The organism is Limnohabitans sp. T6-20, assembly GCF_003063505.1.
In the GTDB taxonomy this organism is placed as follows: Bacteria; Pseudomonadota; Gammaproteobacteria; order Burkholderiales; family Burkholderiaceae_C; genus Limnohabitans_A.
Window position 1 is genome coordinate 502,979 of sequence record NZ_NERW01000002.1, and the last position, 57,671, is coordinate 560,649.

The window sequence follows — 57,671 nt, forward strand, 5'->3', positions numbered from 1 at the left end:
AGCCGGTGTCGTTGTTGGCGACCAGTGTGTTGGGCAACATGGCAACGGCCAGGTTGGGGCTGGCTGACCGGTCGAGCACAAAATTCAGGGGACTTGTCGCCACTTTACTGTTGCCCGCGGCGTCTGTGGTCACCGCGCGCAGGTTGTATTCACCGTCTGTGAGGTAAACCAGGTCGTAGCTGAAGGTGCCGTTGGCATTGATGACCGGCGTGGCGACTGCGCTCGCGCTGGCCACGGTGTAGAGCGTCATGCTCGGCTCACCCGGGTCTTGCACACCGTTGTTGTTGAGGTCGTTGAACACCATCAGGCGGTTACCTGCCTCACCCGTGCCACTGAGGGTGATGTAGTTGGTGTTGGTGGTGAACCGAACGTTGCCATTGACGTAGCGCATGTCGGCGCTGTCCACGGTCATGGTGGGCACCACGGGGGCCGTGGTGTCGATGGTGACGGGTGCCATGCCCGCCCACGCACTGACGTTGCCAGCGGTGTCCACGGCCTTGGCCATGAAGTAGTGGCGTCCGTTGGGCAGGGTGCTGCTGTCCGATGTCCAGGAGAATGCACCATTGCTGGCGATGCCGGTGCGGCCCACAAGGGTGGGCGCGCTGTAGCCGCCGAACAAGCGCAGCACGCCATAGCCGGTGGCTGAGCTGGAGGTTGCCAGTGTTTGAGCGGTTGCCGTGCTCCATGCGCTGTTGGTGTCGGCCTCGGACCCCGCAGAATTGCCTGCTTTGTATTTGGCATCGATGGCCCGAGCCATCAGGTGACGACTGGCGTCCATCGACAGTTCAACCCGAACCATCTTGGTATAGACGGTATCGAAGTAGGCAACGATCCATTGGTTGGTGGTGCCCGCGACGCGCCAGGCCGTGCCGGGAAAGGCACCGATGGATGCGCCGTCCAACTGACCGCCACTTAACTGGATGTCGGCGATGCCGATGTTGGCCGGGAGGGTGACGCCGGTGCTGACGGCGGTGGTGGTCAAAAAGCCTGTGAATGTGTAGTCGGCAGCATTGTCCAGATCTGCCGATGACCGGTAAATGTCGACCCATGCTGCCGAGGTGTCGGCCGTGCCCGTTAAGGTGATCTGGCTGTTCTTGTTTGTGATGTTGTCGGTGCCGCTTGGGCCCAGGTCATCGGTGCGCAGCAAGTCCATGCCCCCAGGGGTGGTGGGAGCGGTGGTGTCAGACGACACGCTTGGTAGTGCGATGAGGCCGCCTGCAATGCTTGCAGGTGCGGTGTAACGGTACTGGTTGGTGCCATCGCCCAAGCCAGTGACGGCCACGTCAACCCAGCCGTTGGTGATGTCTTGCGCGCTGAGCGTCACACTGCCCGCCATGGCCGATCCGGTGACCGTGGCGCTGTTGTAAATCTGGATCACGCCACCGGCTGCGACCCCATTGGCCGCGGTGTTCAGGTTCAGGCGCAGCACCTGTTGGTAGGTGTTGCCTGTGCCATCGTTGCTCAGGTAGCCGCTGTCGACATCGGCAGCACTGAGTGCTGCGGACTGTGTGAGGCGGATGTTGTCGAAGTGGGCACGCTGTGCGCCTTCAGACGCCAACACGATGCGCATCGATTTGCCCACCAGTGCGGTGGCCACCGAGGTGTCAATCACCAAGGTAGTTGCATCTTTGAATGTGCCTGCTGCGGTGAAGTTGAAGGCGTTGACAGAGCCCAGTCCACTGGCGTGGCTGGTCCCGTCGGTGGCGATCAATTTGTAGGCGGAAATGTTGCCTGCGGTCGTGAAGGTGGCGTCCCTGTTGCCGACCGAAACCGTGAGCCTGTAGACCGTGTTGGCTGCAAAGGTGATGCCCAGGTCTTGATAGACAGAGCGTGCCGATGCAATCGTCAGCACGTCCGTGCCACCACCAGTGAGGGTGTTGAAGTACTCTTCTGCGGCGTCTTGCGCCACTCCCGAAGAGAGTGTCCACTCGGGCCCGATGACGTTGGTCCAAGTGCCAGCGGCCAAGTTGGGCGACTGGGTCTCGAACGAGGGGTCTCGCACGTTGAGCAGTTGCTGGCCGGTGGAGAGGCTGGCCCCGGTGACCAGGGGTGTGATCGCCGCATTGGTGACCGTGACCGTGCTGCGTGTGCTTTCTTGGCCGATATTGCCCGCGTTGTCGATCATGTAGGCCTGCACGCCCAAGGTCACACCCAATGGCAAGGCTTTGTCGGTGCGCACCTCAATGGTGGCGTAGCCGTTGCTCAGGTCGGTCGCGTTGATGCGTTGGCGGCCCAGTTCGGTGCTGCCATTGATGAGCACCATTTGGTCCCCGACGCCGCTGCCTGCGGGCAGGCTGATCCTGAAGCTGGGCGTGACCGATGGGGTCAGTGTGTCGGTGTCGAGGGTGTTGTTGGCATTAAGCAGCTGTGGCTGTCCAGGTACCAGTGGCGCTGAACGGTCGTAGTTGATCTCGAGGGCAGACGTGCTGGCCCCCAGGATTTGGCCGATGGCGTCGAAGGCCACCGCACGGATGCGGTTGATGCCGCTGGGCAGGGTGATTTGTTGGCTGGCAAACACGCCGCGTGCATCGGTTGTGATGACCGCGCTGGCGTTCAGGCGCTCGCCCAGGTCGATCACGCCGTTGTTGTTGCTGTCGTTGTAAAGCCAGACGGTGGCGTTGGCCGCCATGCGGCCGGAGACGCGGACCACGCCGTCGGTGTCGGTCAGCACATTGTCATTGGGGTTGCGGGTGTCGTCTGAAAAAGTGACGCTGGCCGGTTCAATCCACAGGGCGTTTTCGTAGGCGCGCACCGCTGCCAACGCTGCAGACTCGACGGTCAGCAGCAGCGCGGTCGAGTCGGCGCTGGTGTTGCCCGCGGCGTCTACCGCACGGGCGGTGAAGGCGTAAATGCCATCGGCCAAGGCCGAGCCGGTGTAGGTCCAAGTCCAGCTGGTGGCGGCGCCCACCACGGGCGTCCTGCCCATCAGGGTGTTGCCCAGGTAAATGTCGACGCGTGCAGCTTGCGCGGTGGTGACTGTGCCGGTCAGGCTGAAATAGGTGTTGCGTGTGGTGATGTTGTCGTTGGTGATCGCACGCGAGTCGTCAGCCGCCAGCAGGCCAATGGTCGGCACATTGGGCGCTGTCACGTCGATCACGGCGCGATCGAGCACACGGGCGCCGCTCAGGTTGCCCGACAGGTCTTCGATGCGGGCGCTGATGGCGTTGGTGTAAGTGCCTTCAACCAGCATGTTGGCGATGTTGCCGACCACCCGGATGTCGGTGCTCGGATTGGCACCGATGTCGATGGCAGCGTTGTTGCCAAAGACCAACTCGCTCACGGCCGCAGGCAAGGCATTTGTGCCCGCCACTTGGGCGGCGGTCAGCTGGGCATCCCAGGCGCGGTAAGACAAGATATCGCCCGTGAAATAGGTACTGTTGGCGTAACCCAAGCGCTGGTTGGTGTCCCAGTTGTAGTCGGATGCGGCCTTGGTACCCGACAGCACCAGCACGCCATCGACATAGATCCGTTGACCACCGGGGCCGAGTGTGAACACCAATTTGTGTTCCAGGCCGTCGTTGAGGTTCAGACCTGTGCTGGTCAGGGTTTCCGATGTGTAGACGTACGATCCAATGTTGCCATTGGCCGTGACCCAAAGACCACGGTCATAAGCACCACTGGGGCTTTGCACCCCGAAGAGGCCACCGCCGGTGGTCGTCTTGAAGACAATTTCACGGCTGATAAATGTCTCGGGTTCGTTGCGAACGATGTCGAGGTAACCCGAACCCGTCAAACGCAGGGCACTGGAGGGGGTGAAGTCCACATAACCTGCCACGATGTCGGCCCCGGTCAGGGTCAGGGTGCCGATGTTGGATGTGGTGTTGTTGGCCGAGTACAGACGGACTTTGTCCCCTGCTACCACGCCTTCGGGCAGGCTGATACGCCAGGTTGGAGCCTGGTTGCGGGTGGTGTTGTCTGCATTGAACAGGCCCGAGTCGCTGCTGCTCAGCAGGTCGATGCGGGTGGGGATGGGAACCAAGTTGTCGACCTTGACGGTGCTGGCGGCCGACAAACGGACGTTGCCCGCCGTGTCGGTGGCCAGGGCGTACAAGGTGTGCGTGCCCACGGGCAAACTCAGGTTGGCCAGCGTGTAGGTGGTGCCGCTCAGGGTGGCGTTGCCCAACAGTTCGCCATCGTCCAGGCGTGCGTTGTCATTGCGGTCGCGGAAAATTTGTACCGTGCTGAGTGCTTCAGCCGTACCCGTGACGGTGATGGTGGTGGTCAGCTTGGTGATGCCATCGTTGGTGACGGCACCGGTGTCGGAGGCGGTGTTGAGCACCGGTGCGGTGACAGTTGGCGCTGTGGTGTCGGCGCTGGCCACCAGGGTGGACTGGGTAACCACGACTTGCTGTTCTTGCGACAGCAGGCTCAGGTTGCCCGCACGGTCAAACTGCATAGCTCGAACGCTGTAGCTGCCTTGCGGCAGCGTGATGGCTTGAGTGAAAACACCGGTGGTGGCATTGGCCGTGGTGTTCCACGAACGCTCACCCACATCCAGGCTTCCATTGCCATTGGCATCCGCGAACAGCAGCACCCGGGCACCTGGGTCGGCAAAGCCGCTCAAGGTGGTGCTGCCTGTGCTGGTGTAAGTACGGATCACCGCGTCTGGCGTGCCTGTGCGGCTGAGGACCACATTGTTGAAGTCGGCGTTGTTGTCGGCGCGGCTGTCCTGGCCGACGCCAAAGACGGTGCGCACGCCCAGGCCCACATCGCCGACTTGGGCGGTGTAGCTCAAGGTGAATGTCTTGAAGCTGCCATCGGGTCCGAGTTCGGACGCGGCGATGACGCGTTTGGCCAGCACCACACCATCGCTGCGCTCAATCGAGATGTAGGTGCCGTTGGCAGACACTTGGGCGGTGGCATTGCCGCCACGGTTGCCCAGATCGACCGAGAGCGTGAAGGTTTCGCCACTTTGGGCCAACAAGGCATTGTTTTGGACGAAGCGGACTTCGCCTGACGTGGTGCCTGCGGCATAGGCCACATTGCCAATGTTCAGGTAGCCCGTGCCTGCATACCAAGCCGAGGCTGTGTTGCTGGAAGGACGCCAGTAGCCCGCTACAGTGGAGTTACCGGTGATGGTCCAGCCGGCCAAGACGTTGCCACCTGTGTTGGCGGAGGTGCCTTCGGCCAGTGGTTGCGCGTCAAAGCTGGAGTTACCGGTCCAGGTGGCTCGGGCAGGACCGTTGGTGTCAAAGCTCACCCACAGCGGTGCGCTGAAGTCGGATCGGTTGCCGGCCATGTCGATGGCGCGGGCATAGAACGCACGGGTGCCGTTGGCATAGGGCGCGCCGGTGTAGTTGAAGGTCCAGGTCAGTGTGTCGAGGTTGACTTCGGCCTGCCCCAGTGGGTTCACACGGTCTGTGTCGTCATAGACCAGCACACCCACAATGTTGCCCGCGAGGCTGCCGCTGATGACAAAGTTGGTGTTGTAGCGGGTGATGTTGTCGGTGTTGGTGCCGGTGCTGTCGCTGCCGGTGGCTCCTGCACTGGCGCTGTCGGAATCGGCGATCAGGTCCAGGCCCGTGGGGGCGGCGGTCAAGCCCAGCAGGTTCAGGTCTGGCAGGGTGTAGAAGGCCCCGTCGTTGCCCGCCCGGTCTGTGATCTGAGCGCGGAGGACGTTGACATAGGCCCCCGCCACCAAGGCGTTGGCAACAACCGTGAGGTCGGCGTAGCCAGCCGTAATCTGGGCGCTGGTGAGCGTGATGCGGCTGAGCAAAGTGGTGTTGTTGTACAGGCTCAGCAGGTCGCCTGCCACGGCGTCGCTGGCCAGGCTGGTGCGCAAGTTGAGCACACGTCCGGCGGCGGTGATGGCATCGTCGCTGCGCAGGCCGGTGTCGCTGGCGGGCGACAGGCTCAGCTGGGTCGGCGCATTCGGCACTTGCAGGTCGATGAAGATCTCCACCGCCTCGCTGGCCGTGCTGGCGTTGCCCGCGTTGTCAAAGGCGATGGCGCGCAGCAGGTGAGGGCCTGCACCCAGGCTGATGCCGGTGAAGCTGAAAGCGCCTGTGGTGGCGCTGGCCGTGGCCACTTCGACTTGTTCACCCGCGTCGAGCAGGCCGTTGTTGTTGGTGTCGTCAAACAGCACCACGCGTGCGTTGACCTCGGCCGACCCGTTGAACACCAAAGCCGTGGCGGTCCGGGTCAGGCCATCGCTGGTGCTGTTGCCTACGTCCAGACCGGCACCGAGTGCCAGCGATGGGGCTTCGCTTTGGTTGTCCACGCTGACTTTGAGGCTGGCGGTAGCGCCCTCGTTGCCCGCCAGGTCCACGCCCCGCACCGTGAAGTTGTGCATCCCGGCGGTCAGATTGCCTGTGGTGTAGCTGAAGGTGCTCACACCCAGCTGCGCGCCGCTCAGGCTGGCAATCAGGGTGGTTTTGACGCCGGTGAAGGCGCCTTCCAGGCTTTCGACACCAAAGCCACTGGCCGCAGCCGAGGTGGCCACGCCGGTGGTGGCGGTGGGTTTGGCCCAGGCCGCATTCAGGCTGACGCTGTTCAAGGTGTGGTCGCCGTTGCGGTAGGCCGCTGCGGCGGTGCTGGCTTGCAGCTGTCCGTTGACGTCGAGCGAGAGCCAGACTTCGACCATTTGGGTCTGGTCGAGTTCGCTGTTGTACACACCCATGAGCCAGCGGTCGGCGCTGCCGGTCTTGGCCGTCACCACATCGGCAAGGACTGAACCTGTGATCCCCAGGCCGTTGAGGGTGGCGGCCAAGAGACTGACGTTGCGCACATCGGGCGGGTATACGCCCAGCGCCGTGGCGCTGCTGCTGAGGAAGGTGCTGTTGTCAAACAGCTCGCGCACCGAGGGGTCGGTGGACGTGTCATAGATGTTGAGGCTGACGGCATCGGCAGGCAGATTGCCAGTCAGCGTCAAGCCTGTGGTCTTGCTGGTGATGTTGTCGGTGTTGCTCACACCCATGTCGTCGCGGGCCAGCAAATCCAGACCCGCGGGGGCGACAGGACCGAGGGTGTCAATGACGGTGGTGTAAGGGGTGGGCGATCTTTCGCCTTCATTGCCGGCCATGTCCAGCAATGCGGCAGTGAAGCTGTAGCTGCCATTGGCCAGAGGCATGGTGTTGGGGATCGTGATCTCCACCACGCCAGCGGCCACTTGTGCCGCGCTCAGACCGATCGAGAAGATCAGTGTGCTGCCGTTGTACAGGCGCACCTGTTCCCCGGGCTGCGCATCGGCAGGCAGGGTCATGCGCAAAGTGGGGGTGTTGTCTGAGGTGACGCGGTCACCCGTGCTGATGCCAGCAGGCGAACCTGACAAAGGCGTGTCGCTGGCGGCCAGCAATTCGACCACGCCGGGCTGGCCAGGCGGGGTGGATTTGACGGTCACGGTCAAGGCCTCAGAGACCTCACCCATGGGCATGCCGGTGGTGGCGTTGTAGGCGTAAGCGCGGATCACATTGGTGCCGCTGCGCAGACCGACCGAGGCGACGCTGAAAGCGCCCGTGGTGGCATTGGCCGTGGCGGGTGCGCCGATGGCCTCACCCAAGGAATAGCGGCCGTTGCCATCGAGGTCAACAAACAACTGCACCTTGGCACCCGGGGTCATCATGCCGTTGATGGTGACACTGCCCAGGTTGGTGATGCCGTCATTGCGGCTCAGGCCTGTTTCACTGGCGGCGGCCAATTGCAGCTTGCCCAGCTGCAGCACAGGGGCGAGTTCGGTGGCGTTGATGACCAATTGCAGGACGTTGGAGCCGGGGCTGATGTTGCCTGCGGCGTCCACGGCCTTGGCGGTGATCCAGTGCACCCCTTCGCTCAGGGGGGCGCCGTCGTAGGTGAAGCTGAAGGTGTCGGCAGAACCGGGCGCTGCGCTGCCGATGTAGGTTTCGCCATCGAACAGGTCGATGCGGCGGACATCGGTGGCGATGTTGGCCCCCGTGAGGGTGAAACCTGTGGCTTTGGCGGTGACTTTGTCGGAGCTGTTGGCGCCGGTGTCGTCTTGCGCCATCAGTGCCAAGGTGTTGGGGGCCACCGGGGCCGTGCGGTCGACTGTCAACCAAGGCAGGTTGCCCCGTGTGGTCGAAATCGGGCTGGCGTTGCCAGCGGCATCGGTGATGCGGGCAAAGATGCCCGACCCGCCTGTGGTGCCGTTGTAGTCGCCAGCCAAAGCCACGGTGCTGGTCAAGTCGACCCAGCCGCGCGACAGGTCGAGGGCGTCAAGGCGCGTCAGGCCAATTTGGTAGGACAGTCCGCCCGTGCTGTAGCGGTACAGCTGCAGCAAATCGCCTTCCACCACTTCGGGCGGCAGACTGATGCGGAAAGTGGGCCGCTCGATGGAGGTGATGGCATCGTTGCCAAACAGACCATTGTCTTGGCCGGGGGCCAAAACCACGCCCAGCGGTTGAGGTGCGCCGGTGTCCACGCGCACATTGAGGGTGCTGCTGGCGACGCTGGTGTTGCCTGCTTTGTCGGTCTGAATGATGCGCAGGCTGTGGTCGCCTTCGCTCAATGAGGTCGCCAAAGTCAGCGTGAAGGCACCGTTGGTGCCCACGGTGCCGTTGGCCCCTGCGCTGGGGTAGGTCCAGGTGTCGATGGTGAGTTCTTCGCCGGTGTCGAGCTTGCCGTTGCCGTTGCGGTCATCAAAGACGCGCAAAGTGGCATCGGCTTCGCCCTGGCCCTGGATGCGCAAGCTGTTCTTGATGCGGGTGATGCCATCGCCACGTGCACCGCTGTCGCTGGCGGCCACCAGCATGAGCGATTGCGGTGCCGAGACCACGCTGTCAATCGTCAGCGTGAGGGCAGTGGAGACCAGGCTGCGGTTGCCTGCGCGGTCAACGGCGACAGCCGTGATTTGGTAAGTGCCGTTGGCCAATGGCGTGGCCGTGCTGGGGTAGAAAAAGGCCCAGGTGTTGGCATCGTTGACGCCGGTGCTGCCCAAAAGTTGGTTGTTGGCATAGAGCCAGACTGCGGTGACGTTTTGGTCGGCCGTGACGGTGCCGGTGAACGACAAACCGTTGGCGCGTCGCACCAGGTTGTCAGCGGCATGGTTGCTGTAGTAGGTGTTGCCCCTGTCATCGCCCTTGTTCAGGTCGGGCGCAGAGGGTGCTGTGGGTGCGACCGTGTCGATCGACAGGATTTGCAGCCAGGTGCTGGCGCTTTCTTGGTTGCCCGTGCTGTTGAGTCGCACGATGCTGGCTTTGATGGCCGTGGCATCGGCATACACGGTGCCCGCGGCGCTGCCGGTGCCGGTCAGCGGGGCTTGGGCTTGCAGTTGCAGCCAGCCTTGGGCCACGTCTTCTGCACTGAGGGTGACGCGGTTGACTTCGGTGCTGCCTTGCAACAGACGCACCACATCGCCGACTTGCACGGTGTCGGTGTTCAGTCCAATTTCAAAAATCGGGGCCAGTTGCTGGGTGATGCTGTCGGACGCACTCACGCCGGTGTCGGTGGCGCCCGTGATGCGCACGTAGCTGGGGGCCAGTGGGTCGGTTGGAACAGTGGTCATCAACAGATCGTTGATGCTGCTGTCCAAGCTCACATTGCCTGCCAAATCAATTGCTTGTACCGTCACCTGATAAGCGGTGGCGCTGGCAGTCAGCGCTTGCGCGCGGGGCAGGGTCAGGCCCCAAGTGCCTTGGCTGGTGTTCAGCGTCAGGCCTTCAAGGGTGGTGTAAGTCACACCAGCCAAGGTGGCGGTGCGTCCTGCCACATCGCTGTAGGCTTTGCCGTTCACATAGACAAACAGACGGTCGGTGTCGTTTTTGTCATAGCTGCCGGTCAGCGTGGGGGTGGAGGTGGCGTTGCTGATTTGTTGCAGCAGCACGGTTGGGCGCAGTGGGGCCGATTTGTCAATCACCACCGGGGTGGCGCTGCTGGGGTTGCTCCAAAGGCCCGCTTTGTCTTGCTGGATGACGCGCAAGAAGTGCCCGCCCAGACCCAGTTCGATGTTGATGAAGTCGTATTTGCCGGCGCTGTCGGCAGTCACCTGGGCAATTTGCTCCAGGTCTTCCAACAGACCGTTGTTGTCGCGGTCGTCGTACAGGCGCACCACGGCTGCCGGGTTGGCAAAGCCTGTGAAGGCCAGACCTGTGTGGGTACTGGTCACACCGTCGTTGTTCAGGCGGCCGGTATCGACCGTGGACAAGAGGCTGGGGGCCCACAGTTTGGCTGGCGCATTGGCGTCAAAGGTGACCATCAGCGGCAAAGACCGGTTGCTGACGTTGCCTGCTTCGTCGGTCGCGGTGAGGCTGAACACCCGTGTGGTGGCGTTGTAGGCCGTGCCGGTGTAGTTGAATGACCAGCTGGTGCTGCTGAGCATTTGCGCCAAGCCCAGCGAAGTGTCGCCGTCAAACAGCTCCACACGGCGGGTGCCAGTGGGCACCGTGCCGTACAAGCTGAAGCCTTTGTTGACCACGGTGATGCCATCGGTGCGACTGGTGCCGCTGTCGTCCATGCCCTCGAGCAGCGGGGCAGGGGGGGTGAATGGGGCAGTGTCTGGGTTGGGTGCCAGCGTGTCGGTCTGCAGGCTGGGCAGCACGTTCATGCGGCCGACGTTGCCAGCAATGTCGACCACATAGGCACCGATGTAGTAGCCGCTGGCCGTGGTCCAGGATCGGTCGGCCATCACTTGGCGGCTTTCGATGTCGACAAAGCCACGCCCGCCATCGACGATGTCGGCAGCGGTCAGTTCATAGGTGCCCAGTACATAAGCATGTGTTGGGTTGCTGAAATAACCGGCATAGGTCAACCAGACCACATCACCCACTTGGGCATCGGTGGGCAAGGTGATGCGGAACGTCGGTGTGTTGTCGGCCGTCAGTCGGTCGTTGCTGCGCAGGCCCGTGTCCGAGCTGGGCAGCAAGCTGATGGCGGGCGGCGGAGACGCCGGCTGGCGGTCAACGGTCAGGGGCATCGAGGCTGAGGCCAGGCTGATGTTGCCCTCGGCATCGGACGAGATGGCCCGCAGTTTGTGGTTGCCAGAACCCAGGTTGATGGTGCCGGTGAAAGCCCCCGTGACGGCGTCTGCTGTCACGGCAGTCAGCATTTCACCGTCGTCGATCAGGTTGTTGTCGTTCAGATCGTCAAAGATGCTGACGTTCACGCCTGGCTCAGCCATGCCGCTGATGCGCAAACCGGTGGTCAGGTTGGTGGTGCCATCGGTGTTGTCCGAGCCACTGTCGTCCAAGGGGTTGAGTGACAGGCGGCTGGGGGGGGGCAGTTTGTCATCGAAGACCACGCGCACGCTGGCGTTCAAGCCGGGCAAGCCCAGCACGTCGATGGACCGGGCTTCCAGCAGATAGCTGCCCGGCGTGAGTGCCAAGCCGTTGTAGGTGAAGCTGAAAGCGAACGGATCTTCGGCGTCGGGGTAGGCGTCGCCCAAGAGCACGCCGTTGGCGTAAATCTGGACCGAAACGGCCGTGGCACTGGCTTTGCCGGTGACGGTGAAACCCGTGGTGCGGTTGGTTCGGTTGTCGGTGTTGCTGGCGCCGGTGTCGTCCTCGGGCAGCAGCTTGAATTCGGTGGGGGCGGCAATGCCGGTGGTGCGAATCACCAGTGAGCGCATTTGCACGTCGGGGCTGGCGTTGCCCGCTTTGTCAACCAAACGGACCTTTAATGTGGTGTAAGTGCCATCGGGCAGGCGCGACGCGGCCGTGATGGGCATGTCGATGGCGGCACTGGCCAGATCGCGCAGCGTCACGCTTTGGCGAATGATGACGGTGCTGCCGTTCATCAGCAGCACTTCGTCGCCCAACTCCACGCCCAAAGGCAAGCTCAGGGTCAGTGTCGGGTTGGGGTTGCTGCTGACGGTTTCGCCCGCATCGTTAAGGACTTCGAGGCCCCCCACGCTGCTGAGTTGGGCGTAGTTGGGCGTGAAGGGAAGGTCCAGATCGACCCGGATGTTCACGGGCTGGCCCAGCAAGCTGGTGACGCTGACACCGCCAGACATGAAGGTTTGGCGCGCCAAGATGGTGTGCAGGCCGGTGCCCAGCTCGATGTCGGCTGCAAAGGTGCCTGTGGCGTCGGTGATGGTGCTGGCTGCGGCGGCGACCAGGTTGGCCACCACGGTGCTGCCGTTGACGTTGTAGGTGGTCCGCTTTTCGCCGCTGTCGAGGATGCCGTTTTGGTTGACGTCTTCAAAAATCTCGACCGTGGCACCGGGGTTGGCGATGCCTTTGAATGTCAAGCGGGTTTGGCTGGTGATGCCATCGCTGTTGACAGGGCCTGTGTCGTCGGTTGCGTCCAGCCAGAACTGGTTGCGCTGGTAGGCCGATGCGTCGATGCGCAAGAACAGGGCGCTCGAAGCCCGACCTTCCAAGCCGTTGGCATGCACGCCACGGGCATAGACGGTGTAAACACCATCGGCCAGCGCTGGGCCGTTGTAGGTGAAGGACCACGCGCCGCCTTGTGTGGCCGGTTGCACGGAGCCGAGCAAAGTGGTGCCGGCGTAGATGTTGATCTGGCTGGCCGTGCTGCCTGCCGTGGCGATGCCTGTGACGGTCCAGCCGGTGGCTTTGCGTGTCACCAGATCGGTGCTGCTGGAGCCCGTGTCGTCGGCCGTGGTGAAGGCGATGTTGGGGGCCGTGGGCACGGTGGTGGGCATCACGTCCAGGCGCAGGTAGGCCTGGTCGCTGGTCATGGCGCTGGTGTTGCCTGCTGCGTCCAGTGCGCGCGCATACAAGTAGAGCGTGCCTTCGGGCAGGATGATGGTGCTGCGGATGTCGACATAACCGCGCACCAGGTCGGTGGCGGTCAGGCCCGTGGCACCCAGCATGTTGGTGCTGACGGCTGAAGCACCGTTGTAGACCTCAATGCGGTCGCCGACCCGGGCGTTTGGGGCCAGCTGAACACGCACCGTGGGCCGAGCGTTCTGGATCACACCATCGGCGCTGAACAGGCCATCGTCTTGGCCTGGGGCCAGAAACACGCCCAGTGGGGCTTGGGGCGCGCGGTCAATGCGGATGGCCAAGGCATCGCTGGCCACGCTCACGTTGCCCGCTGCGTCTGTCTGGATCACGCGCAGGCGGTGGCTGCCCTCGGCCAGTTGGTTGGCGTCGATGTAAATGCTGAAATTGCCGCGCCAATCGGTCCACTGGTACACGGCGGGGTTGTAGATGGCCAGTTCTTCGCCTGCATCCATGACACCGTTGTTGTTGGTGTCGTCAAAAATGCGAAGGCTGTTGTTGTAGGTGTAGTTGGTGCCATCCCAGTAGGGTTGGGTCAGCAGGGACGGGTCGGCTCTTCCTGTGATCAGCATGAAGCTGTCGATGGCTCGCGAGGTGATGTTGTCACCCTTGACGCCCGAGTCCCAGCTGGTGTGGATGGCCAGGTTGCCAGGTTTGCCAATGGCCGTGTCAATGGTCAGTGTCAGCGGGGCAGAGGCATTGCTGCGGTTGCCTGCGGCATCGACGGCGACGATGGTGATGTCGTGCTTGCCATCGGCCAGGGGCTCTGCGGTGGCGGGCAGGAAAAAGCTCCAGCGGTTGTCGGCGGTGACGCCGGTGCGGCCCAGCAGGCGATCTTCCGCCCAGACTTCGACGCTGACGGTGCCTTGGTTCGCATGCACCCAGCCCGTCAGGTTGAATTGGTTGCCACGCGGCAGGCGGTTGTCGGTTTGGTCTTGTGGGACTTCCGGGTTGCCCAAGTCGTCGCCACGTTCGAGCGCGGTCGAGTACGGTGCGGGAGGCGCCACGTTGTCGACCGACAGCGTTTGTAGCGTGACCGAGGCGCTGGCCTGGAACGCGCCGTTTTGCACGCGCAGCACTTGCGCCGTGATGGCGTTGCTGTTGGCGGTGTTGTAGACGGTGCTGCCGTTGAACAAGGTGTGCGCTTGCAAGTCCACCCAGTAAACCGGTGAGCCCGATGAGCCGCGGTTGACCAAGTCGGCAGCCGAGAGTGTGTGGCGCAAAACCTCGGTGGTGCCCAGGCCTAAGCGAACGGTGTCGCCCGCTTGCACGCTGCTGGGCAATGCAATGCGCAACACAGGGGCCAGCAGGCGCGTGATGTTGTCGCCCAACGTGGCGCTGTCGCCCGCAGCCGCCAGGCTGATGCCCAAGGGGGTGAGTTCGCTGCGCACAAAGCTGAAACCCACGCCGCTCATGGCGGTGCTGCTCACGCCATTGCGCACACTGGCTGGCGAGCTGCCCGACGGCATGATCATGACCGAGACTGTTTTGGTCTCACTCACCGCCACCAAACCCGCATGGACTGCGGCGATGTTCAGGTTGGTGTTCAGGTCATAGAGGTCCGAACCTACAAGGGTGTTGCCCAACTGGGCTTGTCCGGTCACGCTGAAGCTGTAGAGCTGGCCGATTTGGCTGGCGTAGGCGTTCAGGTTGGCGGGTGTGGAGATCGGGATGCCTGCGCCGCTGAGGTTGGCACTGCTCAAACGCAATTGGTCGCGGCTGTTGCTGATCACGCGGTTGCCTGCCAAGTCCGTGGCCATCACGGTGACGGTGTAGAGCGAACCTGCCAAGGTCGAGCTCAACTCGCGTTCGCGTGCAATGTCCAGGCTCCAGGTGCCATTGGCTGCATTCAAGACCAGGCCTGCCACGGTGATGGTGGCGGTGCCATCGATCGTGACCGATGTGCCTGCGGCCACGCCGTAGACCACGTTGTTGATGCGCACCACCAGTTGTTCGGTGTTGCTGGCGTCGTAGGTGCCCGACAAGGTCGGTGTACGGCTGCCGGTGTCGCAGAAAAAGACCGTGGGGGTGGCCGGTGGCTGGGTGTCTGTGTTCACGCGCAGGGCAGTGCCGGGCGCGCTCCAATTGCCCGCAAGGTCGTTTTGAATCACGCGCAGGTTGTGAACGCCTGGGGCCAGGTACAAGTTGCTGAAGGTGTAGACCCCTAGTGCGTTGGCCGTGGCGGTGGCGATCACGGAGCCATTGACCGGATCACCCAAGCTGCTCAGGCCGGTGTTGCTGGCGCTGCTGCCATAGTCGAGCAGGCGCACCTGTGCCGAAGGGGCTGCCACCCCTGAGACCACCAGGGTGGAGGTCAGGTTGGTGATGCCATCTGTGCTGCTCAAGCCGCTGTCGCTGGCCGCCGTCAGGCTGGGTGCGTCCAGTGTTGACGGGGCACTGGTGTCGATGCTGAAATTGAGCGCTGCGCTTTCGGCAGACCAGTTGCCCGCCAAGTCCATGGCGCGTGCGCGCAAGGTGTAGTTGCCGTCTGCGAGGGCGTCGCCGGTGTAGGTGTAGGTCCAGTACGAACTGTCCGAAAACGACAGTGTGCCCAACTCGGTGCTGGTGCCATCGGGCTTGTACAGGCGCAAGGCAATCAGGCGTGTGTCGGTGCTGGCGAGGCCCCGCACACTGAAGCCGGTGTTCAGCGCTATGGCCTTGTCGGTGCTGGAGCGGCCGGTGTCGCTGTTGAGTAAAAGCTCCAGTGGGGTCCCTGGATACTGGGGGTTGCCGTAGGGCGCATCGGGTGCGGTGGTGTCCACACGCAGCAGCGGAATGGACCAGACCGGGTCGGTCGAGCTGACATTGCCAGCTTGGTCGGTGATGACGCCGCGCCATTGCTGGAAGTAACTGCCTTGGCCGATGGCCGCATCGGGCACGATGTCAATGTAGCCCCGCGAGATGTCTTCTGCAGTCAGAGTCCGGGTGGCCTCCACCAAGGAAGATCGACGCAATTCGAACTTCATGCCTGCGTTGGCCGCATAGGCCGCCGACACGCCGCTCGCCAGGGTGGGCAGCTGGAAGCGGAAGGTGGGGTAGGGGTTGTTGGTGATCAGGTCGCTGCCCAGCAAACCGGTGTCGCTGGTCTGCTGGTTGTCGTTGACCAGAGTGGCCACGCCGGGGCTCAAGGTGGCCTCGAGGTCGATGGTGATGAACAAAGCCTGGCTGACGGGGCTTCGGCTGCCATCACTTTCCACCTGCACCGCCATGATGCGGTGGGTGCCTGCGCCCAGTTCGATGTCGTGGGTGAACACGCCGTAAGTGGCGGTGGCGGTGATGTTGGTGGCCAGCACTTCGCCATCGTCCAGCTGGCCGTTGTTGTTGATGTCGTTGAAAAGCCAGACTTTTTTGCCGGGCTGGGCGACGCCGCCGACCGTCAAAGCGCTGGTGTTGCGCGTGATGGCGTCGCGGTTACTGGCCCCGGTGTCGTCGGCAGTGGCCAAGGACAGAGAGTGCGGTTGTGGCCATGCGGCCGAGTTGCTGGTCAGGCGCAAGGTGACAGGGAACAAGCCGGCGATAGGGGTTTCGCTGGTGACCACACTGAAGGTGCTGGCGGTGTTGGTGACGGCTGTCACGCTGGGCAGGGTCACGCTGCTGAAGCTGCCTGTGGCCGTGGCATTGCTGTTGATCAGACGCCAGGAGCCACCGGTCACATCGGCAAAGCTCGACAAGCCATTGACCACCAGGTTGCCCGCCAGGTTGAGGCTGGTCACACCCAGAATCTGGTCGTCTGTCAGGCTGTTGCCGTTCGGGTCCAGGTCCATGACCAGGGTACTGCCCGCGAGCAGACTCAGGCTGTTGCTGATGGTCAGCAGGCCCGGCAGTGAGGTGTTGCCCAAACGTTGACCGGGGCTGAGCGTGCCGCCCGACTGCACCGTGACGGCTCCGGCGGTGCTGCCGTTGCCTGCCAGGGTAGCGCCGGTGTTGACGGTCATGGCCGAGGCGGCCAGGCCACCATTGAGGGTGAGCATGCCGCCATTCAGGGTGGTGGCTCCGGTGTAGGTGTTGGCCCCTGTGAGGGTCCATTCTCCCGTACCGGCTTTGGTGACGCCGCCGGTGCCCGAGATGACGCCGCTGAACTGGGTGGACAGGTTGTTGGTGCCGGTGCTCAGGGTGCCTGCACCCAGAACGACCGAGCCTGCGCCCGCGAGGGAGCCAACGCGTTGGGCCACAGCCCCGAGGGTGAAAGTGGCCCCATTGGCCACGCTCAAGGCGGTTTGGTTGGACAAACGGTCAGCGCCCGACAAGGTCAGGCCCCCCGTGGTGATCCGGGTCTCACCGGTGTAGCTGTTGGCACCTGACAGCGTCAAAGTGCCTGTGCCGTTTTTGCTCAGATTGCCGCTGCCTGCGATGCTGCCGGAGAAGGTGGTGCTCGTGGCGTTGCCAACGCTCAAGACCGTTTGCGCGTTCGCGCCGGTTTGCACCGAGCCGCCACCCGCCAGAGACCCCAGGGTCTGGCTCAGGCCATTGAGGTCGAGCGTGGCCCCGGTATTGACGGTGGTGTTGCTGATGGCCGACATCACCTGGGCCGCGGCTGCCACCAGACTGCCTGCGCTGATGGTGGTGGTGCCGGTGTGGCTCAGTTTGCCGCCCACAGTCAGGCTGCCCGCCCCCATTTTTTCGAGAGCGCCGATGCCGGATACGGCTGAATTGAAGTTGCTGGCATCGCTGCGCTGGAAGCGCAGGATGGCTCCGGACGCGAGGCTCACCGAAGCGCTGGCCAGAGTGCCAGTGGTGCCGCCATTGCCGACTTGCAAGGTACTGCTGGCCAGCACGGTGGTCGTGCCCGTGATGTTGACGTCGCCCGTCAAGATCACGGCCGTGGTGGCCGCGCTGGTGATTGCCAAGTGGCCGCTGCCGCTGATGGCACCATTCAGGCTCAGTGTGCCGTTGGTGCTGCTGGCGTCAACCGAGAGCGTAGTGCCGCTTTGCAGGGTGAAGGCATTGCCGAGTGTGCGTTGCACAACGGTGCTGCTGGCCACCGTGCGCAAGGTGGTGTTGCCGGTAACGTTGACAGTGCCCGAACCCAGCGCAGCGCTCGACGCTGCATTGGTCGAGAGCAGCACCGCGCCGCTTTCCAAAAGGGTGCCGCCGCTGTAGGTGTTGGCACCGTTGAAGGTCAGGTTGCCGGTGCCGCGCTGCACCAGTTGGCCATTGCCGCTGATCAAGCCGTCGGCTACGGCCAAGTTGCTGCTGGTGTTGAAAATCAGCGAAGCGCCGCCGCCCACCTGAACCGAGGTGCTGGCCAGCATGGTGGCTGCCGCGCCGATGCCCAGCGACACGCTGCCGCTGTTGATGGCGGTGCTGCCGGTGTAGGTGTTGTTCCCGGTCAGGCTCAAAGTGCCTGCGCCGCGCTTGACCACGCCGCCTGTGCCTGTGACCGAGCCACTGAAAGTGGTGCTGGCGTTGTTGCCGCCCACATCGAGGGTGGCGCTGCCCAGTTCAATGGTGCCTGCCGCAGTGCTGGCCAAAGCGCCCACACGCTGGTTGAAGCCGCCCAAGACCAGCTTGGCATTGACGATCACGGTGGTGCTGGGTGAGAGCTGGTTGGCCATGCTCAGTTGCAAGACACCCGCGCTGACGGTGGTGTCACCGCTGTAAGTCTGAACGGCCGACAGGATCAGTGTGCCCGAGCCCACTTTGGTCAGGCCGACGGTACCGCCGGGTATGCTGCCGTTGGCCGCGCCATCGGTCAATGTGCCGGCAAACGTGAAGGCGAGGGTGCCGCCGTTGCCCAGTGTCAGCGTGCTGCCAGAGCCAGCCAGGGTGTTGGTGACGCTGCCGCTGCCCGTGAGTTCGTTCAGGGTCAGTGTGCGACCGTTGAGGTCGAGCGTGCCGCCTGTGCTCAGCAGCACGTTGGCGGTGGTGCCGATTTGTGCGGGGCCTGTGCCTGCAATGCGCACCGTGCCCCCGTTGTTGATTTGCAGTGCGACCACGCCCGAGCCTGCCGATAGCGCCTGAACGCTGGTGTTGTCCGAGGCTTTGTCGAGCACCAAGGTGCCCGCATTGACCACGGCGCGGCCACTGCTGTTGCTGGTGGCGCCGCCCAAAGTGAGCGTACCTGTGCCTTCTTTGACCAGCTGGCCGTTGCCAGCGGTGCCCAGCGTGCCTGTGCCTGTGGTGCTGAACACACCTGTGAAGGTGGTGCTGGTGTTGTTACCGCCCACGGTCAGCATGCCGGTGCCCAGCGTCAAAGTGCCCGCACCGACCAGCGAACCGATGCGCTGGTTGAAGTTGTTCAACGTCAGTGTGCCCAACTCTCCGATGATCACCGCCGTGTTCACTGCGGCAGCACCATTGCGCTGGTTCGGGCCCAGTGCGTCGTTCGCGGCCAGGGTCAAGGTGCCTTGAGCGATGTGCGTTTCACCGGTAAAGGTGCTCGCACCGGTCAGCGTGAGGGTGGTGTTGCCCACTTTGCGCAGGCTGCCGTCGCCACTGATGACCCCTGCGAACGTCAGGTTGTTGCCGTTGATTTCGAGCTGACCACCGGTGCCCAAAACCAGAGAGGCCACGCCGATGCCCGTGCCTTGCACAACCGACACCAGGCTTTGGCTCTTGCCGTTGAGGTCAAAAGTCGCACCTGGGTTGATGGTCAAGGCCGAGTTGGCGCTGAAGGCTTGGTCGACACCCAGGCGCAAGGTACCCGCTTGCACCGTGGTGGCCCCGGTGTGGACGCTGTTGCCCGACAGGGTGAGCGTGCCTGTGCCCGCCTTGATCACGCGGCCAAAGTCAAACAGGGTGCCGCTGAAATTGGCGCTGCCTGCGCTGTTGTAGCTGCCCGCAGCGAAGTTGTTCACGCCGATCGTGAGCCCCGAGTTGGGGTAGCCACCAAAACCCATTTGGATGGGGCCAGAGCCCGTTAAAGCATCGACGCGGACATCGGCTTCGACGGTGCGAAAGACCGCCTGGGCAGCCACGTTCAAGCTGGCCAGGTTGTTGGTCCAGACTTCATTGGCCGATGAGCCGGCAACGAAGGTGCCAGCTTGAACATCGATCAGAGCGCCTGCGCCCATGGCAAAGGTGGCCGCTGTTGGCCCCCACAGCACGCTACCGAAACCGGTTTTGAGCAGCGTGCCCGTGCCCGTGAAACTGGTGTTGGTGCCGTAATCCAGCCGTGCATCGGTGTGCAGTTGCAGCACTGCCCCCGTGGCGATGTTGAAAGAGGGCGTGCGGTAGCCGCCTTCGCTCAGCAGCAAAGTGCCCGCGTTGATGTTGGTGGCGCCGGTGTAGGTGTTCAGGCCGCTCAGGGTCAAGGTGTCTGCACCAACCTTGGTCAGAGCCAGCTTGCCCCCGGCTGTGCCGTCACCGATCACACCGCTGAACGCCGTGGTGTTGCCGCTGACGGTGAGGGTGGCGACTGCGCCAGTGATGGCGCCGCTGGTGATGCTGCCCGATCCTTCGATGGCGGCGACCGTGTCGCTGCTGTTGAGCTGGTAGGTGGCGCCTTGTGCGACCTTGACGGTGGTGGCATCGGCCAGGCTGCCGCTGACGACCAGCACACCGGCCTGGATATCGGTGTTGCCCAAATACGTTTGTGCGCCGCCCAGCACCAAGGTGCCCGCGCCAGTCTTGATCAGGCCGCTTCCGGCGTTGGCACCGGTGATGATGCCGTTGTAGGTGGCAGTGAAACCGCTGCCCACTTCGATCATGCCTTGTCCGAGCACACGGATGCCGCGCTCGGGGTCGAGTGCCAAGGTGGCGTTGATTTTGAGTTTGCCGCTGTCCTCGATGACCAAGCGGCCAGCCGTGGGGGAGACCACATTGGGCCCCAATTGCAGGTCGCTGGTGATGGTGAGCGTGCCGCCGCGCACCACGGTGTTGCCGGTGTGGGTGCTGTTGCCGGTCAGGATCAATTCGCCCAGGCCGGTCTTGATGAAGTCGCCCGTGCCGGTGTAGCCGCCATTGAAACTGAGGCTTTGACCTTCGGTCACGTCGATTTGTGACAGCAGTGGCGTCAGCCCTGTGGGCATGAGGGCGTTGCCTGCGGCATCGCGGATCACCGCGCCATTCAGGCTGATTTGGCCCAGTTGCAAACCTTGCGAGAAGTCGCTGCCGTTGTAGCGGTAAACCAGCTTGCCAGTGGCCAGGTCGGACTCGGCTGCGACAAAGCTGGCGCTGCGGGCTGTGCCGCCTGTGGTCAGTGCCAAGCTGGATTTGGCCAGATCGGTGCTGGTGGCGACGCTTTCGGTCAAATTGACCGTGACGGTGATCGCTGCCCCCGAGAAGCTGATCTGGGTGGTGGTTGCGGCGGGTGGCGTGGTGTCCAGCAACAGGCCCAGCGCGTCCAGCAGTTCGGTGTCCAAGGCCGACTGGGCATCCACCTGACCCAGACGCAACTCCAGCGTGTTGTTGCCGCCCAGTTGACGGCTGCCCGTGTCGTCGCTCGACGCGGCCACATCAGCTCCGGTCAAGCCTTGAAGGGTTTGCATGAAGACGAGGCCGGCATCGCCTGAGCCCACATCGCAGCCATAGAGCAGGATGTCAGCGTTAGCCGTCAAAGACGATTGCCAGTTGAGAATTTCAGCTTGACGCGTCTGCAGTGTGGTGTTGTCCAGACGCAAATCACCCAGCAACAAAGTGCCGGGTTCGCCGTGGCTGATGATGTGCAGTTCTTCAATTTGGCTGCGGCTGGCCAGCAGCTGCGATATCTGGGTCAGTGCGTCAGAGCCCTCGACAAGTTCCACCACTTCGCCTTGGTTGGCCAGCCCCAGCCGGATGCGTTCTGCTTCTGGCAATGCTGCGCTGATGACGATCAAACGGCCAGGCTGTGGTGGCAGGGCTTGCGGTGTGAAAAGGTCTGGCGTTTCGCGGTAAAGCGGTGCTGCCTTGCTGTCGCTGTGGGTGGCATTGCGCTCGTTCAGCAAATCTGCAGTGGACATGGCCGCACCGTCGAACATCATCCGCTGTTCGAGCACAAGCATCTCGGCTGCCTGACGAACTTTGCGTTTGCGCTGGGGTTTGACCGTGGCCTCTGAGACGGGATTTGTCTGCTCTGGCGCGTTGGACAAACTGACGGGGGTGTTTTTTTTCTGGACCATGCTGGGCATCCGGTTTGTTCAGGGTGCAAAGGCCGACACCGGCCTTTGTTTTTTCATTGTTCAGGGCAACTGAAGGCGGCCACTCATGCCGGCCTTCAGGTCGGACATGGGGCCTTCAAGGTTGGCTGTGACCTTGATGGACTGACTTACGGGGTCAATCCGGGGGCTGATGCGTGCAATGCGCGCCATGCCATTGCGGCGCACTTCATCGATGCTGACGCGCACCACCATGCCCACGCGCAAGCGGGACAGCCAGGTGGAGGGTGCTAAAAATTCCAGCTCGTAACCCGAGTCGTCCAGCACATCCACCAAGGGTGTTCCGGGCTGCACGTATTGCTGCTCGCGGATGCGTTGCTCGGCCACGATGCCTGCAAAAGGCGCTTTGATCTCGCATTTAGACAGCTGGGTTTCGCTGATGCGCAATTCGGCTTGAGATTTTTCCACCGCGTTTTTGGCCAAATCCAGCTCCATCAGGCCGGCTGCGTTCAGCTCGGCCAGGCGTTGGTTGGCTTCCAGGCTGCGCTGAGCACCCGCCAGTTCGGCCACGGATTTGGCGCGCTGGGCATCGTGCAAGCCGCAGTCGAGTTTGATGAGGGGTGTGCCTGCGGCAAAGCGATGACCTTCTTTGACCAGAATGCTTTGCACCACCGCACCAATTTCTGCGGACAGCGTGGTGTAACGCACAGGCCGAAGCTGAGCGCGAATTTCTTGTCGATCCATGCCCGAGGTGACAGGTGTTTGCGCATGCCCGCTAGCCATCAGCAGCAGCAAAGCCAGGCCGGACAGGGCATTTCGCACAAACGGGTCAGCGTGTGACATGGGCGACTTCCGGGGTTTTGAGTTCGGTCAGAGAAGGTGTTTGGCTGACTTTTTCAAGGATGTCTTTCATCGGCAGGCGGTCTACGCCAGCGTCGTCAAACTCCACCCCGATCACGGCACGCAGGCGGCTTTCTGCCACCTGAATCTGCGCGACGGACTGGTAGCGTCGGAATTGACTCAGCAGTGCGCTGGCTTGGGCGTTCACCGTTTCCAGACGGCCCCGCATCAGGGCTTTTTCACGCGCCGAGGCGAGTTTGGCCAAGCGGTCATCGACCGCCCAAATCTGGTCAGCCCTTTGGGATTGTTTTTGGGCGTTCAGCCAGTTCAGGCGTCCCAGGTGCACTTGTGTCATCACCGCCATCTGCATGACCATGCGGCGCTGGTCGGCCAGTGCCACCCCGGCATCGGCCAGCCGCATTTGAGAGGGCCCTGTGAACAGGTTCATCAGGTTGAAGGACAGTTGCAAGCTGGCGTCGTCCCAGCCCTTGTGCACCTGGTAGCTGTCGGTGTCGTATTTGGCAGAGATGTTGAAGCTCAAATTCGGGAACATGCGCGCCAGCACTTTGCGCGTTTCATCGCGTGCGATGCGGGTTTGGTGTTGTGCTTCTCGCAAATCGGCGTTGCGCTCCAATGCCATGCTTTCCAGTGCCTCGATGGGCATGTTCATCTGGCCGCGCAACTCGGGCCACTTGGCATCCAACGTCAAGGGCTGACCCGCGGGCGCATTGATCAAGGTGGCCAACTCCACTTGTGCCGGAGCCAAGTCCTGGTCGATCAACTCCAAAGTGCGCAGGCTTTCCAGCAATTGTTTTTGGTAGGTTAATGATTCGGTGGGCGCGCGCACGCGTTCGCTTTCCACTTTGCGCGAGTCTTCCAGCGCATCCTCTGCCTGGGCAATGGTGTTTTTCAGTTCCTGACGCATGGCTTGGGCGCATGCGGCACGCCAGTAGGCGCTGCGAACGTCTTGAATCAGGGTGTGGATCAGTTTGCGGCGGCGTTCGTCGGCAATTTGCACTCGCTCGCGGGCTTGTTTGGCGTTGTAATAACCGACGCCAAATTCCAGCAGACTCCAGGATGCACCCAACTCGTGCACCGTGTGGTTGCGTTCCGACGTGGCGTTGCTGGGTGTGCCATTGGCGTTGCGCGTCAGGCGCTCTTCGCTGCGGTTGCTGCGTTCAATTTGCGCGCGTGCTTTGGGCAGCATGTCTTGCAGGGCCGATTCAAATTGACCTGAAGCGATTTCGAGTTCGAGTTGCTTGGCTCGGCGGTCCAGGTTGTACTTCAAGCCCCGTGCGATGGCCTCGTCCAGCGTCAGCGGACCCAGGATGGGTTCAATCTGCAGTTGCGCCAGTTCTTGCTGCCAGCTGCTGCGTGTGGGTGTCAACAGGGGTTGCTCGGGCGTGAGTTGCGCGCACCCCACCAGCAAGCCCGGTAACACAAGCAGGAATCGCCCCATTTTTCTTTTCACACTTCACCTCTGTACAGCAACTTAAATCGTTATTGGCCTTATTGTTTTGATTTGCTGTAATTATTAATAGTTCAAATTTTCATTTGAAATTCAACAATTTCAGCTTAAACAAAAGTATCGAAAGTTTTACAAATGTGGCTCATGATGTATATACCTAATTGGGGAAAACAAAGGGTATTCTCTGTGTTAAAATGAATATTAAGGTAAACATTTATTGTTTTCAATAGCACTTGTTGAATTTCGTGTATCGTCAGCGAAAGCAGCGTTTCGGGGCTTTCAAAATGTTTGGAGACCGCCGCATACAGGACAATGGTGTTCAGTTGAACTTGATCTTGAAGCCGTCCTTTGAGGGGCTTGGATTGAATTGCCTCGTGATCACTGGTTTTCTTATCCCTAAAAGGGGGTATCCACGTCGTGTGTGAAAACCTAATATCAACAAGTCTGATAATTTTTTGTTGTATCAATGAACCCCTCAACCTGCGGTCATGTTTACGTTGTCGATGACAACCCGGATATCCGCTTTTATTTGACCGATTTGCTGCGGCAGATGGGTTACAGCATTGAGGGCTACGACAGTGCACAAGCCTTCTTACAACAGTCCATTGATATCTTTCCTGCCGTCCTGGTGCTGGACGTTCGCATGCCGGGTATGTCGGGTGTGGATCTTCAGGAAAAAATGAAATCACTGGGCCGCCATACGCCCATCATCTTCATCAGTGGTGAAAGTGAATCGGAAGAAATCATCCGTGCCATGAAGGGGCTGCCCATTGAGTTCCTCTGGAAGCCTTTTCAAATTCAGGATCTGATCGACGCCATCGACAGGGGCTTGGCAGTAGACGGTGCCAATCGTCAGGACTTCATTCAAAAAAATGAGATCCGTCGCAAATGGCTGGCTTTGAGTGCGCGCGAACGTGACGTCTTTGTGTTGATGTTGGCCGGGCATACCAACAAGGGCATTTCCGAGCGTTTGGATATCTTGCCCGACACGGCCAAAAAACACCGCGCCAACATTTTGCAGAAAATGCAAGTGCCCCATTTGGCCGATTTGATGGCCCTTTGCAAAGGCCTCGACATGGAAGCGCTCGGGTGATGACCGAACCCTGGACCGCTGAAGATGCTTTGTTGCTTCAGCAATTGAGGCAGGCGGCCGGGTTGGACACATCCCGGTTTGCCATTGAAAACGCCATTTCTCATGCTCAGTTGTTGCAGCTTGAAAACGGCGGAGACACCTTGTTTTATTCGACTGCGATCAAGGCCCATCTGGGTCGAAAGTTGATCGCCAAATTGCAGAGCGGCTCTCGCTGACTGGTTTGAATCGTCAAGTGCGCAAACGCGTGCGCCGGATGAGTTCATTCACTGCTTGAAACCCCCCAAAGAAAAAGCCTCTGCACGTGAATGCAGAGGCTTGTCTTTTTGGCTCCTCGACCTGGGCTCGAACCAGGGACCTACGGATTAACAGTCCGGCGCTCTACCGACTGAGCTATCGAGGAATAGCTTCGAATTATAGAGTGATTTTTGGGCTGTTTTGAGAGGAGGCGCAAGATTTTTAAAAAATCTTGCGGTCTTCATTTCAGAAGCTCGCTTTCACACCCATTCGAAAGGTTCTGGGTGCGCCCGGGTACAGGTAGTAGTGACCAAATTGCTTGGGCGCTTCACGCCAGTAATGGTGATCGGCCAGGTTGTCGATGGCCAATGTCCATTGGGTCCGTGTGCCGCTGATGCGTGTGTCGTAATGCGCGGCGAAATCCAGCGTCGTCCAGCTGGGCAGGTTGATGCTGCCGTCTGCGGTCACGCGTCGTGCGCCTTCGTGGCTCAGGCGCAGGCTGGTGCGCAGGCCGGGCACATCGGCAAAGCGGTAATGGACCAGACCGCGCAGGGTGTATTTAGGCACGTTGAGTGCCCGTTGACCGTTCACGTCAGGCGTGACTTCTGCGCTCTGGCGTTTGGCATCGAGCCATGCTGCACCCACATCCCAACTCCATGCCGCTCGGGTCATGCCTGCAGACAACTCTAGTCCGCGATGACGTGCTTCGCCATCGATCAGGCGTTTGCATGAATTGGCCGCAACACAATCGCCAAAATCGGTGGATTGAGGGCGGGTGATGTCAAACACACTGACTTGCCAGCGTGTGGTGCGGGTTTGGCTTTTGATGCCCAGCTCAAATTGTTGGCTGCGCAGTGCGGGTAAGGCCTGGCCTGAATTGATGTATTTGCTTTTGTTGGGTGCGACTTCGGTTTCTATACCTTCGCCGTAGCTGGCATAAAGGGTTTCATGGGGCGTGAGTTGGTAGGAGCCTGCGATCCAAGGTGTGTTGAATGAGCGCTCATCGTGAATGGCTTGGGTGCCATCTGACTTGGCGCTGTTTCGGTTCAGTCTGCTGTGTCGAAGGCCAAGCCATAAGGTCGTTTGAGCGTTCACTTCGATGCGGTCATTCAGTGCCAGTTCAGTCGTGTACTCGCTGGCGTTTGTCCCTGAATCGCTGTAATCGGCGTAGCCTGGGATGACGGCGCTGTCATAGACATTGCCTGTGCCCATGTAGATGTTGGTTTGGACATCGGGGGAGCGAAGCAATTGCCGTTGCCTTGAAATGCTGATGCCCATGTTGTGGACCATCTGGCCAATGGTCACATGACCTGCCAGCGAGCTTTGAAGGGCATCCGCAGTGCGTTGTTCCTTGTCACTGCGCCAGTCGTACAAGTCAAACCCACCATCTGCATAGTAGCGATCACAGTTGGCACCACCGCAGCCAAAAGCAAAGCTCAGCCGGTCATCTGTGCGCAGTCGCTGACCACCATATTGCGTCGTCCACAGCCAGCCACCTTCCAGGTTTTGCTTGAAGCGGATGCTGCCCGTTGTGCCATTGAAAACGCCCGGGACAGACCAGGCCTGGCGCGTGATGTTTCGGGTGCCGTCCACGGGCGCGGGCAGCGCATCGCCCATCAGGCTGTAGCCATTCACGCCGAATTGTTGGCGTTCGCTGCGTTCGATTTCCCATTCCAGTTTGCTGTCGGGCGTGATGCGCCAGTCCATGGCCAATGCCAACAGTCGGCGGTGGCCCTCGGTGTTTTGGATGTATGGGTCCAGGTCTTCGTAGGCCGCATTGAAACGGTAGCCCAGCGTCTGGTCCTGGCCAAAGCGGCCGCCCAGATCGAGTCCGATGCTGCTGCTTTTGCCGCTGCCGTAGCTGGCGCTGACCGAGCGGATGGTTTCGTCTTTGGCCGATGGGGGGCGCTTGACCACGTAGTTGACCAATCCCCCCGGTGCGCTGGTGCCCGCCTGGATACCGCTGGTGCCTTTGAACAGCTCGATGCGTTCCTTGTTGTCCATGGAGATCATGGTTTCGGCCGAAATCGGCAAGCCTTCGCGGCGGTAGTTGTAGCGGTTGTCCAGTGTGTAACCGCGCACGCTGAGCATGTCCCAGTAGGCGGGTGAGTTGTAGCTGTCGGCCACGCTGGCGTCCAGGCGCAGCGCGTCAGACACACGTTGTGCGCCAATGTCTTGCAAGGTATGCTGGTCGATGGTGACGGCGCTGAACGGTGCTTTGCTCAGAGGCACATCGCCAAAGCCGCTGACCTGTGAGGGCGCGGTGTCTGTGATGGTGATTTCGGTCAGGCCTTGGGCGTGCGCGCTGCCCATGGCCAACAGTGCCCATACGCTGGCCACATGTGTGGCGCGGCGAACGAGGCGAGGTTCAGAACGGCGAATGGGCCGGCGAGAGAATGGCGAAAAAAATGCCATGACGTTTTCCTTTAACGTTATGGCAGGTCGGCTGGCTGGGAACGTGGCACGCCCGAGGCGGTGTGCTCATGGTGCGACGTTCTTTTGAACTAGCTTCCCTGCGCGAGGATTACCTCAATCAGGTTCAAAGGGACTTTCTCAGTCGAAGACCTCACGGCCCTCAACACCCCTAGCGAATGCGCTGCAAATTGCGGCGCGGTATGAATTCTATGCGATGCCCAGCCGCTGGTGCAGCAGGGTGGAGGTTGTCGTGTACTGGAGCAGGGTCTTTTCTTCGGGGCGCAGCAGGGCCACGGCACCAAAAGCGGCCAGCGTGGCTTCGTGGAAGCCGCACAGGATCAGCTTCTTTTTGCCCGGATAGGTGTTGATGTCGCCCACCGCAAAAATGCCTGGCTCGGAGGTGGCGAAGTTTTCGGTGTTGACCACCAGTTGCTTGCGTTCCATGGCCAGGCCCCATTGCGCTACGGGGCCCAATTTGGGCGACAGGCCCAGGCAGGTTTGCAGCACATCGAGGCTTAGCCACTCGGTGTCGCCTTGTGGGTTAAGCAGCTCCAGCGCTTGCAGGCGGCCACCTTCGGCGCGCAGGCCGGTGGGCTGGCCCGGCACAAATCGCATGCGACCAGCCGTGCAGGCCTGGCGCATTTGTGCGATCAGCTCAGGGGCAGCGGTGAATTGGTCACGGCGGTGCAGCAGCGTCACGCTGGCGGCGGCTTGCGAGCCCTGGCTGGCGTCCAGGCAGGCTTGCAAGGAGGCGTCACCGTCGCCGGCCACCACCAGGTGCTGGCCAGTCCAACGTCCGGGTTGGGGGTGTTCGGCAAAGACCTGGGTGCCTTCAAAGGCGTCTAGGCCGTCCAGCACCATGCGGCGCGGGACAAAAGCGCCGACGCCAGCGGCGATGAACAGGGTGCGGGTGTGGAATGTGCGGTCCGATGTGGTTTGCACCCGAATGCGCTGGTCTGCCAAGCGTTCAATGGTGCTGACTTGCTGGCCTAAGTGCAACATGGGCTTGAACGGCGTGATTTGTTGCTGCAGGCGTTCGACCAGCTCATGGCCGGTGCAAAACGGAATACCCGGGATGTCGTAAATCGGTTTGGCCGGGTAGAGCTCGGCGCACTGGCCACCCACATGGGGCAGGGCATCGATGACGTGGCAGTGGATGCCTTGCAGCCCGAGCTGGAAAACCTGAAACAGGCCCACGGGGCCTGCGCCAATGACCAGCGCTTCGGTGTCGATCGGGGTGGTCATGGGATGTGTGTCGGGGGCTTTAGAAAAAATGGCCGAATGAATTCGGCCACTGTACAAAAGCGCTATGGCCTTAGCGGATCAGCTCGGCCAGTTTGCTGGTCTTGTCTTTCCATTGCTCGGCATCAGCCATGGGGGCTTTGCGCTTGGTGATGCTCTTCCAGCCGGGCAAGAGGGCCAGCTCGGCGTTGAGTTTGGTCATGTGCTGCTGGTCTGCGGGCAGGTCTTCTTCGGCATAGATGGCGTTCACGGGGCACTCGGGGATGCACACAGCGCAGTCGATGCACTCATCGGGGTCGATGGTCAAGAAGTTGGGGCCTTCGCGGAAGCAATCCACAGGGCAAACATCCACACAGTCGGTGTATTTGCACTGGATACAGGATTCGGAAACAACGTGGGTCATGATGGACTCGGAATTAAGAAGAGCGCAGGTGGGTTTGCGCAAACGGGCATTTTAAGGGAGATCGGTCTGGGGCTATGGGAGCGAACCCCTCCTTGCGAAGGGGTTTGGCGCGGCGTGCTTTCGTCCGCAGGGGCGGACTCCTACAAGCGCCGGGTCTTCAGTTGACCAGCACCGCCCCCGAGGTCTTGTGGCTGGCCGTGTCCACCAGCACCAGCGCGCCCAAGATGCGCGACTGGGCAAAGGGCAGGGTGACCAGCGGCTCTTGCAGGGCCAGTGTCACGTGGCCAATGGCGTTGGGGGCCAGCTCGGTGGCTTCTTCTTCGGCCAGGGTGTTCACGTTCAGGCGGTGCACCACGCGCTGCACCTTGACTTTGACCCAGCGGTGGCCGTGCAGCGCCCAGTACAGGCGGCCAGCCACCAGGGGCTCGTCGTCCATCCAGGCGATGGTGGTGTTGAGCTGGCGCTGGCCTTCGGGCGCACCTTCGGCCGCCAAAATCCAGTCACCCCGCGACACGTCCACCTCACGGTCCAGCACGATGCCTGCGCTGTGGCCTGCGGCTTTGCCCTGCGGTTGGCGGGTGGCCGACAACACTTGCGAGACCACAGCGGTCTGGCCGCTGGGGAAAACCTTGACGGTCTGGCCCGGCTCGATGCTGCCTGTGGCGACGCGCCCCCAGAACACGCGGCGGCCCTGCGTGGTCACGCCGGAGTCGTGGAACTTCTCGACCCACTGCACCGGGAAGCTGAACGCCACATCGGTCTCGGCAGGCGTCACAGGCAGGTCTTCGAGGATGCTGAGCAGGCTCGGGCCGGTGTAACCGCACCAGTCCGGCTGGCCGTTGTTTTCTTTGTCCACCACGTTCCAGCCCTTGAGCGCGGACACGGGCACCATGGCGGTGACGGTGATGCCGGCTTCTTGGGCGAACTTGTTCAAAGCACCTGCGATGTTCTTGTAAGCCACGGTGGCATCGGCCACGGCGTCGAGCTTGTTGATGGCGAACACGATGGAGGGCACGCGCAGCAGATTCACCAGCAGCGAATGGCGGCGGGTTTGCGGCAGCAGTTGCAAGTCGGGGTTGGCCCAGTCGAGCTTGATGGCGTCAACCAGCACCACCGCGGCGTCGGCGCTCGAAGCGGCGGTGACCATGTTGCGGGTGTACTGCTCGTGGCCGGGCGCGTCGCCAATGATGAACTTGCGCGCTTCGGTGTTGAAGTAGCGGTAGGCCACGTCGATGGTGATGCCTTGCTCGCGCTCGGCGCTCAGGCCGTCGGTCAGCAAAGCCAGATCGGTCTCACCCGAGCGCTGCACGCCCGCCAGGTGGTCTTGCAGCACAGCCTTGGTGTCGACCAGCAAGCGGCCAATCAGCGTGCTCTTGCCGTCGTCGACCGAGCCGCAGGTGATGAATCGCAACGCGGTTTGCGTGTTGCTTGCTGAGGACTTGGCAGAAAAGTGTTTGTCGTTGTGCATGGTTCGTGTGGGTTCGGTGTTCTGTAGGAGCGAGCCCCTGCTCGCGAATGGTTTTTTGCGCTTTGTGGGAGCGAGCCCCTGCTCGCGAATGCGTGCTGAGCCGCTTCAGGTATTCGGCCGCGGGGGCGGCCTCCCACAGGGGAACGCTGTCACAGAGGTTCAGAAATAGCCATCCTTCTTGCGCTTCTCCATCGAAGCCTCGGACGTCTTGTCGTCCATGCGGGTCGCGCCGCGCTCGCTCACATCGGCCGCCAGCGTCTCGATCACGATCTGCTCGGGCGTGGCCGCATCGCTTTCCACCGGGCAGGTGCAGGTGATGTCGCCCACGGTGCGAAAACGCACGTCGCGCACCACGACCTCTTCCCCGTCTTTGGGTGGTGTCAACTCGGTCACCGGCACCAGCAGGCCCCGGCGGTCCACCACCTCGCGCTTGTGGGTGTAGTAAATCGAAGGCAGCGCAATCTTTTCGCGGGCGATGTATTGCCACACGTCAAGCTCGGTCCAGTTGCTGATCGGGAACACGCGGAAGTGCTCACCGGGTTGCAGGCGGGTGTTGAACAGGGTCCACAACTCGGGGCGCTGGGCCTTGGGCTGCCACTGGCCAAAGCTGTCGCGGTGCGAAAAGATGCGTTCTTTGGCGCGGGCCTTTTCTTCGTCACGGCGTGCGCCGCCGATCAGCGCGTCAAAGCGGAACTCCTCAATCGCTTCGAGCAGGGTGACCGACTGGTGCACGTTACGGCTCTCACCGGGGTGGGCCAGGCGCACGGTGCCGCGCTTCATCGAGTCTTCGACGCTGCGCACGATCAGCTCAGCGCCCAGTTCTTTGGCACGCGAATCGCGGAAATCGGTCACTTCCTTGAAGTTGTGGCCGGTGTCGATCATCAGCAGCGGGTAGGGGATGCGCCCCGCGCCAAAGGCTTTTTCGGCGCACTTGAGCATGACCAGCGAATCCTTGCCGCCCGAAAACAGCAGGGTGGGGCGCTCGAAGGCGGCGGCAACTTCGCGCAGGATGAAGATGGTTTCTTCTTCCAGCGCATCCAGGTGGCTGTTGCTCAGGGTGTGCAACTCGGTTTGTGTCATGGCGTTCATGCTTTTTCTCTCATCTCTATCAGGGCAAGGAGTGCCCAGGCATATCCAAAGTCGGTCGAAGTGATGTGTGGCGGGATCGGGGGTGCAGGGGGCGACGATGTGTGGCGCGCAGCGACTTCTGAGGAGCCCACTGTGCCCCCGAGCCCGCCTCACATCACAGCCTTAAGCTTTGACGTGCAACCCACACTCCTTGGCCGCTTCGTCTTCCCACCACCAGCGGCCAGCACGAAACTCTTCGCCCAGGCTGATGGCGCGGGTGCAAGGGGCGCAACCGACGCTCGGGAAGAACTGGTCGTGCAGCGGGTTGTAGTCCACTTGGTTCTCAGCGATGTAATGCCAAACGTCACCCCAGGTCCATTGGGCCAGGGGGTTGAACTTGGACAGACCTTTGGACGCGACTTCGCTGTCGTCTTGCAGCGGCACCTCGGCGCGGGCCGTCGATTGCTCCTGACGCAATCCGGTGATCCAGGCGCGTTGTCCCTTCAAGGCGCGGGCCAGCGGCTCCATCTTGCGGATGCCGCAGCATTCCTTGCGCAGCTCGATCGACTTGTAAATCGCGTCTTGACCTTTGTCACGCACGAACTGGATGACCGACGCCTGCTCAGGGCGCAGCACGTTGATCGGGGTACGCGAATGGGCCTGGGTGCGCTCCAGCAGGGCCAGGGTTTCGGTGTGCAGTGCGCCGGTCTCCAGCACAAACACCGGGATGTCGAGCTGCAGGCTGTTGATCAGGTGGGTGATCACCACGTCTTCGGCGCCCAGGCTGGAGGCTTGGGTGACCGGGCTGAACTCGGCCGCTGCGCGCTGCAGCAAAGCCTGGGTTTCGGCCAACTTGGCGGCAAAGTCAGGGCTGGCTTTGGCGTTTTGCTCGGTGGCTTTGGCCGGGGCGTTGCGGGAAGAAATCAGGCTGGAAGTCATGTTGTGTGTTGTGTGCTCGTGTTTTGTGGGAGGTCGCCCCTGCGGCCGAATGCGTGAAGTGGCTCCGGCTGACATTCGCGAGCAGGGGCTCGCTCCCACAAAGGGATTTGCGCCTACAAGGGGTCTTTTCAGTCGGCTTTCGCAAACTGGGGTTGGGTGTCGACAGCAGAGCCTTGGTAGAACCCGGCAAAACGGGCGAACTGGCGCTGGGCAGCAGAGGCGTCCACGCCTTCGCGCAACACAGCCACGTCAAAACCCGTGCGCTGCATTTGCACCAACTGGTCAATCAGCACGTCGCCGGTGGCCCGCAGCTCGCCCGCAAAGCCCAGGCGGCGGCGCAGCAAGAAGGCCTGGCTGTAAGCGCGGCCATCGGTGAATTTGGGGAACTGCAGGTCGATGCGCGTGACGCCCGTCAGGTCGAGCGTGCGGGGATCGGCGTCGTTGGCCAGCGTGATGACCGCAGGCGATTCCACGGCTTGGTGTTCTTGGGCAGAGATGATTTTCATGAGGTGCTAGCTTTGCTGTTTGGGCTTGTGGGAGCGCGCCCCTGCGCGCGAATGGGTCATTCGGCCGCAGGGGCGGCCTCCTACAGGGATGTTCAGGTGGCGGTTTCCTCGGCGGGGTGGCGGGCTGCATTGGCCGCAGCCTTGAACGGGTCCTGGCCCACGCGGCGCAGGGTTTCAATGAAGTACTCATGGCGGCCAACTAAGGGCTGGCGCAGGGCTTTGTAAGTGTCCAAAATCGCTTCGATCACGTCGGGCACTTCGAACGACGAGAACGAAGGGCCAACCACCTTGCCTGGGACGGTGGGGCCTGACAGGTCTTTGCCGTCCGAGCCGCCCAGCGTGACCTGATACCACTCTTTGCCGTCTTTATCCACACCCAAAATGCCGATATGGCCCGAGTGGTGGTGACCGCAGGAGTTGATGCAGCCGCTGATGTGGAAGTCGATGTGGCCCAGGTCGTTTAACTCGTCCAGGTCTTGGTAGCGCTCGGTGATGGCGGCGGCCAAAGGCAGCGAGCGGGCATTGGCCAGGGCGCAATAGTCGCCGCCGGGGCAGGCGATCATGTCGGTCAAGAGGCCAATGTTGGGCTGGGCCAGGCCCAGGGCTTTGGCTTCGAGCCACAGGGCGTGCAGCTGGTCCAGGGGCACCCAAGGCAGCACCAGGTTTTGCGTGTGGCTGACGCGGGCTTCGCCAGCGGAATATTTCGCCACCAGTGCGGCGGCGGCGTCCAGTTGGTCGGCCGTGGCGTCGCCTGGCGACTGGCCTGTACGCTTGAACGACAGGCTCACGGCGCGCAGCGCGGGGTTCTGGTGCGGCTTGACGTTTTGCGCGATCCAGCGGGCAAAGGCGGATGTCTTGGCCGCTTCGATGCTGACGTCGGCTTCGGCCTTGGCGGTCCACTCGGCCGTCGCAGCAGGCAGGTTCAGGGCCGGGGCCACGAAGCAGGCGGCCACGCGGTCGAACTCGGCTTGCGGGATGGTGTGCAGGCCACCGTCTTTGACCAGAATGTCCTGGTATTCGGCTTCGACTTCGTCAAAGTAGCGCTGGCCTTCGGCTTTGACCAAAATCTTGATGCGGGCCTTGTACAGGTTGTCGCGGCGGCCCCAGCGGTTGTAGACCCGGATCACGGCTTCGAGGTAATTCATGATCTGGTTCCAGGGCAGGAACTCGCGGATCTGTGTGCCCACCACGGGCGTGCGGCCCATGCCGCCGCCCACCAGCACCTTGAAGCCCACTTCGCCCGCGGCGTTCTTGACCATCTGCAGGCCCACGTCGTGCCAGCCAATGGCAGCGCGGTCTTCGGCCGCGCCGGTGATGGCGATCTTGAACTTGCGCGGCAAGAAGGCGAACTCTGGGTGCAGCGTGCTCCACTGGCGGATCAGCTCGGCATAGGGGCGGGGATCGACCACTTCGTCCACGGCCACGCCGGCCAGCTCGTCGGTGGTGGTGTTGCGGATGCAGTTGCCGCTGGTCTGGATGCCATGCAGGTTCACGGTGGCCAGCAAGTCCATCACGTCGGCCGATTTGGACAGGGGAATCCAGTTGAACTGCACGTTCTGGCGGGTGGTGAAGTGGCCGTAGTTGGTGGTCAGCTTGGGGGCGAGGCCCGGCAGCTTGTCTTGCGTGGCCTGGGCCTCGGCCAGCAAGGCGGCGTCGGGGGTGTCGTATTCACGCGCGATTTGGGCCAGCACCTTCAGCTGCGGTGCCGAGATTTCGCCATAAGGCACCGCCACGCGGAGCATGGGGGCGTAGCGCTGGACGTACCAACCGTTTTGCAGGCGCAAGGGCTTGAATTCATCGCCGGTCAGTTGGCCTGCTTCAAAGCGTTCGAGCTGGTCGCGGTGCTGTGCGGCGCGGGCGCGCACGAACTGTTTGTCAAATTCGGTGTATTGGTACATAGGAAAAACTCAGATCAAAACCAGTTTGGTGCCGGCCCAGGCCAGCAAGACGGAAAGCAAAGAGCGGATCACGCGGTCAGGCGTGTGGTGCGTCAAGCGCGAGCCCAGCCAGATGCCAGGCAGCGAGCCTGCCAGCAGCTTGGCCAGCAAAGGCCAATCGACTGAGCCCAAAGAGGCATGGCCCAGGCCCGCCACCAGCGTGAGGGGCACGGCATAAGCAATGTCAGCCGCCACGATGCGGGGCAAAGGCAGCATGGGGTAAAGCACCAGCAATACGGTGACGCCAATCGCGCCCGCGCCCACCGAGGTGAGGGTGACCAAGGTGCCGATCAGCGCGCCAAACAGCACAGGCAGGCTCCAGTGGCGCGGTGTGGTGGCACGCGATTCGTCGGCGCTGGCCAAGTGTCGGGGCACTTGCTTGCCGCGCACCGCCTTGTAAAGCATGGCCGCAGCCGTGAGCAGCAAGGCCACGCCCAATGTCGAAGTCATCAGCGACTGCACTTGGGGATCGGCAGGCCCCACCCAGCGCAAGATGCCGAGCGTCACCAGGCAAGCTGGAATGCTGCCCGCACTGAGCAAGCCCACCACGCGCCAGGGCACGATGCGCTGGCGCGCAAAGCTCACGGTGCCGCCCAGCTTGGTGAAAGCCGCAAACAGCAAGTCGGTGCCGACCGCCATGTAGGGCTTCACACCAAAGAAAAAAATCAACAGTGGCGTCATCAAGGAGCCGCCACCCACTCCCGTCAGGCCCACGATGGTGCCCACGAAAAACCCTGCAAAGACATAAGCCAAATCAACCATGGGGGCGACTGTAAGGGGTCTTTATGCCTAAACAAACGATTTTTTAGTTGTGCATATATTCTGGTTGCTTATAAGTAGTGCAGGGCACCTGGCGCAAGCTTTCCGCAAGGGGCAGGGTGGTGTGCGCCGAATCACGCAAACGACCCGTGGTGTGTGATTTTTCGGATGTCCCGTCTGCGACAGGTCGAATCTCGGCTGGTACAGTCACGGCTCTTGCTATTAACCCTAGGACTATTTTTATGAACCGCCTTATTGCCACAGGCCTGCTGAGCGCAGCCCTTGCCACGAACACCGTCATGGCCCAAACCCCGATCAAGATCGGTGAGATCAACAGTTATTCCGCCATTCCGCAGTTCACCCAGCCTTACAAGCAAGGCTGGCAGCTGGCGGTCGAAGAGATCAACGCCCAGGGCGGCCTGCTGGGCCGCAAGGTCGAGGTCATCGCCCGTGACGACGCCGGCAAGCCCGAAGAGGCTTTGCGCCACGCCATTGAGCTCACGTCCAAAGAAAAGGTCGATGTGCTGGCCGGGGGCTTTTTGTCCAACGTGGGCTTGGCCCTGGCCGACCACGCGCACAAGAACAAACGCTTGTTCGTGGCCAGCGAGCCTTTGACCGACGCCATCGTCTGGGACAAGGGCAACCGCTACACCTTCCGCCTGCGCCCCAGCACCTACATGCAAGCGGCCATGCTGGTCGAAGAAGCAGCCAAATTGCCCGCCAAGCGCTGGGCCACCATTGCGCCCAACTACGAATACGGCCAAAGCGCCGTGGCCAGCTTCAAGGAATTGCTCAAAGCCAAGCGCCCTGATGTGGAATTTGTGAGCGAGCAGTGGCCCGCCCAGGGCAAGATCGAGGCAGGCAGCACCCTCACGGCCACCATGGCCAGCAAACCCGATGCGATCTTCAACGTGACCTTTGGCGCTGACCTCGCCAAGCTGGTGCGCGAGGGCAATCAGCGCAATGTCTTCCCCAAGACGCCCGTGGTGTCGCTGCTGTCGGGCGAGCCCGAGTACCTGGAGGTGCTGAAAGACGAAACGCCCAAGGGCTGGATCGTGACCGGCTACCCCTGGGACCAGCTCGACAACAAAGAGCACGCCAGCTTTGCCGCCAACTACTACAAGAAGTTCAATGAGAACCCCAAGGTCGGCTCGGTGGTGGGTTACGCCACCCTGCAGGCCATCTTTGCGGCCATCAAAAAGGCCAACTCCACCGACAACGAAAAGCTGGTCACTGCCATGCGTGGCCTGAAGTTCAGCACCCCGTTTGGCCCGGCCGAGTTCCGTGCCATTGACCAGCAGTCCACCATGGGTGCGTATGTCGGCAAGCTCGACCAGCGCGGCGGCAAGGGCACCATGGTGCAGTGGCGTTATGCCGACGGCAAGGCTTACCAGCCCACCGACGCCTATGTGAAATCACGCCGCCCTGCGGACGCGATGAAGTAAAGCGCCGCCACGCCTGAACCGGTTTCAGGCGGGCGTCAGCCCCCAGCGGTGCGCATCGCTGGCTTGCCAAAATTCGGCAAATGGGCTGGGCAGCGCCGCAGGGTCGGCAGGGGCCTGCAGCAACTGTCCCGGCAACAAGGTGTCGATGGTGCTTGCCAGGCTGCGGGCTTGGCCCTGAGCATTGCGCACCATCAGGTGGTGGGCCGTCATGTCGGCCGGGCGTGTCAGTCCGGCAGCGCCCAGCAAGTCGGCCAAGGCGTGCATCGTGTTGGCGTGAAAGTAATACACCCGCTCGGCTTTGTCGGTGACCACAATGGCGCGTTGGCGCACCGGGTCTTGCGTGGCCACACCTGTGGGGCAGTGGTCGGTGTGGCAGCTGCGCGACTGGATGCAGCCCAGCGCAAACATGAAGCCCCGAGCCGAATTGCACCAGTCGGCCCCCAAGGCCAGACAACGCGCAATGTCAAAAGCCGAGATCACTTTGCCCGATGCCCCGATCTTGATGCGCTCGCGCAAGCCGGCGCCCACCAGGCTGTTGTGCACTAGGCGCAGGCCATCGCGCAAAGGCATGCCCACATGGTCGGCAAACTCAATGGGCGCAGCGCCCGTGCCGCCTTCGGCGCCATCCACCACCACGAAGTCGGGCGTCTGGCCGGTCTGAACCATCGCTTTGACGAGGGAGAACCACTCTGCCGGATGCCCCACACACAGCTTGATGCCCACCGGTTTGCCGCCAGACAACTGGCGCAACTGGGCCACAAACTTCAGCAACTCCACAGGGGTGGTGAAGGCCGAGTGCTTGGCGGGCGAAACGCAATCCTGGCCCATCGGCACGCCCCGCGCATCGGCGATCTCGGCGCTGACCTTGGCTTTGGGCAGCACCCCGCCGTGGCCCGGTTTGGCACCCTGAGACAGTTTCACCTCGATCATCTTGACCTGTGGTGACTGCGCCTGCAGGGCAAAGCGCTCGGGGTCGAAGTGGCCATCTTGCGTGCGGCAGCCAAAGTAACCCGAAGCAATCTGCCAGATCAGGTCACCCCCGTGCTCGCGGTGGTGCGCCGAAATGCTGCCTTCGCCGGTGTCGTGTGCAAACTGCCCTCGGGCCGCACCTTTGTTCAGGGCCTTGACGGCGTTGGGCGACAAGGCGCCAAAGCTCATGCCCGAGATGTTGAGCAGCGACAAGTCATAGGCCTGTGTGCACTGCGTACCGCCCACCCGGATGCGAAACGATGCCGGGTCCGGTTGCTCGGGCTGCAACGAGTGGGCAATCCATTCGGTGTTGGGGTTGTACATGTCCTTGATGCTGCCAAAACCACGTTTGTCGTTTTGCACCTTGGACCGCGCATAGACCATGGCGCGCTGGTTGCGCGAAAACGGCAGCTTCTGTTCGTCGTCCTCCAGAAAATACTGGCGCATTTCTGGCCGGATGTACTCCAGCCCATAGCGCAGACGCCCCGTCAGTGGGTAGTTGCGGCGCACCGCCTGTTTGGACTGTGTGAAGTCGATCCAGCCCAGCACAAAGAGCACGGCAAAGCCTGCGCTGGCCCAAACCGAGAAGGGTGTGCTGACCACGGCCGCAGGCACGGTGATCAACCAGGGCAGGTAGCGCGATAAAGATTGGCGGGCCATGTGCACTCCGGAAAGGAACCGACACCCAGGTCGGCACAGGCCCATCGTAGTTGTTATTGGTGTTTTTGTTAAATTTATAAGCGGCGGTACCTTTGGGCTGCCAAGTGCTTGGCCAAAGATGCCTCCAAAGGCAGAGGCTCGTTGTCGAGCCAGGCCGCCATGAGTTCGCCGCACAACACCGCTAGGCTGATGCCGCGTGCGCCCATGCCTGCGCTGAGCCACAGGCCCGGCAAGCGTTCGCTGTCGATAGGCCCCACGGCGGGCAGGCGGTCGGGCAGGGTGCAACGCAAACCTGCCCAGCCCTGCACAAGCTCGGGGTCAAACTGTTGTTGCATCGCTGCGCCCAAGTCGGGCAGCAAGGTGGACAAGCGCAGCTGGTTGGCCGCGTGGTCTTCTGGCCGCACGGGGGCTTGCTCACAGTTGCGCTCAAAGGTCGAGCCGATGTACCAGCCGGCTGGCCCCTCGGGTGTGGGCACGCCGCTGATGAAGCTGCCGTGGCCGTTGACCGGAAAGGGTGGGAGCAGCTGGCGCTGTGCATCGCTCAAGTCGCTCATGTGTCCAAAGCTCACTTGCCCGCGCAAGGGGTTCAGTGGCACGGCAAAGCCGGGCAGGGGGCGCAGCAGAGCCAAGCTGTCAAAGGCGCTGGCCACCACCAGCAAAGGCGCTTGCCCCAGCACCTGGCCTTGCGCGTTGGTCACGGTCCACAAGTCGCCTTGGCGCTCAATGTGTTGAACCGTTTGCCCCCACTTCACTTGCACACCCGGTGTCTGCAGCTGCGCCGCCACCAGTTGGCGGGGCCTGATCCAGCCCGCCATGCTGTGCCAAAGCGCAGGCGTGTCGGGCGGCAGGCCCGCTGCGGCAATCTGCGCGGCGCTGGCCAGCGTGCTGCTGGGGCTCAGGCTGCCGAATGTGGTGCCAGGTGCGGTGGCCGGTGGGGTGTCTGGCGTGGTGTCTGCGCCGTGGCAGGGGTCTTGAGTGGTGTTGGCCTTGGGCAGCCTGCGTTTGCCCGCCAGGTTGTGTTCCAAAACCCCCGTCAAGGCCCAGTCGGTGCCGCTTTGCAGCAGTGTTTGGGCGCGCTGCAAAGTGGCCCGCACACCTGCTCGGGTCAGGCGTGAGAGCACATTGTCGTCGGGCGAGACATGGGGCGCGGCCAAACCCGCAGGCAGGCCCGAAGCCCCTGCGCCAAGGCCTGTGGCTTGGTCCAGCACGGTGACGGACCAGCCGCGCAAAGCCAGGCTGTGTGCCACGGCAGAGCCCGACAAGCCCGCACCGATGACCAGTGCCTGGCGTGTCAGGGGAAAGTGGTTCAAGGTGTCAGGGCTTGCGTCAGACGCAGCCAACTTCAGTTGGCGGCTGGTGGCACGTAGCCTTGGGCAGCGTCAGCGCCTGCGCCAAAGAAATGGTTTTCCATTTGACGAGCCAGGTATTGGCGGGCGCGCAGATCGGCCAAGTTCAGGCGGTTTTCATTGACCAACATGGTCTGGTGCTTGAGCCAGTCAGCCCAAGCTTGCTTGCTCACGTTTTCCCAAATGCGCTTGCCCAACTCGCCGGGATAAGGCGCGAAGTCCAAGCCTTCTGCTTCGGTGCCGAGTTTGATGCATTGAACGGTGCGTGCCATGGTGTCTTTCAGCCTTGATCTATCTTAAGAAGCTCTGGTTATACGGATATAAAATTTCAGTATTTCCAGTATTGAGCGGTTCACACGAAAATACGCCCTGTTTCGCGACAGGATCGACTTTCTTGTGGTCTATCAGGCTGCAACTGTAGCAAGCTTTCAGCATCCCCCCAGTGGCTTTGGGGCTCTTGTCCCTGCCATAACCCAGACAAATCAAATGAGTGCTTTTCTTGAAGAACGCGTTTTGAGCGTTCACCACTGGACCGACCGTCTGTTCAGCTTCACCACCACCCGCGACCAGGCCCTGCGCTTTTCGAATGGCCACTTCACCATGATCGGTTTGCGCGGCGAGAACGGCAAACCGCTGCTGCGCGCTTACTCGATCGCCAGCGCCAACTACGAAGAGCACCTTGAGTTTTTGAGCATCAAGGTGCCCGACGGCCCGCTGACTTCCAAGCTGCAACACATCCAGGTGGGCGACACCATCGTGGTGGGCCGCAAACCCACCGGCACCTTGCTGTGTGACTACCTCTTGCCCGGCAAAAACCTGTACCTCATGTCCACCGGCACCGGTCTGGCCCCGTTCATGAGCATCATCCGCGACCCCGAAACCTACGAGCGCTTTGAAAAGGTCATCCTTGTGCACGGTGTGCGCCAGGTCAATGAGTTGGCCTACCACGACTACATCACGAAAGAGCTGCCCGCCAACGAGTTCTTGGGTGAGATGGTGAGCAAACAGCTGTTGTACTACCCCACCGTGACCCGCGAGCCCTACAAAAACCAGGGCCGCCTGACCGATCTGATCGAAAACGGCAAGCTGTTTGCCGATCTGGGCTTGTCCAAACTCAACCCCGACACCGACCGGGTGATGATCTGCGGCTCCCCCGCCATGCTCAAAGACCTCAAGCGCATCTGCGAAGAAAACGGCTTGAAAGAAGGCAACACCAGCACCCCGGGAGCCTTTGTCATCGAACGGGCATTTGCCGAGTCCTGATTTGGCTGGGGCTTTGTGAAAAGCCCCACCAAGGGCATCTCAACACGGGCGCACAATGCGCCCGTTGGCTTTTAAAAACAGACCATGAACCTGACTTCCATCACCCCCTCACGCTGGCTGGCCCTGATCGCTTTGTCGGGCATTGGCATGCTCGCCTTTGGTTTGTATCTGCAGCACGTGGTGGGCCTGAACCCTTGCCCCATGTGCATTGTGCAGCGCTATGCCTTGATCGGCGTGGTGCTGGTGGCTGCTGTGGGCTGGCGTTTGCGTGGCTGCGGCCTGGCGGTGTCGGGTGTGTTGCTGGCGCTGGTGTCGGGCTTTGGCGGTTTTACCGCTGCGCGCCAAAGCTGGCTGCAGTGGTACCCGCCCGAGGTCGTGACCTGTGGTCGAGATTTTTACGGCATGGTCGAAAACTTTCCCATCAATCGCGCCATCCCCATGATCTTCAAGGGCAGCGGCGACTGCACCAAGGTGGATTGGACCTTTTTGGGTGGCTCGATTGCCAACTGGTCATTCGTGTGCTTCGTGGTCTTTGGCCTCTTGGGCCTGTGGGTGGCCCGCAAGTCGCGTCAAGCCGCGGCGTAACTGAGCGGCACGGCGGTGGTGTATTTCAGCTCCTCCATGGCAAAGCTCGAACTCACATCCGACAGCGGCACCTGCTGAATCAGCTGCTTGTACACCTGGTCGTAAGCGGCAATGTCGGGCACCACCACCCGCAGCAGGTAGTCCACATCACCGCTCATGCGGTAGACCTCGACGATTTCCGGGATGCCCTGCACCGTGGCCCGAAACTTCTCCAGCCAAGGCAGATCGTGGTCACGCGTGCGCACCGCCACAAACACCGTCACCCCCAGATTCACCTTTTGCCTGTCCACCAGGGCCACCTGCTGCGAGATCACGCCCAGCTCCTTGAGCCGCTGAATGCGCCGCCAGCAAGGCGTGGGCGTCAGGTGCACGGCGGCGGCCAACTCGTTGATCGGCATGTCACTGCTCTTTTGTAGCAACTCCAGCAATTTTCGATCTATTGCATCAATTTTCTGTTTCATGGCTTTATTGTAGAAAATTATTTTAAAAATAAGTCATTTTGGGTTTTATTTTGAAACTCCATGCTGGCCATTCGGTGGCAAACTTTGATGTTCATTTTGCAAAGAAGGCGGGCATGAAAAAAATCGGTTTGATTGGCGGCATGAGCTGGGAATCCACAGCGCTTTACTACCAGCACATCAACCGCGAAGTGGCCAAGCGCCACGGCGGTCTGCGTTCGGGGCGGGTGCACCTCATCAGCCTGGACTTTCAGGAAATCGCCGATCTGCAAAAGCAAGGCGACTGGCCCCGCATGACAGAAATTTTGCAAACGGCTGCGCGCCAGCTTGAAAGCAGCGGCGCCGAGGTCTTGCTGATCTGCACCAACACCATGCACCGCATCGCGCAGGAGGTTCAGTCGGTGACCGCCTTGCCTTTGCTGCACATTGCCGACGTGACCGCCGACGCGATCTTGGCCGCAGGCCTCAACAAGGTGGGCCTGCTGGGCACCCGCTTCACCATGGAACAAACCTTCATGCGCGACCGCTTGGCGGCACGCGGCATTGAATGCGTGGTGCCTGACGAAACGGGGCGCATCGAGGTGCACCGTGTCATTTTTGAAGAACTGTGCCGGGGCGTGGTGCGGGACGATTCGCGCCAGAAACTGGTGGCCTTGGTGCGCGAGTTGGCAACCCAGGGCGCGCAAGGCGTGATTTTGGGCTGTACCGAGTTGACCATGATCTTGCAGCCCGGCGACCTTGGCTTGCCCCTCTTTGACACCACCGAACTGCACGCCATGGCCGCCGTTGATTTCTCACTGTCCTGAGGTTCACCATGTGCCAACTGATGGGCATGAGCTGCAATAACCGCGCAGCCACCACGTTTTCATTCACCGGGTTTTCTGCCCGGGGCGGGCGCACCTCGGACCATGTGGACGGCTGGGGCATTGCGTTTTACGACGGCCACGGTTGCCGGGTTTTTCAGGACGACCAACCGGCCAGCGAGTCTCCGCTGGCGGAATACGTGCGCAGCCATCCGATCAAATCCCGCGTGGTGGTGGCGCATGTGCGCAAAGCCACTCAGGGCGATGTGCAAGCGGCCAACTGCCATCCTTTTCAGCGCGAATGGCTGGGTCGCACTTGGGTGTTTGCCCACAATGGCGACCTGGGCCGCTTTGAAGCGCCGATGACCTGCCAAGACATGCCTGTGGGCACCACCGACAGCGAGCGTGCGTTTTGCGCCCTCATGAGCCGTTTGCGTCAGCATTTCAAAGACCGGCAGCAGCCGCCCGAGTGGTCAGAGCTGGCCCCGGTGCTGTCAGGCATCGTGGGCGATCTGGCCCAACACGGCAACCTCAACATGCTGCTGAGCGACGGCCACGCCCTTTATGTGCATTGCTCGACCCACCTGCACCAGCTGGCCCGGCACCACCCGTTCCCCAAGGCCCGGTTGGTGGACTGCGACATGAGTCTGGACTTGGGGCCACTCAACGCCGAAGGCGACGTCATGACCCTGCTGGCCACCGAACCATTGACCGTCGATGAACCCTGGCAAGCCCTGCGCACCGGCGAATTCCGGGTGTATGTGGACGGTCAGGAGGTCTGGCGCGAGCTGAACCCGCAAACGCAAGCCTTTGCCGCAGCCGAGCGCGTGCTGCCCAAGGGCAGCCTCAGAGCTTCTTGAACATCGAAAAAGTGGCAGTTTGGTAGAACTGGCGTTCAATGTTTGGGAATGCGTCAGACTTTTCGTCTCGCAAGTGGTGTGAAGAGAGGGGCGTGATCAAGGGTCATTTAGCCCCTGAGCCCTCGTGCCTTTTGCAAAATTTTTTCTGTAGGAATGTCTTGCAAGCACCAGCTGGCTACTTTTCTGGCCGTGTTGCTGAGACCATGCCGATCGGGGCCTGTGCCGCTCGCCTTGATGACTTCTACGGGGATAAGTTGCTCTGTCAGCTTATCGGCCAAAACAATCTGTGAGGGCCAAAGTACATTGGCGTCTTCTGGGTCGCCGACCATGAAGACGCGCAAGTCTGGATGCATCATGGTTTTGTTGAGTTTATCGGTGGGCTCATAAGAGTCCGCATAGCCTGTTGTATCCCGTGTCCGTCCGTAAAGTTTCCATCTGATGCTGGGGGAAGATGGCGAAGACGTTGGTACAGCACAGACGATATCGCTGCGCATCGTCAGCAGGGATGCTGTGACATGTCCTCCACCGCTTTGCCCAGCAATCACGAATTCCTTGATGGCCCATTGTTGTTTCAGGGCATCCAGCGCTGAATTGATCTGACGCGACTCCATTTCACGCCGTCTTTGCATGTGGTCGCCTCAAGACCCATGGGTACCAGGTCTGCCGATAAAGACATAAGGCACGCCCAATTGGCGGTGAATCTGTTCCGCTTGTTCGGCAAGCTTGTCTTGGCTGAGGGCTAGGTAATTTTTATTGGTTTTTCCTGCTCCCACCCAAATATCGCCATGAAAAAAAACCATGACCCTTTCATTTTGGGTGGGAGCAAGACCTGCCATCCAATATCGAATGCATTCGCTGCCGTGATCTTTTGTGGTTGCCCAAAGACCATTGTTGATCTCTTTGCAACGCACCTCAGTGGCTTTGATGCCTCGGGTGATGGCAGTTTCCGAAAAATCACCATCTGCGGTGAAATCCATGCGCCCCAAAAATGCATGAACCTGATGGGTTGTCAGTGATAGAAGGGCAATAACGGCCAGAACCAAGGCAAACCGAGAGGTACGGAACCACACCGTCACAGCTTTTTGACCAGCACTTGGCTCTTGCGGTCCCAGTTGTATTTGCGTTTGCGCGCTTCGGGCAGCCAGTCGGGGTCGACCTGTGCAAAGCCGCGCTTGATGAACCAGTGCATGGTGCGCGTGGTCAGCACAAAGATGCTTTTGAGGCCCATGGCGCGGGCGCGTTGCTCCACGCGCTTGAGGATTTTTTCGCCATCGCCCTGGCCTTGCGATTGGGGCGACACGGTCAGCGCCGCCATCTCGGCCGTTTTGGCTTCGGGGTAAGGATAGAGCGCCGCGCAGGCAAAAATCACGCCGTCGTGGTCGATGATGGTGTAGTGGTCCACATCGCGCTCGATCTCGGTGCGGTCGCGCTTGACCAGCGTGCCGTCTTTCTCAAACGGTTCAATCAACTGCAAGATGCCGCCCACATCATCGGCGGTGGCCTCGCGCAGCTCTTCAAGTTTTTCATCGACCACCATGGTGCCGATGCCATCGTGCACATACACCTCCAGCAGCAGCGAGCCGTCCACTGCAAAGGGCAGGATGTGCGAGCGCTCCACGCCCTCTTCGCACGCCTTCACGCAGTGCTGCAGGTAAAAGCCGATGTCGGTCGGCTCGGTCGGCCGGGGCAGCGAGGCCAGCAATTGTTTGGCAGCGGCCAGCGGCAGCTCGGTATCGATCGGGTTGTCCTCGCTGGCGGGCTCATTGGGCTGCATGCGGATGCCCGGAATTTCCGTCACAAAAATCAGCTTGTCGGCCTGCAATTCAGCGGCCACACTGGTCGCGACTTCTTCCATGGCCAAATTGAAAGCCTCACCCGTGGGCGAGAAGCCAAAGGGCGACAGCAGCACCATCGCGCCCATGTCCAGCGTGCGCATGATGCCGTCCACGTCCACCTTGCGCACCAGCCCCGAGTGCTGAAAATCCACGCCGTCCACAATGCCCACCGGCCGCGCCGTGATGAAGTTGCCCGAAATCACCCGCACCGTCGAGCCCGCCATGGGCGTGTTGGGCAGGCCCTGGCTGAAAGCGGCCTCAATCTCGTAACGCAGCTGGCCAGCGGCTTCTTGCGCGCAATCGAGCGCCACGCTGTCGGTGATGCGCATGCCGTGCGAATACTTGGGCGTGTGGCCCTTGGCCGCCAGTTGTTCGTTCACCTGTGGCCGAAAACCGTGCACCAGCACGATCTTGACGCCCATGCTTTGGATCAGGGCCAGGTCTTGTGCCAGGTGCGCCAGCTTGCCTGCGGCAATGGCCTCGCCCGCGATGCCCACCACAAAGGTCTTGCCCCGGTGCATGTGGATATAGGGTGCCACCGACCGGAACCAGGGCACGAAAGTGAAATTGAAGACTGTGGGCATGGGTGGGCAATGGGCTGCGAAAGTGGCAGGGTGCGCGGGACTGGGATAATCCCCCGCTGTTATTGCCTTGATTTTCACAGAAGTTTCCGCCTTGTCTGACACCCCCCTCCAAATCGAGTTCCCCGAAGGCCTGCCGGTCTCTGCCCGCCGTGACGAAATCATGGCCGCCATGGACCAGCACCAGGTCATCATCGTCTGCGGCGAAACCGGCTCGGGCAAGACCACGCAGCTGCCCAAAGTCGCGCTGATGCTGGGGCGCGGGCGGCTGAACGCCAAGCCCGGCGAGCGGGGCCGTTTGATTGGCCACACCCAGCCCCGGCGCATTGCGGCCAGCTCGGTGGCCAAGCGCATTGCCGAAGAGCTCAAGACGCCGCTGGGCGAAGTGGTGGGTTTCAAGGTGCGGTTTCAGGACCGGCTGAGCAAAAACGCGTCCGTCAAGCTGATGACCGATGGCATCTTGCTGGCCGAAACCCAGACCGACCCGCTGCTGCAAGCCTACGACACCATCATCATCGATGAGGCGCACGAACGCAGCCTGAACATCGACTTTTTGCTGGGCTACCTGCGTCAGATCCTGCCGCGCCGCCCCGACCTGAAAATCGTCGTCACCTCGGCCACGATCGACGCCGACCGCTTTGCCAAACACTTTGCCTCGCGCAACGGCCCGGCTCCGGTCATCATGGTCTCGGGCCGCACCTTCCCGGTGGAGCAGCGTTACCGCCCGTTTGAAGAATCGCGTGACTATGGCCTGAACGAGGCCATGGCCGACGGCGTGGATGAGCTCTGGCAAGGCGGGGCAGGGGGCGACATCCTGATCTTTTTGCCCGGCGAGCGCGAAATCCGCGAAGCTGCCGACCACCTGCGCAAACACCTGGCGCACCAGCCGCTGACCCGCAACGCCGAAGTGCTGCCCCTGTTTGCCCGCCTGTCGCAGGCCGAGCAAGACCGGATCTTTGAGGCGTCCAACGGCCGCCGCATTGTGCTGGCCACCAACGTGGCCGAAACTTCGCTCACGGTGCCCGGCATCCGCTATGTGATCGACGCGGGCACCGCCCGCGTCAAGCGCTACAGCCTGCGCAGCAAGGTTGAGCAGTTGATGGTCGAACCCATCAGCCAGGCGGCGGCCAATCAGCGTGCAGGCCGCTGCGGCCGCGTGGCCAACGGCATTTGCATACGCCTGTACGACGACAAAGACTTCGCGGGTCGCCCGCGATTCACCGACCCGGAAATCTTGCGCTCGTCGTTGGCAGGCGTGATCTTGCGCATGAAGTCGCTGCATTTGGGTGTGGTGGAAGACTTTCCGTTCATCGAAGCGCCATCCAAACGCGCCATCACCGACGGCTATCAGTTGCTGGCCGAGCTGGGCGCGGTGGATGACGACAACGAGCTGACCCCGATTGGCAAAGAGCTGGCCCGCCTGCCGCTGGATCCTCGCGTGGGCCGCATGATTTTGGAAGCCCGTGGCCGCGAAGCGCTGGATGAAGTGCTGGTGATCGCCAGCGCCATGAGCGTGCAAGACGTGCGCGACCGCCCCATGGACGCACAGGCCCAGGCCGACCAGCAACACGCCAAGTTCGATGACGACAAGAGCGAATTCACCGGCTACCTGAAGCTGTGGAAATGGATTCACGACGCCCGGGGCGGGCACGGCACCGACCACAAGCTGAGCAACCGCCAATACGAGCAACTGCTGCGCCAGAACTTCGTCAGCATCCGCCGTGTGCGCGAGTGGCGCGACACGCACACCCAGCTGCTCACGGTGGTGGCTGAGCACAAGTGGCGCATCAACACGCAGCCTGCGAGCTACGAGCAGCTGCACCTGTCCATGCTGGCGGGCTTGCTGGGCAACGTGGGTTACAAGCTCGAAGACGAAGAAGCCTATTTGGGTGCACGCGGCATCAAGTTCCACAAGCACCCGGGCGCGCACCTGAGCAAAAAGCCGGGCCGCTGGATCGTGGTGGCCGAGCTGGTGGAAACCACGCGCCTGTTTGGTCGAGGCATTGCCGCGATCGAGCCGCAGTGGTTGGAGCAGGTCGGCGCGCACTTGCTCAAGAAGCAACTGCTCGACCCGCATTGGGAAAAGAAATCGGCCGAAGTGGTGGCGCTGGAGCGGGCCACGCTCTATGGCCTGGTGGTTTACAGCGGTCGCCGCACGCCCTACAGCCGGGTGGACATGCACGGCGCTCGCGAGATCTTTATCCGCGAAGCGCTGGTGGGCGACCAGTGGGAGACCAAGCTGCCGTTCCTGGCCGCCAACCACAAGATGATCGCCAAGGTCGAAGAGCTGGAGCACAAATCACGCCGCCAGGACGTGCTGGTGGATGACGAGCTGATCTACGCTTTTTATGACCAGCAACTGCCTGCCGACGTGTGCAGCGGCCGCCTGCTGGAGAACTGGTACCGCGCTGAGAGCGCCAAACAGCCGCGCCTGTTGATGCTGACCCGCGAAGAGTTGATGCGCCACGAAGCCGCAGGCATCACCACGCAGGCCTTCCCCAAACACATCCGCCTGGGCGGCACCGATTGCCAGGCCACCTATTTGCACGAACCGGGCGATGCGCGTGATGGCGTCACGGTCACGGTGCCGCTGTTTGTGCTGAACCAGGTGAGCGAAGACCGTTGCGAATGGTTGGTGCCTGGCTTGCTCAAAGACAAGATCCAGGCCCTGCTCAAAAGCCTGCCGCAGCGCCCGCGCAGCCGCTTTGTGCCGCTGCCCGAATCGGCTGCGCGCCTGGCCGCCGAGCTGTCGGCGCCCGAGCTGTTTGGTGCCGGGTCGCTGACAGACGTGCTGCTCAAAAAAGCCCGCGACGAAACCAGCCTCGACATCAAACGCACTGACTTTAAACACGACATGCTCAGCCCGCACCTGTTCATGAACTTGTGCGTGGTCGACGAACACGGCCGCCAATTGGGCATGGGCCGCAACCTGGGCGCGCTCAAAGGCGAGCTGGGTGCCAAAGCGCGTGGTGCGTTTCAGGCGCTGGCGCAGCTGAAAGTGGCCGCGCCTGCGGCGGCTCCGGCAGCTAGCCCTGCAAACCATGCTGCATCCAATGCACCTGCCAATGCAGCGAGTGCCAACCGCGCCAGCGCTGCGCCTGCCAAAGCCGCACCCAAGCCATTGGCCCCCCAGCGCTACACCGCCTGGACCTTTGGCGAACTGCCCGAGCTGATGGAAATCAGCAAAGGCGGCCAGACCCTGATCGGCTTCCCCGCGTTGGTGGATGTGCAAGACGCCGTCACCATCGAAGTGTTTGACGAGCCCGATGTGGCCGCCGCCAAAAACCGCGCTGGCCTGCGCCGCCTGTTTGCGCTGCAGATCAAAGACGCGCTCAAGTACCTTGAGAAAAACATCCCCGATCTGCAAAAAATGGCGGTGGCCTACATGCCGCTCGGTACAGCGGACGAGCTGAAAACCCAGATCATCGACGTGGCGCTGGACCGCGCCTTCTTGCTCGACCCGCTGCCCAATGGCGAGCTGACTTTCAAGCGCCGCATCGAAGAAGGCCGGGGCCGTTTGACGCTGATTGCCAACGAAGTGGCCCGGTTGGCGGGCACCATCTTGCTGGAGTTTGGTGCGGCCACCCGCAAGATCAAGGACACCAAAAATGCGCCCGATGCGACCGCCGACTGCACAGCGCAACTGCAACGCCTGATGCCCAAAAACTTCATGGCCGCCACCCCGTGGCCGCAGTTGCAGCACTACGCCCGCTACCTCAAGGCCATCACCCTGCGCCTGGACAAATACCGCGCCGACCCCGCCCGCGACGCCCAACGCCTGACCGAGCTCAAACCGCAAGAGCAACGCTACTGGCGCCTCGTGGCCGAACGCAAAGGCGCCCAAGATGCCCGCATGCTGGAGTTCCGCTGGCTACTGGAAGAGCTGCGCGTGAGCTTCTTTGCGCAAGAGTTGCGCACCCCGCAGCCTGTCAGCATCAAGCGGCTGGAGAAGGCTTGGGGGCAGTTGAATCATTGAGGCGTTAGTCTTTACCTTGAAATTCGACGTGGAATGCTGGTTATAAACAATTTGTTTATAATCGACCCATGATCGAAAGCTTTGCCAGTGACGAAACTGCGCGCCTGTTTGCGACGGGCAAATCGCGCCGTCTGCCACCGGAGATCCTCAAGCGGGCGCTGATGCGCCTTGCTCAGCTTCATGCAGCGGTTGAAGTGGATGACTTGCGCATGCCGCCTTCGAACCGCTTGGAGGCATTGACCGGGGATTTGGCTGGTAAATGGAGCATTCGTGTCAATGACCGTTGGCGTTTGTGCTTTCGGTTTGAGCATGGGCATGCGTATGACGTTGAAATTGTGGACTACCACTAAGGAGTGATGAAGATGACTGCCAAAAATCCTGTGGATGGTCTGCCTGCCATCCACCCAGGTGAGTTCTTGCACGAGACACTGGAAGAACTGGCCATGACCCAAGCTGCATTCGCCGAAGCCATTGGGGTATCCGCCATGCGTGTGTCCCATTTACTCAAAGGCGATCGCCCTGTTACAGCCGAGTTGGCTCTTCGCCTTGGCCGCGCGCTGGGGCAAACGCCGCAATATTGGCTCAACCTTCAATCTGCTTATGACCTGAAAGTTGCGCAGATTCAAATGAAAGACAGTTTGAAAGATGTGCGGCCATTGGCCGTGGCATGAGTGAATACTAGCCTCCTGAGACCGACTTGTTGATTGTCCTGCATTGTTCTGTGTCGGGAAATTCGACAGGGTCAAGGATGAAAACTGCCGGGCTGCCCTGTTCAGGCAAACTACCCCCCTTCGTTCACCTCCCCAGCCGCTGATCGACCGATGGTCGGCCGCTGGGACGCCTCAATTGCCTGGAACCACCCCATGGAAATCAAAGTCAATTTTCTCGATAAACTGCGCCTTGAGGCCAAGTTCGACGACTTCACTGTGCTGGCCGATCAGCCCATTCGCTACAAGGGCGATGGCTCTGCGCCGGGGCCGTTTGATTATTTTTTGGCGTCGTCGGCTTTGTGCGCGGCGTATTTTGTGAAGCTGTATTGCGAGACGCGTGGCATCTCCACCGAGCACATTCGCCTGTCGCAAAACAACATCGTTGACCCTGATAACCGCTATCTGCAGACCATCAAGATCCAGGTGGAGTTGCCAGCCGACATGTCCGACAAAGACCGCTTGGGCATTTTGCGGTCGATTGACCGTTGCACGGTCAAAAAGGCGATTCAAGCGGGCCCCACTTTCATCGTTGAGGCGGTGGACAACCTCGACGCTGACGCACAGGCCTTACTCACCCTGAGCCCTGATGCGCAGGCGCAGACCTTTATTGCGGGCAAGGACTTGCCGCTGGAGCAGACCATCGCCAACATGACGGCGGTGTTGGCCAATTTGGGCATCAAGATCGAGATCGCGTCCTGGCGCAACCTGGTGCCCAATGTGTGGTCGCTGCACATCCGCGACGCGCATTCGCCCATGTGCTTCACCAACGGCAAGGGCTCCACCAAAGAGAGTGCCTTGGCCTCGGCGCTGGGCGAATACATCGAGCGCCTGAACAACAACCACTTTTATGCGGGCGTGTTTTTTGGCGAAGACATCGCGCAGGCTGACTTTGTGCACGACCCTAATGAGCGCTGGTTCCAGCCCGACAAGCGCGACGCGCTGCCCAAAGGCTTGTTGGACGCGCATTGTTTGCCCATCTACAACCCCGACGGCGAGCTCAAGGCCTCGCACCTGTTCGACACCAACTCGGGCAACACCGGGCGCGGCATTTGTGCGCTGCCCTATGTGCGTCAGTCCGACGGTGAGGTGGTGTACTTCCCCTCCAACTTGGTGGAAAACCTGTTCGTGAGCAACGGCATGAGCGCGGGCAACACCCTTGTGGAAGCGCAGGTGCAGTGCCTGTCCGAAATTTTTGAGCGGGCCGTGAAGCGCGAGATCCTGGAAGGCGAAATGGCCTTGCCCGATGTGCCGCAGGCCGTGTTGGCCAAGTACCCTGGTATCGTGGCGGGCATCGAGGCTTTGGAGGCGCAAGGCTTTCCAGTCCTGGTCAAAGACGCGTCGCTCGGCGGGGTGTACCCGGTGATGTGCGTGACCTTGATGAACCCCCGCACGGGCGGAGTGTTCGCGTCGTTTGGCGCGCACCCCCGCCTGGAGGTGGCGCTGGAGCGCAGCCTGACCGAGCTGCTGCAGGGCCGCAGTTTTGAGGGCCTCAACGACTTGCCCGCGCCCACCTTCATCAGCAACGCGGTGACCGAGCCCAACAACTTTGTGGAGCATTTCATTGACTCCAGCGGCGTGGTGTCGTGGCGGTTTTTCAGCGCGCAATCGGATTACGAATTTGTGGAGTGGGACTTTGCCGGGAAGGGCGAGGACGCCACCGCCCAAGAGGCTGACACGCTGTTTGGCATCTTGCAGGCCATGGGCAAAGAAGCCTATGTGGCGGTGCATGACCAGCTGGGTGCCACCGCCTGCCGCATCTTGGTGCCGGGCTATTCCGAGGTGTACCCGGTCGACGACCTGATCTGGGACAACACCAACAAAGCGCTCTTGTTCCGTGCCGATGTACTCAACCTGCACCGCCTGGACGACGAGGCTTTGGAAGCCTTGTTGGACCGCTTGGAGAACAACGAGCTCGACGATTACCTCGACATCGCCACGCTGATCGGCATCGAGTTTGACGACAACACGGTGTGGGGCCAGTTGACGGTGATGGAGCTCAAACTGTTGATTCACCTGGCATTGCAGCAGCTGGAAGAGGCCCACGAACTGGTGGGCGCTTTCTTGCAGTACAACGACAACACGGTGGAGCGCCGCTTGTTTTACCAAGCCTTGAACGTGGTGCTGGAAGTCACGCTGGACGATGACCTGGACCTGGCGGATTACGCCGTCAACTTCCGGCGCATGTTTGGCGATGAGCGCATGAATGCGGCCATTGGCTCGGTGGACGGCAGCGTGCGCTTTCATGGCCTCACGCCCACCAGCCTCAGGCTGGAAACCCTGGACCGGCATCAGCGCTTGCTCGATAGCTACAAAAAACTGCACGCGGCGCGGGCGAAGGTGGAAAAACGGGCTGCGGTGTAGGGCCGGTGCATCCAGCAAGCTTGCCGGATGCACCCAAAGCAAGTCAGACGCTCAGAGGCGCATGCCGGTGGCAGCTGAGCAGGTGGTCGTTGACCATGCCGGATGCCTGCATGAAGGCATAACAAATGGTGGAGCCGACAAATTTGAACCCGGCTTTTTTCAGGGCCTTGCTCATGGTGTCGGACTCGGCCGTTTGGGCGGGCACTTCGCTCATGCTTTGGCGTCGGTGTTGTAGGGGTTGGCCGTCTACAAATTGCCAGACAAATGAGCCAAAGCTTTGGCCGTTGGCTTGCAGTGCCAAAAAGGCCTGAGCGTTGGTGATGGTGGCCGCCACTTTGAGGCGGTTGCGCACGATGCCCGGGTTTGCGAGCAGTTCAGCTACTTTGCGCTCGTCGTAACGGGCGATTTTTTCTGGGTCGAACTGGTCAAAGGCGGCGCGGTAGGTTTCGCGTTTTTTCAGGACGGTGGACCAGGACAGCCCGGCTTGTGCGCCTTCGAGGTTGATCAGCTCGAACAGGGCACGGTCGTCGCGCAGCGGGACGCCCCATTCGGTGTCGTGGTATTCGCGGTAAAGGTCAAAGCCTTCGCACCATGGGCAGCGTTGCATGCCAATTCTTTCAGCAAAAAAGGATGGCCAGCATGGCTGCGTCGTCGATCAGATTGAGCGTGGCATAGCTGGCCATGCGCCAAGTGAGCATCGTGATGTGTTCTAGCCAAGGTGTATCCATGGGGGGGATTGTCTCAAACTCGCTGGGTAAGTGCCTTCACTTGGGCTGACAGGTCGCGCACGGCCTGAGTCAGGGCCAGCAGTTCCTGCTCTTTCATGATGTCGATTTTCTCGTGCAAAAGCTCGATCTCCAGCTCGGCTTTGACGTTGATTTCGTAGTCGTTTTGCGCATGCTTGCGGTCAAGTTCGGATTGACGGTTCTGGCTCATCATGATGGCCGGGGCCGTATAGGCCGCCTGAAAGGACAGCAACAGGTTGAGCAGAATGAAGGGGTACGGGTCCCAAGCGCTGGGCCCGGTCAATACGTTGCCGGTGATCCAGATGGCAATGGCGGTGCTCTGAAAGACGATGAATCGCCACGAACCAATGGTGGCCGCGACTTGGTCGGCCAGCCGTTGCCCGCGTGTGGGGGGCGCAATGTCGAAGTGTTCTGGTTGCGCCAGCACCTGCGGGATGTGCTTGTGCCGGTGTGCACGTCGGTGGGCCCTCAGAGCGGCGAGCTGACGGGCGTCTTCGGGTGAGATGTGCTGCGGCTTGGGCAGGGCGGAGTTGTCTGTCATGTTGGACCTCGCGGAAGCCCACAGCATAGGGTATCGGGGCTTGAGTGCCTGCGGCAAGAGGCGTTTTCCTGAGCGCAGTGTGTTGAGCCGATTTACCACTTGCCGGATGCGCCACCACCGCCAAATCCCCCGCCACCGCCCTTGAACCCGCCGCCAGGGCCACCTCGGCCGCCGTAGCGAGCTCGAAGCAGTCCGGCAATGCCAACCCAGGTGGTCAGTAAGGTGATGCCGCCAGCGATCAGTGCCAGCGAAAACACCCCGAGCAAGAACCAGCTGGCTGTCGCCACAATCGCCGCCGTCATGACCGCGCCCGGGGTGCGCCCCAGAACGGATCGCAACACGAAACCGAGCAAGGCGCCCGCCACGATGATCCAGGTGATGTTGTTCCACGGGTCTTGAGGCAACTTGGCTGTTGGGGTGGGCAGCGGTTCGCCGTCGATCACGCCCATCATGCGTTGCAGTCCTGCCAGGATGCCGCCCGCAAAGTCTTGCTGGCGAAAGCTGGGGGTGATGACCTCTTCGATGATGCGTTTGCTGGTGGCATCGTTCAGCGCACCTTCCAGCCCATAGCCTACTTCGATGCGCACGGTACGGTCGTCTTTGGCCACAAGCAGAATGGCACCATCGTCCACCTTTGTGCGCCCCAGTTGCCATTGTTCTGCCACGCGCAGCGCATATTGCTCAATGGTCTCCGGCTGGGTGGTGGGCACAAGCAACACGGCCAGTTGACTGCCTTTGCGCAGTTCGAAGGCGGTCAATGCCTCTTCGATCTGTTTTTGTTGCGCTGTGGTCAGCGTGTGGGTCTGGTCAATGACATGGCCTGACAAAGCAGGCACCGCCAGCGGTTGCGGGGGCTGTGACGGCACCTGGGCGCTGCCAAGTGTCCAACTCAACAGTGCGCTGAGCATGAGCAGCCAGCTCGCAGGCTGTGTCATGCGCATGGCATTTCACCTGAATGCGCACCGTTGCAAGAGTTCACTGAGGGGACCCCGCTTTGGAAGCTGGCGATGGGCTGGCAGGTTTTCCGAAATTGACCTCGGGTGGTTTGGCAATGGCCTGTTCGTTCTCGACCGCAAAATTGGGTTTTTCTTTGTAGCCCAGCGCCATGGCGGTCAGGTTGGATGGAAAGGAGTGCACGGTGACGTTGTAGTCCTGGACAGCTTTGATGTAACGGTTGCGGGCCACAGCGATGCGGTTTTCTGTGCCCTCCAGCTGTGCTTGCAGGTCAATGAAGCCCTGATTGGCGCGCAGGGCAGGGTAGTTTTCAGACACCACCAGCAAGCGCGACAGGCTGCCGGACAGGTCTTTTTGGGCTTGCTGAAACTTTTGAAAGGCTTGTGGGTCGTTCACCAGTTCTGGCGATGCCTGGATGGACGTGGCTTTGGCCCGTGCCTCGACCACGGCTTGCAAGGTGCTCTGCTCAAAGTCGGCCTGGCCTTTGACCACATTGACCAGATTGGGGATCAGGTCGGCCCTGCGCTGGTACTGGCTGAGCACCTCAGACCAGCTGGCCTTGACTTGCTCGGTGTCGCTTTGAAACTGGTTGTAGCCGCAGCCCGTCAGGCTGAGGACTACAGACATCAGAAGCAGGGTGATCCATCGGTTGAAAGAAAAAGACATGTCTGGCCTTGCAGTGGTGGGTGTGTTGCAAGGGTATGTCTGTCGGGGCCGCTGCACAGTGCGCTGACCCACGCACGGGGCGGGCCAGAAGCGTGGGTGCTTCCTCATTTGAGATGCTGATTTTGGTGAATATGTACTGATAAATGTGTATATCGACGATACAATCGATAAATGCTTATGAATCCTCATTCCGCACTTGCCATGTCCTGGGGCCTCTTGGCCTTGGCGTCTGCACCTGCCATGGCTTTTCAGGACAAGGTTTGGCAGCTCGCGCCCGCCTCAACAACGCATCTGGTGGAGTTGGTTCAGGGCTCTGAGCAGTCCAAACGCGCAGCAGAGTTCCGCACAGGGGGCTTTGAGTCTGCCGGTGGCCAGTGGGTCGGATTTGACAGGTGGTACCGCCCGAAGTGGACAGACATGCGCGCGACCTGGATGACCCAACTCACGCCAGAGTTTGGCGTGCTGTGGGGCGCAAGCACGGGCGAACGGGCCGAGAAATACAGCATTTCACCCAGCCTGAAATTGGGTGTTGTTTACCAGACCAAGGTGGGCTTGAATGCCTATTTTTCGGTTCGTGCCACATCGGTGCTCGGGGGCCGGATGAAAGAAAAAACCTGCACCGCCGACTATGGCGACATTGGTGGCGTTGAGCAGGTCAATTGCAGGCTGGCCGCCAGCGAGATGACGCCCACCGAAACATTGAAGTACCTGACCAATGCGTTGCCGCCAGATCGGCACAACGTCTGGGTTCGGTACACCCTTGTTTTTTGAGTTTTTTGCAAGCAGAGAGGTTCACCATGAAAATCATTCGCATTGTTTCTTTGGCATCACTGGGGCTGTTGGCCCTGACAGCTGCGCATGCACAAAAAAGCGGCCCCGGCAAAACTGCGC

At 61.3% G+C, this 57,671-nt stretch carries 36 protein-coding genes, 1 tRNA gene and 1 riboswitch (2 of these 38 running past the window's edge); of the genes, 13 read left to right on the plus strand and 24 right to left on the minus strand.

The genetic code is table 11. The annotated features are described in order from the left end of the window. The 3 genes in view from B9Z33_RS08535 to B9Z33_RS08545 are tightly spaced (at most 60 nt apart) and all read right to left on the minus strand, a layout consistent with a single transcriptional unit that may run on beyond the window. Positions 1–21,673: the beginning of an Ig-like domain-containing protein gene (locus B9Z33_RS08535; protein WP_158270196.1), read on the minus strand. It extends 26,561 nt beyond the left edge of the window; the window shows 21,673 of its 48,234 coding nt (coding positions 1–21,673); the start codon lies at positions 21,671–21,673; its stop codon lies off the left edge, out of view. Positions 21,674–21,733: 60 nt separating this feature from the next. After that, complete coding sequence (locus B9Z33_RS08540) at positions 21,734–22,492, minus strand: efflux RND transporter periplasmic adaptor subunit (protein WP_108286587.1); 759 nt, start codon at positions 22,490–22,492, stop codon at positions 21,734–21,736. Next, on the minus strand, positions 22,479–23,948 hold the full coding sequence (locus tag B9Z33_RS08545; protein WP_108286588.1) for a TolC family protein: 1,470 nt from the start codon (positions 23,946–23,948) through the stop codon (positions 22,479–22,481). Before B9Z33_RS08545 ends, B9Z33_RS08540 begins: the two co-directional genes overlap by 14 nt. Positions 23,949–24,423: 475 nt before the next feature. On the opposite strand from B9Z33_RS08545, the gene B9Z33_RS08555 reads away from it, so the two are divergent. Together B9Z33_RS08555 and B9Z33_RS08560 are read left to right on the plus strand one after the other, a co-directional pair. After that, positions 24,424–25,050, plus strand: coding sequence for a response regulator transcription factor (locus tag B9Z33_RS08555; protein ID WP_108286590.1), 627 nt, complete (start codon positions 24,424–24,426; stop codon positions 25,048–25,050). After that, a complete protein-coding gene (locus tag B9Z33_RS08560; RefSeq protein WP_108286591.1) occupies positions 25,050–25,265 on the plus strand; it encodes a hypothetical protein in 216 nt (71 codons plus the stop codon). The genes B9Z33_RS08555 and B9Z33_RS08560 overlap by 1 nt, the downstream gene beginning before the upstream one ends. A gap of 109 nt (positions 25,266–25,374) precedes the next feature. Here B9Z33_RS08560 and B9Z33_RS08565 read toward each other — a convergent pair. The 10 genes from B9Z33_RS08565 to B9Z33_RS08610 all read right to left on the minus strand — a co-directional run bounded on the left by B9Z33_RS08565 (position 25,375) and on the right by B9Z33_RS08610 (position 36,024). Further along, positions 25,375–25,450 (minus strand) — tRNA-Asn (locus B9Z33_RS08565). Positions 25,451–25,530: 80 nt separating this feature from the next. Further along, complete coding sequence (locus B9Z33_RS08570) at positions 25,531–27,699, minus strand: TonB-dependent siderophore receptor (RefSeq protein ID WP_108286592.1); 2,169 nt, start codon at positions 27,697–27,699, stop codon at positions 25,531–25,533. A gap of 78 nt (positions 27,700–27,777) precedes the next feature. Then, positions 27,778–27,880: riboswitch (TPP riboswitch) on the minus strand. A gap of 26 nt (positions 27,881–27,906) precedes the next feature. Next, a complete protein-coding gene (locus tag B9Z33_RS08575) occupies positions 27,907–28,944 on the minus strand; it encodes an NAD(P)/FAD-dependent oxidoreductase (RefSeq protein ID WP_108286593.1) in 1,038 nt (345 codons plus the stop codon). A gap of 70 nt (positions 28,945–29,014) precedes the next feature. Further along, positions 29,015–29,344 (minus strand): ferredoxin FdxA, encoded by a 330-nt coding sequence (fdxA, locus tag B9Z33_RS08580; protein ID WP_108286594.1) that lies wholly within the window; start codon positions 29,342–29,344, stop codon positions 29,015–29,017. Between the two features lie 157 nt (positions 29,345–29,501). Then, positions 29,502–30,812 carry a sulfate adenylyltransferase subunit 1 gene (locus B9Z33_RS08585; protein WP_108286595.1) on the minus strand — a complete coding sequence of 437 codons (1,311 nt, stop codon included), beginning with the start codon at positions 30,810–30,812 and terminating at the stop codon, positions 29,502–29,504. Positions 30,813–30,971: 159 nt separating this feature from the next. Next, on the minus strand, positions 30,972–31,901 hold the full coding sequence (cysD, locus tag B9Z33_RS08590) for a sulfate adenylyltransferase subunit CysD (RefSeq protein WP_108286596.1): 930 nt from the start codon (positions 31,899–31,901) through the stop codon (positions 30,972–30,974). A gap of 162 nt (positions 31,902–32,063) precedes the next feature. Next, positions 32,064–32,819: a phosphoadenylyl-sulfate reductase gene (locus B9Z33_RS08595; protein WP_108286597.1), complete on the minus strand. Its 756-nt coding sequence runs from the start codon at positions 32,817–32,819 to the stop codon at positions 32,064–32,066. 128 nt (positions 32,820–32,947) lie between these two features. Continuing rightward, positions 32,948–33,325, minus strand: coding sequence for a DUF934 domain-containing protein (locus B9Z33_RS08600; RefSeq protein ID WP_108286598.1), 378 nt, complete (start codon positions 33,323–33,325; stop codon positions 32,948–32,950). Positions 33,326–33,417: 92 nt separating this feature from the next. Continuing rightward, complete coding sequence (locus B9Z33_RS08605; protein ID WP_108286599.1) at positions 33,418–35,223, minus strand: nitrite/sulfite reductase; 1,806 nt, start codon at positions 35,221–35,223, stop codon at positions 33,418–33,420. Between the two features lie 9 nt (positions 35,224–35,232). After that, positions 35,233–36,024: a sulfite exporter TauE/SafE family protein gene (locus B9Z33_RS08610; protein WP_108286600.1), complete on the minus strand. Its 792-nt coding sequence runs from the start codon at positions 36,022–36,024 to the stop codon at positions 35,233–35,235. 239 nt (positions 36,025–36,263) lie between these two features. On the opposite strand from B9Z33_RS08610, the gene B9Z33_RS08615 reads away from it, so the two are divergent. Next, positions 36,264–37,466, plus strand: coding sequence for an ABC transporter substrate-binding protein (locus tag B9Z33_RS08615; protein ID WP_108286601.1), 1,203 nt, complete (start codon positions 36,264–36,266; stop codon positions 37,464–37,466). Positions 37,467–37,490: 24 nt separating this feature from the next. Here B9Z33_RS08615 and B9Z33_RS08620 read toward each other — a convergent pair whose 3' ends face one another. From B9Z33_RS08620 to B9Z33_RS08630, 3 genes are all read right to left on the minus strand, one after another. Next, complete coding sequence (locus B9Z33_RS08620; RefSeq protein ID WP_108286602.1) at positions 37,491–39,095, minus strand: FMN-binding glutamate synthase family protein; 1,605 nt, start codon at positions 39,093–39,095, stop codon at positions 37,491–37,493. A 74-nt stretch (positions 39,096–39,169) separates the two neighbouring features. Continuing rightward, entirely contained in the window at positions 39,170–40,405 is a 1,236-nt protein-coding gene (locus B9Z33_RS08625; protein WP_108287062.1) for an FAD-dependent oxidoreductase, read from the minus strand. Between the two features lie 32 nt (positions 40,406–40,437). Then, positions 40,438–40,713, minus strand: a complete 276-nt coding sequence (locus B9Z33_RS08630; protein ID WP_108286603.1) for an oxidative damage protection protein — start codon at positions 40,711–40,713, stop codon at positions 40,438–40,440. A gap of 214 nt (positions 40,714–40,927) precedes the next feature. On the opposite strand from B9Z33_RS08630, the gene B9Z33_RS08635 reads away from it, so the two are divergent. Both B9Z33_RS08635 and B9Z33_RS08640 read left to right on the plus strand, forming a co-directional pair. Continuing rightward, positions 40,928–41,704, plus strand: coding sequence for a ferredoxin--NADP reductase (locus B9Z33_RS08635; RefSeq protein WP_108286604.1), 777 nt, complete (start codon positions 40,928–40,930; stop codon positions 41,702–41,704). An 84-nt stretch (positions 41,705–41,788) separates the two neighbouring features. Next, positions 41,789–42,289, plus strand: a complete 501-nt coding sequence (locus B9Z33_RS08640) for a disulfide bond formation protein B (RefSeq protein WP_108286605.1) — start codon at positions 41,789–41,791, stop codon at positions 42,287–42,289. Here B9Z33_RS08640 and B9Z33_RS08645 read toward each other — a convergent pair. Then, entirely contained in the window at positions 42,274–42,750 is a 477-nt protein-coding gene (locus B9Z33_RS08645) for an Lrp/AsnC family transcriptional regulator (protein WP_108286606.1), read from the minus strand. The two genes, B9Z33_RS08640 and B9Z33_RS08645, sit on opposite strands and share 16 nt — an antisense overlap. Positions 42,751–42,863: 113 nt before the next feature. Here B9Z33_RS08645 and B9Z33_RS08650 point away from each other — a divergent pair, with 113 nt between their 5' ends. Further along, the gene (locus B9Z33_RS08650; protein WP_108287063.1) at positions 42,864–43,553 is read left to right on the plus strand and encodes an aspartate/glutamate racemase family protein; all 690 of its coding nucleotides are present in this window, start codon (positions 42,864–42,866) and stop codon (positions 43,551–43,553) included. Positions 43,554–43,561: 8 nt separating this feature from the next. Continuing rightward, the gene (locus B9Z33_RS08655) at positions 43,562–44,410 is read left to right on the plus strand and encodes a class II glutamine amidotransferase (protein WP_108286607.1); all 849 of its coding nucleotides are present in this window, start codon (positions 43,562–43,564) and stop codon (positions 44,408–44,410) included. Positions 44,411–44,517: 107 nt separating this feature from the next. Here B9Z33_RS08655 and B9Z33_RS08660 read toward each other — a convergent pair whose 3' ends face one another. The 3 genes from B9Z33_RS08660 to argA all read right to left on the minus strand — a co-directional run bounded on the left by B9Z33_RS08660 (position 44,518) and on the right by argA (position 46,829). Further along, positions 44,518–45,039, minus strand: a complete 522-nt coding sequence (locus B9Z33_RS08660) for a hypothetical protein (RefSeq protein WP_146183845.1) — start codon at positions 45,037–45,039, stop codon at positions 44,518–44,520. Between the two features lie 9 nt (positions 45,040–45,048). Continuing rightward, positions 45,049–45,387, minus strand: a complete 339-nt coding sequence (locus B9Z33_RS08665; RefSeq protein WP_108286609.1) for a hypothetical protein — start codon at positions 45,385–45,387, stop codon at positions 45,049–45,051. Between the two features lie 95 nt (positions 45,388–45,482). Beyond that, positions 45,483–46,829: an amino-acid N-acetyltransferase gene (argA, locus tag B9Z33_RS08670; protein WP_108286610.1), complete on the minus strand. Its 1,347-nt coding sequence runs from the start codon at positions 46,827–46,829 to the stop codon at positions 45,483–45,485. 91 nt (positions 46,830–46,920) lie between these two features. Here argA and hrpA point away from each other — a divergent pair, with 91 nt between their 5' ends. The 4 genes from hrpA (at position 46,921) to B9Z33_RS08690 (ending at position 53,873) form a co-directional block, all read left to right on the plus strand. Further along, the gene (gene hrpA, locus B9Z33_RS08675; protein WP_108287064.1) at positions 46,921–50,802 is read left to right on the plus strand and encodes an ATP-dependent RNA helicase HrpA; all 3,882 of its coding nucleotides are present in this window, start codon (positions 46,921–46,923) and stop codon (positions 50,800–50,802) included. A 68-nt stretch (positions 50,803–50,870) separates the two neighbouring features. After that, complete coding sequence (locus B9Z33_RS08680; RefSeq protein ID WP_108286611.1) at positions 50,871–51,152, plus strand: type II toxin-antitoxin system RelE/ParE family toxin; 282 nt, start codon at positions 50,871–50,873, stop codon at positions 51,150–51,152. A gap of 12 nt (positions 51,153–51,164) precedes the next feature. Continuing rightward, positions 51,165–51,473, plus strand: a complete 309-nt coding sequence (locus B9Z33_RS08685; RefSeq protein ID WP_108287065.1) for a HigA family addiction module antitoxin — start codon at positions 51,165–51,167, stop codon at positions 51,471–51,473. A gap of 192 nt (positions 51,474–51,665) precedes the next feature. Beyond that, the gene (locus tag B9Z33_RS08690) at positions 51,666–53,873 is read left to right on the plus strand and encodes an OsmC domain/YcaO domain-containing protein (protein ID WP_108286612.1); all 2,208 of its coding nucleotides are present in this window, start codon (positions 51,666–51,668) and stop codon (positions 53,871–53,873) included. Between the two features lie 43 nt (positions 53,874–53,916). On the opposite strand, the gene B9Z33_RS08695 is transcribed toward B9Z33_RS08690, so the two are convergent. From B9Z33_RS08695 to B9Z33_RS08710, 4 genes are all read right to left on the minus strand, one after another. After that, the gene (locus tag B9Z33_RS08695) at positions 53,917–54,480 is read right to left on the minus strand and encodes a DNA-3-methyladenine glycosylase I (protein ID WP_108286613.1); all 564 of its coding nucleotides are present in this window, start codon (positions 54,478–54,480) and stop codon (positions 53,917–53,919) included. Between the two features lie 134 nt (positions 54,481–54,614). After that, complete coding sequence (locus B9Z33_RS08700; protein ID WP_108286614.1) at positions 54,615–55,160, minus strand: DUF1003 domain-containing protein; 546 nt, start codon at positions 55,158–55,160, stop codon at positions 54,615–54,617. Positions 55,161–55,252: 92 nt separating this feature from the next. Beyond that, complete coding sequence (locus B9Z33_RS08705; RefSeq protein WP_108286615.1) at positions 55,253–56,101, minus strand: YgcG family protein; 849 nt, start codon at positions 56,099–56,101, stop codon at positions 55,253–55,255. 34 nt (positions 56,102–56,135) lie between these two features. Beyond that, on the minus strand, positions 56,136–56,780 hold the full coding sequence (locus B9Z33_RS08710; protein ID WP_199220314.1) for a LemA family protein: 645 nt from the start codon (positions 56,778–56,780) through the stop codon (positions 56,136–56,138). 201 nt (positions 56,781–56,981) lie between these two features. Here B9Z33_RS08710 and B9Z33_RS08715 point away from each other — a divergent pair, with 201 nt between their 5' ends. Both B9Z33_RS08715 and B9Z33_RS08720 read left to right on the plus strand, forming a co-directional pair. After that, positions 56,982–57,551, plus strand: a complete 570-nt coding sequence (locus tag B9Z33_RS08715; RefSeq protein ID WP_108286616.1) for a hypothetical protein — start codon at positions 56,982–56,984, stop codon at positions 57,549–57,551. A gap of 26 nt (positions 57,552–57,577) precedes the next feature. Beyond that, on the plus strand, positions 57,578–57,671 hold the beginning of the coding sequence (locus B9Z33_RS08720; RefSeq protein ID WP_108286617.1) for a S8 family serine peptidase. Its footprint extends 824 nt past the window's final position; the window shows 94 of its 918 coding nt (coding positions 1–94); the start codon lies at positions 57,578–57,580; its stop codon lies off the right edge, out of view.

Excerpts from the sequence above, each read along its gene's own strand:
- B9Z33_RS08695 (WP_108286613.1), bottom strand. The coding sequence starts at position 54,480 with ATGCAACGCTGCCCATGGTGCGAAGGCTTTGACCTTTACCGCGAATAC.
- B9Z33_RS08545 (WP_108286588.1), bottom strand. The coding sequence starts at position 23,948 with ATGGGGCGATTCCTGCTTGTGTTACCGGGCTTGCTGGTGGGGTGCGCG.
- B9Z33_RS08685 (WP_108287065.1), top strand. The coding sequence starts at position 51,165 with ATGACTGCCAAAAATCCTGTGGATGGTCTGCCTGCCATCCACCCAGGT.
- B9Z33_RS08605 (WP_108286599.1), bottom strand. The coding sequence starts at position 35,223 with ATGTACCAATACACCGAATTTGACAAACAGTTCGTGCGCGCCCGCGCC.
- B9Z33_RS08540 (WP_108286587.1), bottom strand. The coding sequence starts at position 22,492 with ATGTCACACGCTGACCCGTTTGTGCGAAATGCCCTGTCCGGCCTGGCT.
- fdxA (WP_108286594.1), bottom strand. The coding sequence starts at position 29,344 with ATGACCCACGTTGTTTCCGAATCCTGTATCCAGTGCAAATACACCGAC.
- B9Z33_RS08630 (WP_108286603.1), bottom strand. The coding sequence starts at position 40,713 with ATGGCACGCACCGTTCAATGCATCAAACTCGGCACCGAAGCAGAAGGC.
- B9Z33_RS08700 (WP_108286614.1), bottom strand. The coding sequence starts at position 55,160 with ATGACAGACAACTCCGCCCTGCCCAAGCCGCAGCACATCTCACCCGAA.
- argA (WP_108286610.1), bottom strand. The coding sequence starts at position 46,829 with ATGCCCACAGTCTTCAATTTCACTTTCGTGCCCTGGTTCCGGTCGGTG.
- B9Z33_RS08635 (WP_108286604.1), top strand. The coding sequence starts at position 40,928 with ATGAGTGCTTTTCTTGAAGAACGCGTTTTGAGCGTTCACCACTGGACC.
- B9Z33_RS08645 (WP_108286606.1), bottom strand. The coding sequence starts at position 42,750 with ATGAAACAGAAAATTGATGCAATAGATCGAAAATTGCTGGAGTTGCTA.
- B9Z33_RS08570 (WP_108286592.1), bottom strand. The coding sequence starts at position 27,699 with ATGGCATTTTTTTCGCCATTCTCTCGCCGGCCCATTCGCCGTTCTGAA.
- B9Z33_RS08705 (WP_108286615.1), bottom strand. The coding sequence starts at position 56,101 with ATGCGCATGACACAGCCTGCGAGCTGGCTGCTCATGCTCAGCGCACTG.
- B9Z33_RS08615 (WP_108286601.1), top strand. The coding sequence starts at position 36,264 with ATGAACCGCCTTATTGCCACAGGCCTGCTGAGCGCAGCCCTTGCCACG.
- B9Z33_RS08560 (WP_108286591.1), top strand. The coding sequence starts at position 25,050 with ATGACCGAACCCTGGACCGCTGAAGATGCTTTGTTGCTTCAGCAATTG.
- B9Z33_RS08655 (WP_108286607.1), top strand. The coding sequence starts at position 43,562 with ATGTGCCAACTGATGGGCATGAGCTGCAATAACCGCGCAGCCACCACG.
- B9Z33_RS08620 (WP_108286602.1), bottom strand. The coding sequence starts at position 39,095 with ATGGCCCGCCAATCTTTATCGCGCTACCTGCCCTGGTTGATCACCGTG.
- B9Z33_RS08680 (WP_108286611.1), top strand. The coding sequence starts at position 50,871 with ATGATCGAAAGCTTTGCCAGTGACGAAACTGCGCGCCTGTTTGCGACG.
- B9Z33_RS08600 (WP_108286598.1), bottom strand. The coding sequence starts at position 33,325 with ATGAAAATCATCTCTGCCCAAGAACACCAAGCCGTGGAATCGCCTGCG.
- B9Z33_RS08595 (WP_108286597.1), bottom strand. The coding sequence starts at position 32,819 with ATGACTTCCAGCCTGATTTCTTCCCGCAACGCCCCGGCCAAAGCCACC.
- B9Z33_RS08585 (WP_108286595.1), bottom strand. The coding sequence starts at position 30,812 with ATGCACAACGACAAACACTTTTCTGCCAAGTCCTCAGCAAGCAACACG.
- B9Z33_RS08575 (WP_108286593.1), bottom strand. The coding sequence starts at position 28,944 with ATGACCACCCCGATCGACACCGAAGCGCTGGTCATTGGCGCAGGCCCC.
- B9Z33_RS08650 (WP_108287063.1), top strand. The coding sequence starts at position 42,864 with ATGAAAAAAATCGGTTTGATTGGCGGCATGAGCTGGGAATCCACAGCG.
- B9Z33_RS08610 (WP_108286600.1), bottom strand. The coding sequence starts at position 36,024 with ATGGTTGATTTGGCTTATGTCTTTGCAGGGTTTTTCGTGGGCACCATC.
- B9Z33_RS08715 (WP_108286616.1), top strand. The coding sequence starts at position 56,982 with ATGTCCTGGGGCCTCTTGGCCTTGGCGTCTGCACCTGCCATGGCTTTT.
- B9Z33_RS08690 (WP_108286612.1), top strand. The coding sequence starts at position 51,666 with ATGGAAATCAAAGTCAATTTTCTCGATAAACTGCGCCTTGAGGCCAAG.
- B9Z33_RS08640 (WP_108286605.1), top strand. The coding sequence starts at position 41,789 with ATGAACCTGACTTCCATCACCCCCTCACGCTGGCTGGCCCTGATCGCT.
- B9Z33_RS08660 (WP_146183845.1), bottom strand. The coding sequence starts at position 45,039 with ATGCAAAGACGGCGTGAAATGGAGTCGCGTCAGATCAATTCAGCGCTG.
- cysD (WP_108286596.1), bottom strand. The coding sequence starts at position 31,901 with ATGAACGCCATGACACAAACCGAGTTGCACACCCTGAGCAACAGCCAC.
- B9Z33_RS08665 (WP_108286609.1), bottom strand. The coding sequence starts at position 45,387 with ATGGATTTCACCGCAGATGGTGATTTTTCGGAAACTGCCATCACCCGA.
- B9Z33_RS08710 (WP_199220314.1), bottom strand. The coding sequence starts at position 56,780 with ATGTCTTTTTCTTTCAACCGATGGATCACCCTGCTTCTGATGTCTGTA.
- B9Z33_RS08555 (WP_108286590.1), top strand. The coding sequence starts at position 24,424 with ATGAACCCCTCAACCTGCGGTCATGTTTACGTTGTCGATGACAACCCG.